At 45.7% G+C, this 46,342-nt stretch carries 41 protein-coding genes and 1 pseudogene; 8 read left to right on the forward strand and 34 right to left on the reverse strand.

Annotated elements, in window-relative coordinates:
* Window positions 1-262: 262 nt before the first annotated feature.
* The 6 genes from QOL74_RS17270 to QOL74_RS17295 form a co-directional block, all read right to left on the reverse strand.
* Window positions 263-835 (reverse strand): general stress protein, encoded by a 573-nt coding sequence (locus QOL74_RS17270; RefSeq protein WP_283410753.1) that lies wholly within the window; start codon window positions 833-835, stop codon window positions 263-265.
* Window positions 836-918: 83 nt separating this feature from the next.
* On the reverse strand, window positions 919-1,119 hold the full coding sequence (locus tag QOL74_RS17275; protein ID WP_283410754.1) for a CsbD family protein: 201 nt from the start codon (window positions 1,117-1,119) through the stop codon (window positions 919-921).
* Between the two features lie 871 nt (window positions 1,120-1,990).
* Window positions 1,991-3,658: an ABC transporter permease gene (locus QOL74_RS17280; protein ID WP_283410755.1), complete on the reverse strand. Its 1,668-nt coding sequence runs from the start codon at window positions 3,656-3,658 to the stop codon at window positions 1,991-1,993.
* Window positions 3,655-4,671, reverse strand: a complete 1,017-nt coding sequence (locus QOL74_RS17285) for an ABC transporter ATP-binding protein (RefSeq protein WP_283410756.1) — start codon at window positions 4,669-4,671, stop codon at window positions 3,655-3,657. Before QOL74_RS17285 ends, QOL74_RS17280 begins: the two co-directional genes overlap by 4 nt.
* Window positions 4,672-4,728: 57 nt before the next feature.
* Complete coding sequence (locus tag QOL74_RS17290; protein WP_283410757.1) at window positions 4,729-5,841, reverse strand: extracellular solute-binding protein; 1,113 nt, start codon at window positions 5,839-5,841, stop codon at window positions 4,729-4,731.
* Between the two features lie 34 nt (window positions 5,842-5,875).
* Entirely contained in the window at window positions 5,876-6,523 is a 648-nt protein-coding gene (locus tag QOL74_RS17295) for a PHP-associated domain-containing protein (protein WP_283410758.1), read from the reverse strand.
* Between the two features lie 588 nt (window positions 6,524-7,111).
* Here QOL74_RS17295 and QOL74_RS17300 point away from each other — a divergent pair.
* The 5 genes and pseudogenes from QOL74_RS17300 (at window position 7,112) to QOL74_RS17320 (ending at window position 11,332) form a co-directional block, all read left to right on the forward strand.
* A complete protein-coding gene (locus tag QOL74_RS17300; protein WP_283410759.1) occupies window positions 7,112-7,555 on the forward strand; it encodes a pyridoxamine 5'-phosphate oxidase family protein in 444 nt (147 codons plus the stop codon).
* 450 nt (window positions 7,556-8,005) lie between these two features.
* Window positions 8,006-9,076, forward strand: coding sequence for an FMN-binding protein (locus QOL74_RS17305; RefSeq protein ID WP_283410760.1), 1,071 nt, complete (start codon window positions 8,006-8,008; stop codon window positions 9,074-9,076).
* A 105-nt stretch (window positions 9,077-9,181) separates the two neighbouring features.
* Entirely contained in the window at window positions 9,182-9,433 is a 252-nt protein-coding gene (locus QOL74_RS17310) for a hypothetical protein (protein WP_283410761.1), read from the forward strand.
* A gap of 24 nt (window positions 9,434-9,457) precedes the next feature.
* Window positions 9,458-9,856 (forward strand): annotated as a pseudogene (locus QOL74_RS17315) (C-GCAxxG-C-C family protein); the annotation flags it as partial.
* A gap of 231 nt (window positions 9,857-10,087) precedes the next feature.
* A complete protein-coding gene (locus tag QOL74_RS17320; protein ID WP_283410762.1) occupies window positions 10,088-11,332 on the forward strand; it encodes a M20 family metallopeptidase in 1,245 nt (414 codons plus the stop codon).
* Here the strand turns inward: QOL74_RS17320 and QOL74_RS17325 are convergent.
* The 16 genes from QOL74_RS17325 to QOL74_RS17400 form a co-directional block, all read right to left on the reverse strand.
* Complete coding sequence (locus QOL74_RS17325) at window positions 11,329-11,793, reverse strand: GyrI-like domain-containing protein (RefSeq protein ID WP_283410763.1); 465 nt, start codon at window positions 11,791-11,793, stop codon at window positions 11,329-11,331. The genes QOL74_RS17320 and QOL74_RS17325 overlap by 4 nt on opposite strands.
* Window positions 11,794-11,809: 16 nt before the next feature.
* Window positions 11,810-13,162 (reverse strand): DUF3788 family protein, encoded by a 1,353-nt coding sequence (locus tag QOL74_RS17330; protein WP_283410764.1) that lies wholly within the window; start codon window positions 13,160-13,162, stop codon window positions 11,810-11,812.
* A gap of 338 nt (window positions 13,163-13,500) precedes the next feature.
* A complete protein-coding gene (locus QOL74_RS17335; RefSeq protein ID WP_283410765.1) occupies window positions 13,501-14,253 on the reverse strand; it encodes a 5-oxoprolinase subunit PxpA in 753 nt (250 codons plus the stop codon).
* A 22-nt stretch (window positions 14,254-14,275) separates the two neighbouring features.
* On the reverse strand, window positions 14,276-15,262 hold the full coding sequence (locus QOL74_RS17340) for a 5-oxoprolinase subunit C family protein (protein WP_283410766.1): 987 nt from the start codon (window positions 15,260-15,262) through the stop codon (window positions 14,276-14,278).
* A 42-nt stretch (window positions 15,263-15,304) separates the two neighbouring features.
* Window positions 15,305-16,291, reverse strand: a complete 987-nt coding sequence (locus tag QOL74_RS17345) for a carboxyltransferase domain-containing protein (RefSeq protein ID WP_283410767.1) — start codon at window positions 16,289-16,291, stop codon at window positions 15,305-15,307.
* 33 nt (window positions 16,292-16,324) lie between these two features.
* Window positions 16,325-16,543, reverse strand: coding sequence for a biotin/lipoyl-binding carrier protein (locus tag QOL74_RS17350; protein ID WP_343184249.1), 219 nt, complete (start codon window positions 16,541-16,543; stop codon window positions 16,325-16,327).
* A gap of 101 nt (window positions 16,544-16,644) precedes the next feature.
* Window positions 16,645-18,486: an aldehyde ferredoxin oxidoreductase family protein gene (locus QOL74_RS17355; protein WP_283410768.1), complete on the reverse strand. Its 1,842-nt coding sequence runs from the start codon at window positions 18,484-18,486 to the stop codon at window positions 16,645-16,647.
* Between the two features lie 406 nt (window positions 18,487-18,892).
* Window positions 18,893-19,726, reverse strand: coding sequence for a MerR family transcriptional regulator (locus tag QOL74_RS17360; RefSeq protein WP_283410769.1), 834 nt, complete (start codon window positions 19,724-19,726; stop codon window positions 18,893-18,895).
* 62 nt (window positions 19,727-19,788) lie between these two features.
* A complete protein-coding gene (locus QOL74_RS17365) occupies window positions 19,789-20,310 on the reverse strand; it encodes a DinB family protein (protein WP_283410770.1) in 522 nt (173 codons plus the stop codon).
* A gap of 159 nt (window positions 20,311-20,469) precedes the next feature.
* Entirely contained in the window at window positions 20,470-20,817 is a 348-nt protein-coding gene (locus tag QOL74_RS17370) for a hypothetical protein (protein ID WP_283410771.1), read from the reverse strand.
* Between the two features lie 80 nt (window positions 20,818-20,897).
* Window positions 20,898-21,737, reverse strand: coding sequence for a helix-turn-helix domain-containing protein (locus tag QOL74_RS17375; RefSeq protein WP_283410772.1), 840 nt, complete (start codon window positions 21,735-21,737; stop codon window positions 20,898-20,900).
* 27 nt (window positions 21,738-21,764) lie between these two features.
* Window positions 21,765-22,409: a vWA domain-containing protein gene (locus QOL74_RS17380; RefSeq protein ID WP_283410773.1), complete on the reverse strand. Its 645-nt coding sequence runs from the start codon at window positions 22,407-22,409 to the stop codon at window positions 21,765-21,767.
* Between the two features lie 78 nt (window positions 22,410-22,487).
* Complete coding sequence (locus tag QOL74_RS17385) at window positions 22,488-23,519, reverse strand: O-acetyl-ADP-ribose deacetylase (protein ID WP_283410774.1); 1,032 nt, start codon at window positions 23,517-23,519, stop codon at window positions 22,488-22,490.
* Between the two features lie 153 nt (window positions 23,520-23,672).
* The gene (locus QOL74_RS17390) at window positions 23,673-24,101 is read right to left on the reverse strand and encodes a hypothetical protein (protein WP_283410775.1); all 429 of its coding nucleotides are present in this window, start codon (window positions 24,099-24,101) and stop codon (window positions 23,673-23,675) included.
* 201 nt (window positions 24,102-24,302) lie between these two features.
* Window positions 24,303-26,636, reverse strand: a complete 2,334-nt coding sequence (locus tag QOL74_RS17395) for a M13-type metalloendopeptidase (RefSeq protein WP_283410776.1) — start codon at window positions 26,634-26,636, stop codon at window positions 24,303-24,305.
* 144 nt (window positions 26,637-26,780) lie between these two features.
* The gene (locus QOL74_RS17400) at window positions 26,781-27,926 is read right to left on the reverse strand and encodes an MFS transporter (protein ID WP_283410777.1); all 1,146 of its coding nucleotides are present in this window, start codon (window positions 27,924-27,926) and stop codon (window positions 26,781-26,783) included.
* A 248-nt stretch (window positions 27,927-28,174) separates the two neighbouring features.
* Here QOL74_RS17400 and QOL74_RS17405 point away from each other — a divergent pair, with 248 nt between their 5' ends.
* Window positions 28,175-29,245 carry a Fic family protein gene (locus tag QOL74_RS17405; RefSeq protein ID WP_283410778.1) on the forward strand — a complete coding sequence of 357 codons (1,071 nt, stop codon included), beginning with the start codon at window positions 28,175-28,177 and terminating at the stop codon, window positions 29,243-29,245.
* 28 nt (window positions 29,246-29,273) lie between these two features.
* Here the strand turns inward: QOL74_RS17405 and yaaA are convergent, their stop codons facing one another.
* Window positions 29,274-30,023 carry a peroxide stress protein YaaA gene (gene yaaA / locus QOL74_RS17410; RefSeq protein WP_283410779.1) on the reverse strand — a complete coding sequence of 250 codons (750 nt, stop codon included), beginning with the start codon at window positions 30,021-30,023 and terminating at the stop codon, window positions 29,274-29,276.
* 193 nt (window positions 30,024-30,216) lie between these two features.
* Here yaaA and QOL74_RS17415 point away from each other — a divergent pair, with 193 nt between their 5' ends.
* The gene (locus QOL74_RS17415; RefSeq protein ID WP_283410780.1) at window positions 30,217-30,423 is read left to right on the forward strand and encodes a type II toxin-antitoxin system HicB family antitoxin; all 207 of its coding nucleotides are present in this window, start codon (window positions 30,217-30,219) and stop codon (window positions 30,421-30,423) included.
* 144 nt (window positions 30,424-30,567) lie between these two features.
* Window positions 30,568-30,759, forward strand: a complete 192-nt coding sequence (locus tag QOL74_RS17420) for a type II toxin-antitoxin system RelE/ParE family toxin (RefSeq protein ID WP_346771765.1) — start codon at window positions 30,568-30,570, stop codon at window positions 30,757-30,759.
* A 13-nt stretch (window positions 30,760-30,772) separates the two neighbouring features.
* Here the strand turns inward: QOL74_RS17420 and QOL74_RS17425 are convergent, their stop codons facing one another.
* The 11 genes from QOL74_RS17425 to istA all read right to left on the reverse strand — a co-directional run.
* A complete protein-coding gene (locus QOL74_RS17425; protein ID WP_283410781.1) occupies window positions 30,773-32,425 on the reverse strand; it encodes an NERD domain-containing protein in 1,653 nt (550 codons plus the stop codon).
* A 21-nt stretch (window positions 32,426-32,446) separates the two neighbouring features.
* Entirely contained in the window at window positions 32,447-32,572 is a 126-nt protein-coding gene (locus tag QOL74_RS17430; protein WP_283410782.1) for a hypothetical protein, read from the reverse strand.
* 3 nt (window positions 32,573-32,575) lie between these two features.
* Complete coding sequence (locus tag QOL74_RS18510) at window positions 32,576-32,689, reverse strand: nucleotidyl transferase AbiEii/AbiGii toxin family protein (protein ID WP_430383883.1); 114 nt, start codon at window positions 32,687-32,689, stop codon at window positions 32,576-32,578.
* A 100-nt stretch (window positions 32,690-32,789) separates the two neighbouring features.
* Entirely contained in the window at window positions 32,790-33,383 is a 594-nt protein-coding gene (locus tag QOL74_RS17435; RefSeq protein WP_283410783.1) for a type IV toxin-antitoxin system AbiEi family antitoxin domain-containing protein, read from the reverse strand.
* 149 nt (window positions 33,384-33,532) lie between these two features.
* Entirely contained in the window at window positions 33,533-34,081 is a 549-nt protein-coding gene (locus tag QOL74_RS17440; protein ID WP_283410784.1) for a hypothetical protein, read from the reverse strand.
* Window positions 34,082-34,998: 917 nt separating this feature from the next.
* Window positions 34,999-37,437 carry a transcriptional repressor LexA gene (gene lexA, locus QOL74_RS17445; RefSeq protein ID WP_283410785.1) on the reverse strand — a complete coding sequence of 813 codons (2,439 nt, stop codon included), beginning with the start codon at window positions 37,435-37,437 and terminating at the stop codon, window positions 34,999-35,001.
* A gap of 698 nt (window positions 37,438-38,135) precedes the next feature.
* Window positions 38,136-40,457 carry a restriction endonuclease-like protein gene (locus tag QOL74_RS17450; RefSeq protein ID WP_283410786.1) on the reverse strand — a complete coding sequence of 774 codons (2,322 nt, stop codon included), beginning with the start codon at window positions 40,455-40,457 and terminating at the stop codon, window positions 38,136-38,138.
* Entirely contained in the window at window positions 40,432-43,641 is a 3,210-nt protein-coding gene (locus QOL74_RS17455; protein WP_283410787.1) for an MrcB family domain-containing protein, read from the reverse strand. The genes QOL74_RS17450 and QOL74_RS17455 overlap by 26 nt, the downstream gene beginning before the upstream one ends.
* 68 nt (window positions 43,642-43,709) lie before the next feature.
* A complete protein-coding gene (locus QOL74_RS17460; protein ID WP_283410788.1) occupies window positions 43,710-44,126 on the reverse strand; it encodes a hypothetical protein in 417 nt (138 codons plus the stop codon).
* A gap of 282 nt (window positions 44,127-44,408) precedes the next feature.
* Window positions 44,409-45,134 (reverse strand): IS21-like element helper ATPase IstB, encoded by a 726-nt coding sequence (gene istB, locus QOL74_RS17465; RefSeq protein WP_283410789.1) that lies wholly within the window; start codon window positions 45,132-45,134, stop codon window positions 44,409-44,411.
* Window positions 45,131-46,342, reverse strand: a 1,212-nt coding sequence (istA, locus tag QOL74_RS17470) for an IS21 family transposase (RefSeq protein ID WP_283410790.1), incomplete at its 5' end; no start/stop codon positions are given. The genes istB and istA, both read right to left, overlap by 4 nt.

A 46,342-nucleotide genomic window follows, 5' to 3' on the forward strand; every position in this document is an offset into this window, starting at 1 on the left:
TTCCCGATACACTAAGGGGTCGGTTACTTGCAAGTACATAACTTTCAGCCACTTACAGACAGGTTATCCGTCAAAAGTTGGTGGGAAAGTTGAGTAATAATAATAATAATAATAATAATAATAACGGGTATCATGCCCAATCAGGCATTTTACCCGTTACCATTATTGCAAAAGTATCAGCAGTATGTTAAGCCTTTGCCATCACTTGCTCTTTTCTCTATTCCAAGTCTATTTCGAACTCATCTTCCAACTCATCAACCACTTATCGTACCCAGCTTCGATCGGCAACGAGATTGTTGTTCTGACTGAAGCTTGTGTTCACTTGATCACGCCAATTTTCCTTGTTTTCAACAAGTATGAGTATTTTACCCTGTTCAATCTGACGTTCATATTCCTTGGCGTCTTCTTCCCTGACTCCCAGTTGAACCAACCCGCCTACCAGTCCACCGGCCACACCGCCTGCAACGACGCCTCCCAATATGCCCGCAATCGGACCCATAGCCAGAAAGGGACCTATTCCTGGTATTGCCAACAGACCCAGTGCCGGCAAAGCTGCAGCAATGCCACCCACCGTTCCTCCTACAACAGCACCTGTGCCAGCTTTTTCAGCACCGCCATGCGTTTTTGTCTTGGTATCAGTTGTATTGTCAAGGTGCTCCATCTGTTCCTTGTCTTTCGCTACCACCGTAATTTCATCTTCCTGGTATCCCATCTCCGTCAACTGCTTGACAACGTTAATGATTTCATTTTCTGTTTCGAATATGCCGACCATAACTTTATCTTTATCACTAATATCGCGGTCTATGTTCATATCATTTCCAAACTGATCTTTCATTTATAGTCCTCCTTGGTCAATCATAAAAAGCTCACATGCAGACATCGATATTCTGTAGTTCTGCAACTGCCCTTTTTGGCAGGCTACTTTTGCTCTTTCTCAAATTCTCTGACTTCCTCTTCTGCTTCTTCCTTGCTTTTGCCGTATTTTTCCTGAATAATACCTACAAGCTTTTGAGCATCCCCTTCGATCATATCAAGATCATCGTCAGTAATCTCACCCCAACGTTTTTTAACGCTTCCCATCATTTGATTCCACTTTCCTTTTAAAACTGATTCATTCATTTTAATCCTCCTTTTGCTCAGTTACCAGCTATATCATAAGTTAATGACTCACATGCCGTCCGGCTACGAGTCCTGCTTTTAATGTAATCATCAAGAGATTCAAGAAAAAACAAACAGAACTTTTACTGTTTCAATAACCGCACTTTCGATCCCAACAAATCCACTAATTGCAGTAATGAGCGCTATTATCAACACACATCTACCTTCTTCAGCACACAGCACCTCCTTTCATTCACTTCAAAGCAAGCGCCCATTATGCTGATTATTAAACTGTTTGGTATACTTGTATACATGCCCGTATTCCTTATTGCTAAACATTATCGATTAACTTCGATGCGAATGCGCAAAAGCACATTTAACATCGTTGCGAATTAAAAATGTCCTGGCTCGCTCCACCACGCCGCCTTCTCAACTATGAGAATTCAATTGAATCAAAGCTTTGCTTTTTATCAATGCACAATATGAGGTATATGACCCATCCCAAAATTCTGTGGTGCGTCAAGAAGCATTTGCTCAGTTTATTAAAATAAAAAAGCTTTCGGTTGCCGGCAAATCAGCCGCGACACCGAAAGCTTTGATCAATCAATCAATGCTTCTCTTCTATAGTATTCTCATAATAAGCATTACGAGAATAATGACAACAACGATGATTCCAATCGCACGAAACATAATGATCCCTCCACATGCAATCTCAACGGCCGTAAGCCCATTCAACAAAGTATCCCAACGGCCTTTCATTGAGAGTATACCCTTAAAGCATGGGGATCAAACGACACCCTGTCCACTTAACCTTCCCGGATAAGTTCAGAAAGACTGCCGCCTTTGATTGAAAAACCGGCATTCGATGAAGCGCTGCACCATCGGGTCAACACTATTTATAATTGGGATCCAACAACGTAATAACCCCTAGAATCACCATGCCAATGAAAATAACAATCCCCCCATACGCCATGGAGATACCGATGTCATAATCATGCAATGCATTGACCATGGCAATTGACACGGGTCGGTTGTGCACGCCATATAACAGAGCTGAAATGGTGTATTCTCCCAAAGAACGCATAACCACCAGGGAAAAAGCGCTGATAATACCGGCTGATACCATGGGCATAAACACATGAATAAAGGTCTGCGTTCTGGTGGCCCCCAAGTTTCGGGAAGCTTGTTCGTATTCCCGATTAAAGTTTTCGAAGGCGGAGTAAATGCTTTTTGATGCAATGGTGATCCCTGCCAACACATAGGTAATGGGAAGAATCCAGTAAGTGCCAATCAGTGACTGGTTGAACAGAAACCACTGACGTCTGTTGAATGCCAAAATCATGTTAACTCCCAGGGTACTGGCAGGGATTGCCATGGGCAGCAACACCAAAAAATGCAGCCACCGTGAAACCATCCCTTTGTTTCTGAGAACTAAGAACGCGCTGACAGCACCAATGGCAGTGGCCATGAGTCCAGCCTGCAAAGACATTTTCAGCGAGTTAATGATAGGATCCAGCACCCGTGGCTGAGCTAGAATACGCCGATAGTTTTGCAGCCCAAACTCAGAAGGAATAATCTCAGTCATCCAACGGCTGGAGTCTGCAAAAGAAAGAATCATCACACCCACAATGGGCACCATAATCAACGCAGTGATGATCCCCGCCACCAGATGCATGGTTCCTCTTGCCACAGGATGCCGAACCCGCACCCGACGAAACTTTTTTGTTTTTGTTGTGCGGGACTGAAAGCTCTGATGATTGTAATAGCTGTACAAGCCCATGGTCATAAACACTAACACCATGAGCAGGGTCACCTGAGCTGCTGCCATGCTCATCTGGTTGTTCATTTTTGAATGAAGAATCTGGGTACTCATCATTCGATAGCCGCGACCTATGAGGTAAGGTGCAGAAAATGAACTGACCCCCGTAGCAAAAGTCATGAGGGCCGATGTCACCAAGGCCGGGGCCAGGTGGGGCAAGAGCACATCCTTAAAGACCTGCCAACGGGACGCGCCCAGATTTCGGGCCGATTCCACCAGGGAGTAATCGATAAAAGCAATGGCAATTTTCGTGTTGATGTAAAAATAAATATACTGGGTGAAACTGTGAACAAATAAAATACCCCAAAACCCGGAAAATCGCAGGGGTGGATTTACGAGGTGAAAAGCAGTCTGCAACAGGTGGTTGATAATCCCCATTTCAGCATATAGCTGAATAAAGGCAATAACAATCATCACACCGGGCAGCATCACTGCACTGAGCATCACCATGTGAGTCAGACGCTGAAAAGGCGTTTTGAAATAACTGGTATAGAATGCCATCGACACACCCACCACCAGGCAAGCTGCCACCGTGAAAATACCCACTGTAATGGTATTGCGCAGAGCCATGAGATTGGTAGGGGTTGAAAAAAAATGAACATACCAATGGAAAGAAAATCCCGATCCATCATATTGCAAAGAACGCCAGATGGTGTTACCAATAGGGAAGACCACAAAAACAGCCACCAGATAAAAAAGCAGGGTATACACCAGGCTTTTAATCACTTTGTCCCTGTTCATGAGTTCACCTGCAGGCCATGCACCGCACCATCTTTCACTGATAGCCAGACTTTTTCACCGGTTTCTCTGGGCTTCATTCCCTGTATATGCTCCACAGAAACCTTAATGGTCTGTTGTCTGCTAATACAGTCATACATCACAGTACTGCCAGTGAATTCCACAACCTTGATCTGTGCTTCCACCTGGCCACGGCCCCCTATATGAAGCGCATTGGGACGTATGCAGGCCTTCATTTCCTTCACCCCCGAAAACCATTCAGGAAACACTTGGCAGCTCACCAGGTTAGATTCACCGATAAAGCGTGCCACAAACTCATTAACAGGTTCATTGTATATGTGCATAGGGTGACCTGCCTGCACCAGGCGGCCCTGATGAAAAACAGCGATACGATCAGACATGGTCATGGCTTCCTGCTGATCATGCGTCACAAAAATAGTGGTGATGCCCACTTCTTTTTGCAAAGCCCGTATCTCACGTCGCATGCGGTCACGCATGTTCGCATCCAGATTGGAGAGCGGTTCATCCAACAGCAGTACCTTTGGACTGACAGCCAGTGCCCTCACCAGGGCTATGCGCTGCTGTTCGCCACCGGAGAGTTGACTGATGTCTCGTTTTTCAAACCCCGTCATGCCCACCAAATTGAGTAATGATTTGGTTCTTTCCATGATCACATCCCTTGAAATACGGCGCACTTTCAGTCCATAGGCCACATTTTTTTCCACATTCATATTGGGAAACAAGGCATAGTGTTGAAATACCATGGAAATCTCCCTTTTTTCCGGAGGAATCGAGGTGATGTCGTGCCCATCCACCCACACCCGACCCTGGTCTGGCGACTCCAGACCGGCCAAAATGCGCAGCAAGGTTGTTTTGCCACACCCCGAGGGGCCCAAAAACGTAAAAAGCTCTCCCTGTTCAATGGCCAGTTCAATGTCATTCAAAATCGGTTTGTTATCAAAGGATTTTGTAATGTGGTCAAATAGAATCATAGACTGATGTTTCCTTTCTCCCATGCCAAAAGCCCCACCGGCACAAGAAGCGATACCGGCAGGGCGTCAACACATGATGGTTTACATATCTTTTCCAGCGTCTCTAATCTCCGTATCCCACAGGTTCAGCCATTCCAATTCATGCTGAGCCACATTGCCCCAATCCACATCCATGGCCTTAAAGGGCTCTTTCATCCAATCCGGACCCGCTTCAATGGCCTCTGCCAGGGTAGGCATTCTGTCATATTCATTGGCAAGCAACACCTGCACTTCCAGACTGCCTGCATACTCAACAAAAGCAGCGGCCGCATGGGGGTGAGGGGCATTGTTGATGGCTGCTATAGCATCGGTGATGACGATGGCACCTTCTTCAGCGTCCACAATAGCCAAAGGCATGTCATTGTTATTTCGGTTGTCCATCACTGCACTCAGCACTCCATAACTGATGGGCGATTCGTTTCTTCCCACAGACTGAAAATGAAGGCTGCCACTTCCGTAGTAATTTTTGGTGTTGCGGTCCAGGGCTTTCAGATAATCAACACCCTCTTCAAAGGTGGCATTGCGCTGATGGTAGTCCAGCAGTGCCACAATAACTGCCCGCTGTGAAGATGACACATTGTCACGAGATACAATCATGCCTTCATACTCAGGATCTGCCAGTGCCGCCCAGCTTTGGGGAACCTGATCCCCTTCCAGGGCGTCTTCGTTGTAGAATATAAGCACAGGAGTCTGCATGGTGCCAAACCACCGGCCGTCAGCATCTTTGAAAATAGGATCAATGGAAGACTGCCATGATGGTTCAAGGCTTTCAAAGATCCCTTCTTCAGCCATGGTAATGTAGAGGGATGAAGGACCGCCAAACATGATGTCCGCCTGGGGGTTTTCTTTCTCTGCCCGTACCCGATCCGCCAGTTCACCTTTCAGATTGATAAAATCCACAGCCACACCGGTTTTTTCTGTGAAACCTTCGGCAATCAATGCCAGCATTTCTTCACCGTGGGTGGAATAGATGACCAGTCTGTCTTCCAGAGTCATCGCCTCTTCCCGGTCACCAGCCTCATCAGCAGGACCCTCCTGATTCACTTCGGGTTCCTGTTCTTCGGGTGCTTCTGAAGCACCACCGCATCCAGCCATCACTGCCACTGTCAAGAATAAAATCATTGTGTATAACAGCCATTTTTGCCTTCTAATCACGTTATCTCTCCTCTTTAATGTTGATAATGAACCGCTACACAGCTACTTCCCGATTAAAATAATCATCATATGAGCGGTAAGCCCCCCCGGTATAATGCACCGGAGAAACACCGCCTGCCTTAATGCCTTCCGTCAAGTCTTTCATATCCCTCACGCTTCCTTCAAAAAGAGTGGCATACATGCCAACCCTTTCCAATAGGTGGGCGTCACTGCTGCCCAACAGAGGTATATCCATGGCAAGGGCCGTTTCCCGAGCCTGGGCGTTCAAATGATACGGAGTGCTTCCATTAAGACCTTCTATCCCCGCCAAACCCTTTAGGGAATACAGGCCGTCTCCAATGCCTCGCCCATTTTTTCGATAAGGGTGGGCACTGACAGCCACACCTCCGTGCTGGTTGGTCCAGTCGATGAGTTGCTGGGCCTGCATCATTTCACCCGGTATGTGGTCCACACCAAAAACCAGTATATCACCTTGATAGGTTAAAATTTCCGCCCCAACAAACACAGGAAAGTTCATCTCACGGCTGACTTGGGCTGCTTGATCCACCAATCCCATGCTGTCATGGTCGGTGATACAAATGCCATCCAACCCCATGGACTGAGCCTTGCAGATAATCTGCTTCAACTCAATAAAACTGTCATCTGAATAGGTTTTCTCATGAATATGCATGTCAATCAGCATGCTCATCCATCTCCTTTAGTGTCGTGCCCATCACAAATCTTCTTCAGAACAGCTGGGCCTCTTGATATAAACGGTAATAACTGACATTATACACCTAGGCCAGACGGGATGAAAGTCGATTTCAATTGAATTTTTCTATCGGATAATCCAACTGAATAGAAACCACCTATTCCACCTCAATGAAATACCATCATTTCACAACAACAAGAAAAAGCACAAGCGAAACGTCACGCTGTCCCTGGCTGCTTTCTGCTGGGAAAGAGACGCTCTCCTTTTGATCGCCTCGAAAAGGGGTATGACCATACTACATGATAAAACCTGACAAGGAGTGTGACGAATGACCTTTGGTATACATCCACCTAACCATGATGCGTTCTCGATTTACTCAAGTATATGCCTATGGTATACTGTTTTCACCGATGAATGGAAGCTTTATTCTGTGTGGTGATGGCAACAGTTAATTATCTTTTTGACTCAATAATCCTGACAAAACGTTTATCAGAGTATCATGATGTGATCGACCCGACACCACATTCATCAATGCCACCGTTATAAGTGCAAAAATTCTTCCATAGAGGGGATTAATCCATGACCATTCCTGAAAAACTGCTTGATTTGCTGGAAAAAGAAAAACTCTGTTTTCTATCCACCAGTCACCAGGACCAACCCCATGTAAGCCTCATGAATTTCACGTATCTGCCTGAAAACGATCTGATCATTCTGACCAGCCGTGCCAATACCACTAAAATGTCATACATAAACCATAACCCTTGTGTAGCATTGCTGTTTACCTCTTTATCGGAAACTAAACATCCACCGGTCAGTTGCACAGTGTATGGAAAAGCCCATGTGACAAACCCAAATCAGGATGATTTCTACCGGCAAGCCCATCTGCAACGGCATCCGGGCATGGAGTCTTTTATCATAGGCGAGCACATTGCAGTGGTAACTGTCCAAATTCAACACGGTACCATTGCCAACATCCAAGACCAAGTCTCCAACTGGTCAGCAGAAGATGCCACCAGCCTATAGTTTCAGGGTTGCTTTACCTCCGTCCCACCCAATCCTGCTGCTTAAGTCACCATCCAGTATAAATGGATCTGAGCCCTTAATCATTATCTATGCCGATCACCAATCACACCATCGAACAGGATGGGGGAAACTTCCCGCTGTCCCTGTCTCCAAAAGGAAAGACTGGCTATCTAAGCAGTCTTTCTTTTTCTGTTATAATACCTCGATAGTTAGGACATATGACACTTTTAATTTGAGGCATTAGCCATTTTGTTTGTGTCTTTTAACCCTAACATCTGGTATTCAGCAAACGTTTTCAAAATTATGTGTTAGAATACAAGTTGCATTTTATTTGATAAGTACTTATCAAACAATGCTACCCCTAATTGTCAAAAAAGCCGATGTCACGTGAATCGATTCGGCGCTAAAGTTACTTGCAGTAAAAACTGTCTTAAGAAAGGGATTGAGTGCATGGACAAAAAACAGATAGTGTCAGCAGTGGTTCTGGTGGTCCTGACTGTGGGTATACTCTTCAACTTAAATGCTATGAACGCCAATGTTTCAGCGGATGCTGCAAGTTATGAAGTGACAGCGGAAGGTTACGGCGGTCCTATTCGTCTTATGGTCTACGTTAAAGACACAGAAATTGTCAACATTGAACTCTTGGAGCAAAATGAAACTCAAAACATAGGAGACAAAGCAGTTGATGAGATGATAGCAAAAATTCTTGAAAAGCAATCTGCAAATGTTGACGTACATACCGGAGCGACAGTATCTTCCAATGCAGTCATCTCTGCGGTAAATCATGCCCTTGCTGAAGCAGGTGTGCCCCTGGAGGGAGCTGGTGCAGCTCGCGAGGAGACTGGTGACGAACCTTCCGCTGACGCTGACTATGAGGCTGAAGGAATCCTTGCCATTGGTTCGGGATACGGCGGAGACGTTGTCCTTGATGTTGTGATGGATGGTGAGGAAATAGTAAACATTAAGTTGCTGGATCAAAACGAAACAGGAAATCTTGGAGATGTGGCAATTGATGCCATGATTAAGAAAATTCTCCAGGCTCAAAGCCCTGATGTAGACGTTGAATCCGGAGCTACGGTTTCGTCTCAAGCTGTTATTAAGGCTGTGGGTACGGTCACCGGTCAACAGATATCTGAGGCTGAAGCACCCCAAGACCCTGCTGCAGCATATGATCTGGAATCTTATGAGCCGGAAGGGATCTTGGTGTCTGGCAAGGGATTTCAAGATCGTTATGACATCTATATGGACGTCATCTTTAACGGAAGCGAAATTGCAGAAATTCGCGTTATTGAACATAGGGAAACCAAAGGATTTGGTGACGGAGCATTAAGAGTAGTACCGGAAAGAATCGTTAACCAGCAAACCACCGAGGTTGATGTACAGACCGGCGCAACATGGACTTCGAATGCTGCGATGAAAATTGTTCAACAAGCAGTTGAACATGCCGGGGTATCACTTGCAGAACGTAAAAATGGAGAAGTTTCAGCGCCAACGGCGAGTAGCAGTGGAGGCGGCACCTGATAGACCTCTGTCTGCGGGTTCGTAGACATAATTGATTGCTCTGCTAAAAGCAAATTTATCCAGAATCACATCTTCAATATCCTTATCAAAAGGGGAGGGTCACATGTGGGTGACGAAATGAAAAACATAAGCCGAAAAGACTTTTTAAAGAAGATGGGTACCACCGTTACAGGAGTTGCTCTTCTGGGAGGAATGGGCAGTATTCTCACGGCATGCAGTGAAGAAGAGATGACCGAAGCAGCGGTGCAAATGGGACTGGATCCGGAACAGGTTCAATATCCGGTTCCTTATGTAAGAATTGATCCCGACAAAGCTGCAGAAAGAGCCTATAAGTATTATAAAGAAAAAGGTGGCTGAGGTGTTGGTACAGCCGAAGGTCTTTTCGGCTACTTAGCGGAAGAGGTAGGTTACCCTTATAACCAAATCCCCACGATGATGTATCGTTCTTTTGCTGGTGGATTTGCCCTGGAAGCTTCTTTATGCGGAACACTTGCAGTGGCCGCCGGTTTTATCGGTTTAGTTGCCGGTGACAAACAGAATGTATTGGTAAAGGAACTTTTTGATTGGTACAAACTTGCAGAACTGCCAGTATATAACCCAGACTACCCTGACCACGCCATTACTGTTGCCGAATCCACTTTGTGCTATGATTCGGTTTCTAAATTTATTGAAAAAGAAGGGGTCGCTTTTGGCTCTTCTGAACGATCCAGCCGCTGTGCCGGTGTTGCTGCAGAAGTTGTTCGCACAACTGCAACAATCTTAAACCGAGAACTAATTTAACAAAAGAAGCATATTTAAAGCTGAAGAAACAGCACCAGTTAACTACTGAAACGTCCGCCCAAAACTCTCATCAATCGATGGAAGCTTTGGTCGGACTATTCTTTTTTACGTCCAAAATCTTCATAAGGCTGTTAATTCATTGCGCGGGCAAGGGAAACATCTCCCTTTCCCTCTTAATCCTCCCGAAGATGGGTATATCCTTACTATCAAAAAGGTCAAGGAGTGTGACAAATGATCAAAGCAACAGACTATTTCCAGCGCCAAGAGTTAATCGACCTCACCAAAGACCTGCTTCGCATCCCCAGTCACACAGAGGTGGCGACCCAGGAAAAAGAAATAGCCGCCTATATGCTGGCATTTTTCAACAGGCACGGCATACAAGCTCATCTTCAACATGTGGAAAAAGAGCGGAGCAATGTGATTGCCTTCATCAAAGGGAAAAAATCGCCGGAAGGAAAAAGCCTGATGCTCAACGGGCACATTGACACTGAAAAACCGGATGATATGAATGAAGACCTGTTTGGTGCCGAAATGAGTTCTTCAAACATGTTTGGTGGAGAAGTCAGGCAGGGATATATCTGGGGCAGGGGGGCCGTGGATATGAAGGGCCCCGTCGCTGCCATGATGATGACGCTGGTGGTATTAAAGCGGGCAGAGCAGGAGCTGGACGGCGACATCGTTTTTTCCGGAGTGGTGGGTGAGGAAACCCGCAGCAAAGGCATGGAAAGCCTTGTGGCCTGTGAAAAATGTCTGAGTCAGCATGATATTGCACTGGATGGCGCCGTGGTGGGTGAACCCACCGACTTTCAATATGTGGCCAGCCACCGTGGCTTGGTATGGCTGGACATCAAGTTTAAGGGTAAAGGAGCCCACAGCGGCAAACCTCATCAAGGCGTCAATGCCATCGAAAAAGCCGTCGCGTTTTTGAACATCGTCAAAGAGGAACTATATCCCAAATTACGGGAGCGCAGGCATGATTTTATGGGCACCTCTGTGATGAATATTGGTACCATCAAAGGAGGCACCGGCCAGTCAACAGTGGCGGAGGAAGCCCTTGTGAGGCTGGACCGCCGCTATGTGGAAGGAGAAACCCTGGATTCTGTCATTCAGGAATACCAAGACATTGCCAACAAAATGACTCAGGAAGATCCCAGCTTCAGCATTGAAATCAGCCGCACACCAGAAAGCGTTTCGGTACTGCCCCATCCGCCCCTTCATACAGAGATGGATGAATCCATCGTTTTGGCCGTTAAGAGGGCCCTCCAGCAGGTGCTGGGGCACGAGCCGGAAGTACACACAGAATATGGCTGGACAGACGGTGCACTGATCTCCAAATACATGAAAATACCCACCGTGGTCTTTGGTCCTGGCGACATTGCACTGGCCCATACAGCAGAGGAAAAAATTGATATCGACGACCTGGTGAAAAGTGTGGAAGTGTACACCCATATCGCCGACGAATTTTGTGTGTTTTAGCAGAGAATCGGTACCACCATCTGGGTCAACAGTTCACTCTCAGAGCGGTTTTCATCATTTAGATAATAATGGTATATACCGCCTTGTTGCTCATACCCTTGTGCTGCGATCCACTGCAAAATTTCCATCATCAACGGGTCGGTATCCGTGTATGCGCCTAAAAAAATGCCTGTCACCACTTTCCGGGCAGGGATAACAGATCCCCCAATATCACCTTCCCCTGTCATTGGTTTAGCAACAGGAAAGCCCATTTCCACATCCAGATTCGCAAGATCAACATTATGAAAGCAGACAAATGGACCGCCGGAGAACAGCAGACCGTTTCGATCTGCATACGCCATTATTTTCCCATAGGCTTGCCCGGCAGTACTTGGGTAATCATCGAAATGGATGGTGGTGCGAATTGACAGAACATGCTGCTCCGGTTGCTCAAATAGGTTTATCTTTGAAATGATTGCCACATTCATTACCTCCTCATTATTTCCTTTTTATCCCTCTTCGAATGGCGATACATTGCTTAACATCCTCCAACACTGCATCCTCTGTCACATGAATCATAAGCCACTTCTGGCCCATACCGATTTTCGTTTCATGATACAACTGCTGGAGGTATTCTGTGAAAAATGGGAGCATCATTTCGGTCTCTGCCCGTTCGCGTTCGCCAATCACAATGAGGGCAATAAAAGATCCCTCCATGGGATAGAGGGTGCACAAAGTACGACCAGCCTTTTTATACTTCACATTCCATCCATGCTGCATGGAACATCCGCTGTATTCCAGCACCGGTTTGCTCTGATATGCCGTCTCCACATACGTACACAATTGTTCCCATAACGGGCTATTCACATACTGACTGATGGTTTCTGGTGACGGCTTCTGTGTTCCGTTGCTTTTATCCCACGTTTCCCGCCTTCTCATCTTCTTTTGCGATGCACTTAACGGTATCCACTGTTCCATATAACTTGCGTCAGGACTCTTACCGTCATACAACTCCACCACGAAATCACCACAATCCAGGCTGTGCTTTTTCATCCAACCGCTCATGAATGCGGCCGCTTTGAAAACTGCAGAACCGATCAACTCTTCAAAATTTTTCGCCTCAAAACAGCAAACAACATAGTCGCCACAAGGAAGCGTGTAAGAAGTATATCCCATTGTCTCCACATCTCCGGCCGTTTCGGCTCCGGCCATGTAGGTACAGCAGCCTTCTCTGGCATCTCCCATATACAGAACACCGCACTCATTGCCATTCGGAAGCAAATGTGGAAGGCTCATTTTTTGACGGTGAAAGTCGTCCCATATGATCCCTGTGGTGGCAATGCCGGTGGTTTTGCCACCAGCCAATTCCGTAACAGGTACTTCGCCTGCAATTCCGATAAAAGTGCGCGGTTGATTCAGCCTTCTGCGAGTTACTTCAACGACGATTCCATCTGCAATCAACGGTACATCTTCGTCGACCATAACATAGTTTAAAAGCAGGTCCGGTTTGATAAATTGATTGAGGATCACAGGTCGATCCCGATATTCCTTCGGTGTCATGCCGTAAAGCTCTTTAAACGTTCGGGTAAAATTGGCATGGTCTGAAAATCCACAATTAAGCGCCACATCGATAATGCGTTTTTCTTTATTTTTAAGTTCTTCCGATGCTTTTGCCAGTCTGCGCAACTTCACATACTCTTGAACCGATTTCTTTACCAGGCGCCGAAACAGGCGCTGAAAATAGTATGGTGATAAATCTGCCACACTGGCAAGAATCTCGATTTTAATGTCTTCCGATAAACTTTTCTCTATGTAATCCAGCGATTTTTGTATGGCTTCCCATGCGTGCATCTACTCACCTCCTCCCTGATCTACAGGATAACAGAAATCAAGCCTGTTCACTTGTCACACAATGCTCTTTTTGAATTTCGAATGTTCTTTCAGCTCTTTTACCATCCCATAGTCTTACCGATTCTCTGATTTAATGGCCTAGAGACTGGTCCACAGCATACCCACCATCTCACCTTCAACCTCAGCCACCAGGCTTATATGTATCTACAACTCAATCCTTGCCACATCTTCCAGCATCTTTTTCAGAATACCCTTGAATCGACACGACATACTTAGAGAAAAACAGGAACAGGGACAGGAGAAACGTCCTCCTGTCCGAAAATAATGTCTCCTTGTTCTTATTCGTTGAGGTTGGCGATCATCACATTGTTTTCCCGCAACACTTCATTCACTTTCCTGGCCACTTCCACGGCATTGGGTGCATCGCCGTGGAGGCAGACGGTGACGCCGTTGGCCTCAATCACTTTTCCGCTGATGGTGTTAATCTTTTTCTCCCTGGCCACCATCAAGGCCCGTTCAGCCACTTCTTCCGGCGTTCTTGCTTTTTTTGTCCGTTCAATAACCCAGTTGCCTTCATCGTCATAGCTCAGGTCTATGAGGATTTCCGGTGCCAGCTTCATCCCCAGTTCTTTGCCCCTTTCGAAAGCGGGGGCGCTGGGGGGCAGCATGATCCAGAGATCCGGGTTGTATTCACGAATTGCCTGGTAAAAGGGGTCGATGTACTCCTCATACTCAGTCACCATGCGGTACAGGATGCCATGAGCTTTGACATGCTGCATTTCCATGTTGTGGATTTTCAAGAAGGCTTCCATGGCGCCGATTTGGTACAGGGTGTCTGTGCGCAGTTCATCCGGGGTGATTTTCATTTCCCGCCTGCCGAAGCCTTGCCGGTCGGGCAGTCCCAGGTGGGCGCCCACGGCCACATTGTATTGTTTGGCCCATTTAATGGTTTTTTCCAGCACAAGGGGGTCTCCGGCATGAAAGCCGCAGGCAATGTTTGCAGAAGATATGTACTGCATGACTTCTTCATCATTGCCAAGGGTGTATCTGCCAAAGCTTTCCCCCATATCAACGTTAATGTCAATCTTCATCTTTGTTCCCTCCCTTCCGGGTTTACCGTTCCACCACGTCTTCTGTGAACAGTTTTCGCTGCGCTTTTCTGGCTTCAACCGCTTCTTCCATGGTCACCTGTTTAAATTTGACGTAGTCTCTGCCTGGGGCACACTGACCAATTTTCCATAAATCCGCGTTGATGATGTTCAGGGCGCACATATACCCTCCCAGGGTGGGGCCGTCTGCAATCAAGATCACCGGAGTGTTGCCGGTGATGTTAAGGGCCCCCCGCATGTTGTAAGCGTGGTCCACAATATTGGAAGGGTGGCTTCCCCCAACGCCGCCACTGTCCCTGGCAAAGAAGTAATCCGGCAGGGGGTCCAACCGGCAGGCCGACCGATTGGATTTTTCTGACACCTGGAAGGGGGTGCTGAACAGGTATTCCATGCCTTCCAGGGTGGCAAAGTCAGGGTATGCGTTCATCCCCACCACCGAGCGCACTTCAAACTCATTGGAGTATTCCGGAATCACACTTTTCTTAAGTTTTCGCCCTGCCAGTTGCTCCAGTTCTTTTGGGGGTGTTCCGATCTTCAGCTCATCCCCTTCTTTCAGCTGCCTTCCTTCATACCCTCCATAGCTGCCAAAGATACAGGTGGATTTACTGCCCAGGTATACTGGTACGTCGATTCCCCCTGCAACGGCCAGGTATGATCTGAACCCGGTTTTTCCATAAATACCGCACTTAAGCACATCGCCTTTGTTTACTTTAACGGATTCCCACAGGGGCATTGGTTGGTTGTTTAACCTGGGTTTCATGTCGGTACCGGTGATGGCAATCACCGCAGCCTTTTCAAAGCTTACCCAGAATTGCCCCACGGCAATTTCCAGGCCCGCTTCACCCACGTCATTGCCCACCAGCAAATTGGCATATTCCAACGCCACATTGTCCATGGCGCCTGACGGGGCCATACCCTTTCCCAGGTACCCCAGCCGGCCGGGCCAGTCTTCCACAAGTGTTTGGAATCCTCCTTTGATTACTTTAAGCATTTGATAACCTCCCTGCTTTTCGTCTCTGGATATCGCAGCCCTTTACAGCTTGGGAGCTGTGGCAGCACCTTCCGCCTGTTTTTTCAGATAAGCTTCTGTTTCACTCTTGATGTCTTCCCGGTTCAGCCATTCAATATAGTCTTTCACCACAATACTGCCTTCTTCAATGTCGTACCGGTAATCTGTCTTGTCGTGAACATGGTCATAAATATCCAGTACTTCCTTTTCGGTGGCTTCGAAGAAGCGAATGCGGTCGGCGTTTCGGTAGAGGAAAGGCCCCTCCTTAAACTGGGGGTGCTTCATGGCAAACTGGAAGGTGGGGATGGTGCGTCCAAAGAGCTGGTACCCGCCGCCGGTGGCCGTGGTGTAGGTGAAGACACAGGGGCCGCCGATACCCACAGAACCTTCCGGTGTCCATGTGCGGGGCGGGTTGTATTTGGGCACCACCAGGGCGCACCGGGGGTCCAGGGGCCAGAAAAAACCGCCTCCCGGCCAAAACCCGCAACCGCTGTTAAACCATTCTGTTCCCAGCAGCATCTTCTTCACTTCTTCTTTGGTCACCCCATTGCACAGAGCAATGTATTCCAGGTTATATCCGTCGATGATATTGGGGGCATCAGGTCGAATGCTCTGGGCATATTTTTCCACGGCTTTTTTCGTCTCGCTGTCTTCAAAGGCGATGGGCAGGTTGATCAGCCGGGATTCAACCACCACATCGTCAATGCCTTTAAAGGATTCTTCCGTTTCTTTGATTACTTCAATCAGTTCCTGTGCGGTGATTTCTAAAGGGTCAAAATGAAACATGTTGGTACGCAGGCCCGGTACCGTCTCAATCAGGCCTTTAACATGTTTCTCTTTGATGGCGCTGTCAACCGCCAGCATGCGGAAGGAGTCTGGCACATACAGCACTTGCTCATGGCCGTATTCCACCTGCAAAAATCCATCTCCAGCCTGTCGGAACAAAACTTCTTTCCTGTCATTGTCCTGGGGCAGGGTATCCATTATCGTTTCATAGCCTTGGGGTTTCATGAACAACCTCCTGTTCTGTCCATCCATTCGCCACTATTCCAGCACAACCAACACGTCGCCGGCCTGAACAGCGTCTCCTTTTTTTACCCGAATCTCTTTTACCGTTCCATCCACTTCAGCCATGATTTCATTTTCCATTTTCATGGCTTCCAAAATCAATACCGTGTCGCCCTCTTTCACCTGTGCTCCCACTTCCACTTCCACTTTCCAGATGGTGCCGGGCAGCGGTGCTTCAATTTGTCTCAAATCCATGGGCCATTCTCCTTTCTTTTAAGGCTGCCAGGGAGTTATTTCCACCGGCAGCCATCTGTCATCCATAGGTTATCCGCCAGCCACCGGCGGCATCAATCCATCTATTGTAATCCGAGTTCCTGCAGCTTTTCATCAGAAGGCAAGCCTGTATCTAAATGCCATCCCATGGCTTCATAGAACTCGTCCAGCATGATCGCTTCATTGGCCACATTGCCTTTGCCAAGACCATCCACTGCCGGTTCTTTACTCAATCTGACAGGCAGTTTTTCGTCTTTTCTGTCAAACCCTTCCCGCGCATTGAACATTCTTTCCAGATTAATGACTCTCTCTGCGCATTTCAACATATTGGTCAGATTTTCTTGATTTCCTGTCGCCGCATTATACAAACCCGTCCAGGTACTTCCCTTCACAGCTAATGTAATACTGGCAAACAAGCAAACGCCCAGAAGATTTGTCAGCATGGAAAGCTCCATAAAAGGCTTCACCCACTTTTTGTTGCTGTCTTCAAATGGTGACACCTTTTCATTGATCCCCAGCTCCGGTTCCAAATAACCAAAAGCATCAATCACTGAAGCAAAAGGCCTCAAATGATCTGCTCCTCTGGCTGATATCAGATGTGACAGTGCTTCCCCCTTGCTGGCCCTGACACCGCAAGACGCCAGCTCCATCCCTTTTATCTGGAATACATAATCTTGTGCATTCTTGCCAATTTTTTCCGCTGCCCGATAGGAACCCTCTGCCAGAACATCCCCATATCCTTTTCTCATGGCAATGTGACGCACCATTTCAACCATGCTTTCAGCATTTCCAAACTCCAGGGGTATCCCCTCTGTTGTCTTATCGTCTATTAAGCCTTTTTCATACCATTCCATGGCAGTTGCAATAACTTGCCCAGTCGAAATCGTGTCCATTCCCATTCTGTTGCAGATATAGTTGGCCATGGCAATGGCGTTCAGATCCTTAATGTAGCACTTTGCACCGAATGCTCCGAGAGTCTCATATTCCGGACCACCGCCAGATTCGCCTTTATATTCACCGTCTTTGATCTCGGTGTGGCGACCACATGCAATGGGACAGCCAAAACATGCCCACGGCTTAACATTTAGATGTTCGTGATATGCCACGTGACCCAAGGTATCCATCGCGTCAAAAGTGGTATGTTGCCAGTTCTTTGTCGGTAATAGTCCCAGGGCATTGATGGAGTCCATAAAGGATGGTGTGCCAAAGGGTTTCAATGCTCCCGCCGCAAACGCTTCATCTTTCAATTCTTGTCTTGCTTTTTCGGCAAACTCATTCATGCTGTCCATATTGTCAACATGTAACTGTCCACTTCCAAAACAAGCCATCGCCTTCAGGTTTTTACTTCCCATAATAGCACCAGCCCCACCTCTTCCAGCGGCTCTGTGCCGATCAATCATAATCGCTGAAAACTTGACCAGATTCTCGCCTGCTGGCCCAATCTCTGCAATTCTTACTTTTTCATTTCCCAGTTCTTCTCTGATCCTGTCTTCTGTTTTTTCTGTGTCCAGTCCCCACAAATGCGAAGCATCCTTAAACACTACCTCATCGTCATTGATATAAATGTAGACCGGATTGTCACTTTTACCTTCCACAATGATAACTTCATATCCAGCTTTTTTGATCATTGGTGCCAGATGTCCTCCCACATTGCTCATGCCAATAGTGCCTGTTAAAGGCGATTTAAAACCAATACACAATCTGCCTGAACAGGGGGCTTTCGTTCCTGTCAATGGCCCCGTGGTGAAAACGAGCATGTTTTTTTCACTGAGGGGATCTAATCCGACTTCTAAGTGATCATATAATATCTTGGCAGCAAATCCCTCACCGCCGATGTAATCCCTATACCACTCGTCACTTATTGTTAGTCGTTCTGTTTTTTGATCTGTCAGATTAATTTTTAGCATTTGCCCCTTATCACTCATCCTGATCCTCCATTCTTACCTGGACTCTTACCAGGCTCTTACCTGAGTTCCTGCCCCAAATTCACTCGCTTTTGAAATAGCTGCACCGAACACTTCTTCAAATAGGCTTTCGTCTGTTCCCACGGATCTTTATGTGGCCGGGCCCACCTCCTTCCATTCTTCTGGGTTTCCACGGGCCAGGTCATCTTTGTCAAAACAAAGGATAAAAAAAATCCACCCATGCACACTCCAAAATGAAGTGTGATGAATGAATTCCTTTGCACCATGGCAGGCAGCAAAATCACTTTTGCGACCCTATCGTTTCGAACCACTACAGGAGCCGTTCGAAATCGGAATTCCTGATCACCGTGATTAACGACATACTTTTCTCTATATTCAGATTATAAAGTCTATGGTAACCATAGAGTCAAGGGGTTTTTACCTTAATTTGCAATTTAATAAACATATTCCGCTCCTCCTGGCGAAACAACGGCAGCTCCGTCACCACTTCGCACAGGTAATGGCCGTCAATGGCATATCGCTGTTCTTTTACCGCCTGAAAAAGCCGCTGGGCACAATCCCATTCTTCCTCGAATGCGCAGCAATAGGCACACAGGTAGTGACCACCTGCCACAGTCTCCAGCAACTCACCGGGAATCAGCCCTTCATCCATAAACAGGAAGGTTTCTGTGGATACAAAACGGTCTGCCATCAGGTCTTCATACCGAACAACGGTGCCCACATTACAAAAATAGACCATGGGCACATGCTGCAAGATCGCCTGTTGCTTCAGCTGCCGAATCATAATTTCATAGGTATCCAGTGTGTTCGAGTATAGATCAATGCCGCTGTCATGGCAGAAAATTTTTCGCTCGGGAATGTGCTGCAGATTGATGGCTCCCTTTTGGGACACTCTCAGGTAACGGTCAAGATTATGAACACATCTTTCCGCCGCCCTGTGCTTCAGTTGATAGTCCTGTATTTGTTCTTCCAGCCAGGACTGATGCTCTCGCAGGGTGTCCCGAATCACCATGGCATCTTTTTTGTCAAATTTCTCTTTAATCTTATCCAGCGACATGCCCATGCTCTTGAAATACTGAATCAAATCCAATTTGGCACTCTGACGAATATCATAGTACCGGTACCCTGTTTCTTCATCCACATAGGCAGGTTCCAGCAGACCAATCTGGTCATAATGCCGCAGGGTTTGCACCGTGACACAGTTCATCGTTGCCATTTCACCAATGCGAAGCCGGTTCAATGCGTCCAACCTCCCTTCACCCACACCTCAGCACAAGCTGCATCATCTGTGTAAATCACTGACTAGGAGCAAGCTGCATATAAAAATCGTCCACACCCTATTTCCGCCGCATTTTTCATTAATTCTCCGTTTAACCAAAGTGCAATATCGACAAATTCCCTGTCTTCAAATGGCCATTTTGCATACTGCTTTAAATGATAATCTTCCTCCGACAACTCATCTAATTTTGATACCCATTCATCGTGGAGCAATGCTAACACTTGTTTTGCTTTTTCAACATCTCCTGGCCAAGGGATGTCTTTTTTATCTAAAGTGCCATCCCCAAAGTTATAATCCAGTGCAGTGGTCCACCAATAAATCATATGCCACATCGTCCAGGCAATGCTGGGTGGCCCGATCTCATAGCTTTCAGTTTCAGGCCAATCGATGCACCACCCATCGTCTTGCCTGCGTACCTGGAGAACAGTGGGGCCGAATGCCCAATACGCCTCAGTTTCATCCAGATTTTCAACATGGTAAGAATAAAGCTGCCAGCACATGTTTAGCTGAAACAATATATTCTCTTTTATTCCAATACCGCTCATCGATTATAACACCCCTTCATTACACTTATCCCGCGTCTTGCTTCCCATATCAATTATAAGCTTTCTCAGCCATCTTTTTTATAGAGACTCTGTAATTGTTTCTTGGGATGATGGTCTTTCATTAAAGCATCTGAAAAAGCCCGTATCGTCAACATGCAGTTAGTTTATCCCTTTATCAGCTAAGTGGTTTGGGGATTGGTCATTTAAGTTCAGAAAGAAACTTGGGTACATTTTTTTCTCAACCGTTTTCGGAATCACCAGCTGTTTAAACCCTTCTGTTTCTTCGCTGGCCATCATGCGCCCGCTGGCCAGTTTTTCATCTTCTTTTGACCGCCAGTACAAAATGAGTATCCATGCATCATCATTCGCCTGAGCCGCATTCATGCCAAAGTACCCTTCCTGTGCTTGGTAAAAAGCATCTAATAGTTTAAACGCTTCCAACGCTATCATCTTTTCTGTACCTTGCATTACATCAAACCTGACAATTTCCACGCAACCTTCTTTCATCACATTTCCTCCTTTGTGCTTTTCTCAGTTTAAGCATATCGGAAAAAGGTTGGTGAAAATTGTAAAAAAGCGACACGTTTTCACATATTGCCGCTCTGACTATATAACCCTTTCGATTTCAACAGCTTGAATTTTACCGCCGGATCATTGGTTCGAAATGTTCCCGGTGTGTAGTCAGTGTATTTTTTAACCTGCCTGATAAAATGGGACTGGTCATAGAACCCACTGGCAAAGCCAATTTCAGTCAGATCCACGTGTCTGCTCCCATAGATCATTTCTCTTGTCGAGTCTTCAAACCGCAGAATCTGCAAAAATTTTTTTGGGCTGACACCGACGCAGCGAAGAAATAACCGTTCCAAATGACGCGTGGATATTCCCACCTCTTTGCAAAAATGCCTGATATTCTCTGGTTTTTGTTCAGCAAAGGAACGAAGCATGGGAATGAACTGCGTGGGTGCTTCTGATGCTGACGCAAATGAGTGTATCAGGTAATCCATTTTTTTAGCCGCATGTTGATCCAACTGACCGCCGCCCCCATGGATTTCAGCAATCTCTCTGCTGAAATCAGTGGAGAACTGTTGGAGTGAATGAATGCCATCAAACAGCTTGTTCATTTCCACATTGAAAAGAAGATAAAGTCCCCACGGCTGAAAACTGACACCCCACACCTGCGCTTTCCTAAGAACTTTGACCTGCACACTGTGAAGCCGCATTCCGTGAACATGAAAGTCCTCAGGCACGATTAGCCGACCATCCATGTGATACTCAAATGTGCCGGGTGGCGCCACAATCAGGTCCACATGGTCCATGGGCATGAGAATGCCTTCGCCACGACCAACGTTGGTGGTTACCGACCAATAGTGCCGCACCACATTTCCTACCAGCCTTTCATCAGCTGCAAGCTTAGTGAATCGACTCATGCGGCGCCTCCCTGACCTTTTTCATGATCACCTGCGACTCTTAAAATCTTCATCAATCCGTTTTTTCCAGTTCTTATCAATCCTGTTATTGGCCCTCAGGCTGCTGACAGCTTCTCCCACCACCAGATAGTTCAGCTGGGTGCCCCGAATGTCGGCATGGTAGTTGACAGCCTTTTCTTCACAAATACCGAAGTGCTTTGCCGCGGCCACTGCATCGATGTTGGCTCCCAAAAAGAGAAACTCCCAGTTGTAGTGTTCCTTCTGGTGTTCGATCATCCGACGCACCTGCTCATATTCAAACTCTCGGCTGGCATTTTCCATGCCATCGGTGGTGATGACAAACAGGGTGTTCTGGGGCTGCTGCTCCTTGGGTGTCTGGCGAGTTTGTTCCACCACCTTGTTGATGGTAGTTCCCACTGCATCCAGCAAAGCTGTGGTGCCCCGAACGTAATACGTCTCGGCTGTCATGGGCAGGATCTCCTGCAGGTGCAGCCTGTCGTGTAACACCTCCACCCTGTCGTCAAACAGGACCGTGGTTACCAGTGCCTCCCCCGGCTCCTGCTTCTGCCTTTCCAACAGATTGTTGTAACCACCAATGGTGTCTTGCTCCAGGCCACTCATGGACCCGCTTCTGTCCAGAATAAACACCAGTTCTGTTAATGCTGTTTTCATGGTTTATCCCTCCGTTCCCTGATTTATATCAAGGATAACACCTTCACAGGGAACCATGGTCGCCTGGCAAGCGACACATCAAATCCCCAGAGTAGGCTGATCGAAGGCGAAGAGAGCTTCGTTAATCTCGAACATATTATAGTTTTCTCTTTCAATGAAATACTGAACAATCAAATCAGCACGGCTGCTTCGTGACAGGGCAAAACCTGCCCGCAGCAGCAGGTCATTGGTTTCATCCAGGCTCAGCTCCAGGGCAATGGCGAAAGCCAGCACTGTCCGCTTGCTGGGTTTGTAGTGAATGTCGTTTCGAATCTTGGAGAACAGCTTTCGATCCACATTGGCTTTCTTGTAGGCTTCGGTGTCCACAAGTCCCTTCTCATCAATTTTCCGCAGCAGCATCTGAGAAAAAGTTTCTTCTATCCGGATCACCAGCTCTTCAAGAATGTGTTGGGATAGAAGCTCTTCCCCGGGTGCTTCCTGTAAATGATTTATCTTGTAATCCAGTTTGGTCTCTTCTGCTGCAAGAAGCTCCAACCGTCTTGGTATATCCCGTCTGCTGATGGTGATGGAAACGAGATGTGCTTCAACGTACCGGTCGTCAACATACTGTTTAATGGCGTCATGATGTTTTTCCGACAGGGCAACGGTCGCTTTATCATACACCACCAAGATCACTTCCATGTCATGCTGTAGCAAAAAATCACCAATGGCAGCAACAGCCACCTGCAGCGCCTGGTCTTTGGGATATCCAAAGGCACCGGCAGAAATCAGGGGAAAGGCAACACTCTCCAGACTGTATTCTCTGGCAATATCAAGAGAGTTGCGGTAACAAGCCTTCAGCAGTTCTTTTTCGCCCTTATGGCCCCCCTGCCACACCGGCCCCACCGTATGAATCACATGTTTGGCCGGCAGCCGGTAGCCTTTGGTGATCTTCGCCTGGCCCACCTGGCAACCGCCCAGGCCGCGGCACTCTTCCAGCAGTTCCGGCCCCGCCGCTTTGTGAATGGCCCCATCAACACCACCTCCCCCCAAAAGTGTCTCGTTGGCAGCATTCACAATGGCATCTGCCCGCACCTTGGTAATGTCGTTTTGGATCATTTTCAATGGCATGTGGCATCCTCCCGTTTTCTGAAAGCCTCTCTGTCAATCCCCTTGCCTTCGTAGGCATATACCTTCGCCCTGGTTCTTGTCAACGTCATTGGTGTTAGTGTTTTTCCTTTGCCAGCCTATCCCATTGGGAATATGGGCATACAGCCATCGCTATTAATCTGTCGGCGGGTTATTAATTGCTTCAATAATCATCATTTCCCAGGTCTGCCCATTGTACTTCGCAGTCCAGGGTTCGTCGTCGACTAAAAAAGTAAACTCAACAATCCAAAGAGGCACCCTGAAGACATTATTATCAATATCAAAGGTAACTGCCACCTCGTACTTGGCTGAGTGACTCTCTATGCCAGTGACAGCTCCTTGTGGGCCGTCATACTGGACCACTCTTTCAGCTTCGCTAAAATGCCAGGTTGCCGGATCTTCATGATCAACCATTGCTGCCATCCATAACTTGCCTGAATCTCTAAAAATCAACTCGTTGACATCTGATGGAACAACAAAAACGGCGTTTTCTGGGTGATAAATCACTGAAACCGGCTGAACGTCACTCACTTCACCATCTGGGGGAGCGGAAAGCGGCTTCATAATAAAGGCCGTCTTCGTAATCGAAACCCTCATCGCCGATGATAAAAGGTGCAGTGAAAAATCTTAACTTTCTGATACCTCTTCCATTATATCTCACAAATCATTCGGGTCAATGCGCTAATTTCGAACTGCCGATAAGTAAAGGCGAGCCCTGGGGCCCGCCTTTTGCGTTTGCTTTACGACTGCGTTTCAGCTGTCATCTTACCAAATACCCACTCGTCGATCTTGTGAAATGTACATATCGTCATCTTCGTTTATATCGTAAGCTGTATAGAACTCGTCAAAGTTGCTGAGGATCCTGTTCACCCTTACTATTTCATTGGAATGAACACCCGACTTGTTCCAGTAATCTGTCCTTTCACGGGTCATGATCGACTTCCACATACGCGCATAGCTTTCAAAGAATTTTGTGAGATCTGCATTTTCATCCTGCATCGCAACGGCGAGCGCGCATTTCACGCCTCCCAAATCTGCTATGTTTTCACTGATGGTATTAGCGCCATTGCTGAAAATACCGGGAATAATCTCAATGCCGTCAAACTCAGCAATCACCTTACCCTGCAACGCTTCAAATGTAGCAAGGTCTTTCTCTGTCCACCACTCATTTGCATTTCCATCTTTATCATACTTAGCACCATTATTGTCAAAGGAATGTGTGATTTCGTGGGCAATAACCGCACCAATGGCGCCCAGATTTTCTTCCCTAAACCGATTGAAGTCATAAAACTCACCCTGTAATATGCCTGCCGGGAAGATGATTTCGTTTGCCATCGGATTGTAATATGCGTTTACCTCGTAAACCGTTACAGTCCATTTTTCTCTGTCCACAGGCTGGTATAGTTCCATTTTGCTATTGCTTTTCTGAGCCTTCAACACTGCAGCATTGTTCTCAAAAACCTTGTCTTCCACTATTATCACATCATCTAATGCTGTATCCCACTGATCAGGATACCCGATTTTTACAGTGATGGCTTCAAGTTTTTCAATCGCTTTTTCTTTGGTTTCCTCAGACATCCACGTGTTTTCTGAAAGCATCACTTGATACTGGCCAATAAACTCCTGAACCATGGCTTCCACATCAGCCTTCGCTTCTTCTGAAAAATAGTTCTCTGCATAGAGTATTCCGATATAGTCGGGAAACAGTGATTTTTCTTTCTCAACAGCCTTTTGTTCAAGCGTTTTTTCACCCTCAATGCCGTATGCCCTTTGATTAAACTCTTCCATGGCTTTCACGTGCTCTTCTCCAAGCACATCACTAAACGCATTGAAAAGTCTGACCTTCGACATCATTTTAAGCGTCTCTAAATTGTCCTGTGTCATAAGCTCTGCTGATCGCTTTACCGCCTCTTCATCAAAGACAATGATGGTGCCTGAATGCTCAAACCCGAACAACTTCAATGCCTTTTCAAAATCAAACCCAGCAAAATACTCAGCCAGGCCAGCGGTGCTGTAAGGATTATAGTACTTATCTACATTATAGTAGTCCTGAGGTTCAAGAGATACTTCCGCTATCTTTTTTTCCAGATCATACAACGCCTGTGCATCATTTTTATCGCCCCCCCAAAAGCCAAGAACCGTGGCTAAATAATCGAGGTACGCTTCTGTAAACCCTTCTTCCGGCTCTACATATTCAGCTTTTCGATTATTATAAAAAAGTCCGAAATAGTAAAGGGCATTTTTGCTGCTGTCCATGCTGTCGTTCATGATGTAAAAATAAAACAATGTTTCAACGCCCAGATTGTTGCTGAAAAAAGCGTCAACCTCAACCAATTCATCCACCGTTTTGGCCGCATCAATCATATTAATATATTCATTTAAGGGTTCAATACCAATCCTATTTCTTTCCTCCATGTTGACAAAGGATTTGTAAAAATCACCGATTTTCTGAGATGCCGATCCTGTTTCAGAAACTTCTTCTGCAGCGGCAAGAATAACTTCTTCAATCTTCTCGTTATTTTGAAGTTGAATTTCTGTGAAAGTATCAAACCCAAATTCTCCCGGTGGAATTTCAGCCGTTTCCAGCCATTCCATGTTGACAGCCGTAAAAAAATCATCTTTGGGATTTGTTCCAAGATAGGTGTAAATCTTGCTTAACATCCGCCGCAGTTCTGCTGTGGTGATGGTGCTTTTGTCAGCCACTTCTTCCTCTGTCACAATGCCCAGGGCAGATAATTGTTGTATGTACCGGTCTTCGACGCCAGTATCATTCAAAAGTGTTTCACTAAATATGCCATTGCGCAAATTATTCCCTGTGGGTGCATCGGATAAATCGAATGCATGGGCCAGCATGGCATAGCTTTCAGGCTTGGTGACAAACCTGCTTTTGCCCGTTTCTCTTTGTACCTGAGCGTAAACAGCTCTCAGTGCTGATTTCGTGATCGCATCGTTGTAATTTGCTGCAGCATTGTAAATCATTTCCACTGCCTGGGTGTGATTTAGTGGAGCGTCCGGGTCAATGGCAGGTTTTTCGGAAAATCCGACCAACAGGGAAGATAGTAATACCACTACCATCAGTAATGCAGTCATTCTTTTCATATTCTTCCTCCTCTTTTCTTTCCGTTATGCAGGCTTAACGCACCTGGTTTTTTAATGCAAACAAATATTCTTCTTCCATTTCTTTATTATATCAGAAATGTAAGGTCATAACCGCTATTGGGGCAGATACCAGGAGATGGCCGTTCAGACAATATCCCTTCTCACCATCAGTCCCAAAGCCCCCATCACCAAAAAGAGCACCCCCAAACCGCCAAAGGTGAAAGACGCGTGAAGCGTGTCGAAGGCCCCCATCAACGGTGGCAGCACCGCCAGGGAAAAAGACCAGAACAAGCCGATAAAGGCCATAGCGGTGCCCATGAGGTTTTTGGGCATCACCTCTCCCACAAAAACCAGGGCAACTGTCTGTAAGGCACCACTTGAAAAACCAATGAGGCAGATAATGAGCACCTGCAGGCCGAAATGGCTGGTGAGGGGAATGAGGAAAAACCCTGCCGCCCCCATGAGAATACTGCCCAGAAACATTCCTCTAAACTTGATTTTTTCAAGGTAAATACCGCTCAGAAAACCGCCTGGTGCCGAAGAAAGAGCCCGAAGCCCCACCAGCAGCCCCACCAGGGTGGAAGAAAAGCCCAGCTGGTTCTGCATATAAATGGGGTAAAAGGAACTGACCAGCGCCCAGGAGGTGGCCCCGCAAAAGGTGGCAATCCCGGCAAAATACAAAGGTTTCTTCCTGACCACCACCATCATGGATTCCATCAACCCCATGGTATGGCCCGTGGTGTCACCCTTGTGAAGCCGGGGCAGGGCCAGGGTGACCAGCATTAACACCACCGACACCCCCAGCAGCACATAGAGTGATTTTTCAGGCCCAACCAGGTCTTTACTGTACCCGCCCGCCAAAGGCCCCACAATACCGGCCACTCCTGTCAACAAATTGAGCATGCCCATGCGGTACCCCAGGGTTCGGTGACTCATTGACACCACATAGGCCTGGGCGGAAGGCCAGAACAAAGTTGAGGAAATGCCGGAAAACAATTGAATAATGATGAAAAATGGCAACAGGGGCCTGGCAAAAAAGAAAATGATGGACAAAAGAAATGTGGCGCTGCTCAGCTTGGTGGCGTTGTGCTGACCGATTCGGTCGATACAGGCACCCATGGGCAAACGAAGAATCACCTGAAACACGGCAGAAACCGATACCAGCACCCCAATCACCATGGGACTGAACACCAGGTGATCCAAATATAATGGAAACAGGAATAAGTACATGGATAAAGCCAAATTATACAAAATGACCACCGCATAGATGGATTGAGCCGCCATTGTCATGTTTCCCCCTATTTGCTCTCCCGATTAGCTATCTTCCTTTGCACTTCTTCTAAAACGCAGCTCGCGCAGCAGCATCCCAACTTCCTGGATCGCTTCCTCATCACCCCATTTTCCCTTGCAGTACAGAAGCCGATGGTCTTTCATTCGACCTTGCTATTTCACAGGTAATTTTCCGCTTTTTTTACCTATGTTCTATTTACATGGATAAATTTGCATGATAAACTACCCATGAGAGAGAGGTGTTGGAAGTGAAAGATTATCAATTACCCATGTTGCCGCCAGCCGTTGAACTGGAAACAAAACCCGTGTTAAAACAGCTTGCAAGGGCAAACCGTGCACTGGCAGAACTTAAAGGGTATGCTGACACCATTCCCAATAAACACATCCTCATCAACGCCGCTATGATCAACGAGTCAAAGGACAGCTCTGCCATCGAAAACATCATCACTACCCACGATGATCTTTACAGAGCCATGAGCAGCGATGTGGGAGGAACCCCAGCGGCCAAAGAGGTAGCCAATTATCGTAAGGCTCTTTGGCACGGTTACCAGCTAATCAAAAAACACGAAATGATTACCACCATTATGATAGTGGAAATCCAGGGACTCATTGAAAACAACCGGGCCGGCATCAGAAAGCTCCCCGGAACTGTGCTGCGCAATGACCAAACCGGCGAAATCATCTACACGCCGCCTTCCTATGAAAGTGAAATCAGAAAACTGCTAACCAACCTGGAAAAGTACATCAATACCGACGACAACACTGTTGATCCTCTCATCAAACTGGCCGTCATCCATTACCAGTTTGAAAGCATCCACCCCTTCTACGATGGCAACGGCCGAACCGGCCGAATCATCAACATTCTTTACCTGGTGTTACAAGAACTGCTGGACAGCCCCATCCTGTACCTGAGCGGTTATATCATCCGGAACAAGGCTGCCTATTACAGACTCTTCCAACACGTGCGTGTGTCCGATGACTGGGAAGCCTGGATTCTCTACATGCTTCAGGGCATTGAAGAAATGTCGGTAGAGACCCTGAAACTAGTGAAACACATCAATGCCGAAGTGGAAAAGATGAGCACTGAAATCAAGTCTACCTTGCCTAAAATCTACTCCAGGGAGTTGATCGATTTACTCTTCCACGAATTCTATACAAAAATTGTCTATGTCCAGGAAGGGCTTGGCGTCACAAGAAAAACCGCTGCCGGCTACCTGGATTCTCTCGAAAAGCATGGTTTCCTTGTCTCTGAGAAGATTGGAAAGGAAAAAATCTATCAAAACCGGAGATTGTACGATTTGATTAAGACGCCGACATAAACTGCGATCGGGAACATCACCCCTTCTCCTAAGCTGCCTTTTTCACAAACACCAGCTTCCTGACATCAGATAAACTTTCTTCAAAGACATAACCCAGCCGGTTAAAGCCTTTCAAACCCGCCAGATCCTTCACACTGTTTTCCGCCAAGAACCGTACCATCTCTCCCCTGGCCATTTTTACCAAGGTGCCCTTTTCAATGACCTTATTCCCTTTCCATTCACCAAAAATGCAGGTGGTCAACTGAACCTCCTGGGGCAGGTAGGGTGAAACGGCCCTACTGTATTCTTCTGAAGCCAGATTGACAATCCAGCAGGTTTCAGCACACAGCTGGTCAGCCAGTCTACGGCCCCAAAAGTCATACAGAGAGTTCACCCTGTTTCCCCTTACCTTTGCTTGCATCTCCAGTCGGTAAGGGGTTACTCCGTCAAAGGGGCGCAGTATACCGTAGAAGCCGGACAATATGCGTAAATGCTCTTCAATATACTCGAAGTCCCTGTTTTCAAAAACAATGGGTGCCATGTACTTGTACTGTATGCCTTCATAAGCCAGAATTGCCGGCGTCAAGTGACGGTACAGATCCATTTTGCCAACCCGCGCTGTGTTGAGGGCAGCAATTTTATCACTACAGCGCCAAATGGCTTTTAGCTCTTCATAGGTTTTGCCCTTCAGTTCTTCCAACAGCACCTGAGCCTCTTCCATAAAAATTGGAAGCTGCTGGTGTGAGAGTACATCATTGGCTGTGTGCATGGCTTTCGCCGGAGATATGATAATGCGCATGGTGTGCTCCTTTTGTTTTAATGCCGCCTATTCTCAATGGTCATGGGGTTTAAATGTTTCACAACCTCCGTCTCCCGCATACACGTTTCCACATACATGAAATGCAAAATGTACGGCTCCAGGCCCTTGTCCAAAATCATATTGAGCATCTTATGGTATTCTTGTACAATTGAACCAGAGAGGGTGAACATTCATGAGCATAAAAGTTACTGTAGTCGTTCAAAAAGAAGAAAATTGGTATGTGGCCAAATGCATTGAAAACAGTGTCGCCTCACAGGGAAAAACCATCGAGGAATCACTTGTAAATCTAAGGGAAGCATTGGAACTCTACTATGAGGATACCCCCCACGATACCGATACCGTTCCTACCTTTATCACCACGGTGGAGGTAGCCATTTAACGACGCACAAGGGGACAGTTCTTTTGTGCGTTTTCTTTTGTGCGTTTTATATGTTTCTTATCACGCCAAAGCTAACACCCGTCAATCGTTCGATCCGTCTTATGGACAGCCCTTTTTTCTTAATAACACAAAAGAACCGTCCCGTTGTGTTTACATGCTGGAAATGCCAAAACCGGCGACTTAAGAGGGATATACTCACTTGATATTCGCCACAACAAGGTTAATTACGAACTTGCCTATCGAATATCACAGCTTCCTAATGGTCAAATAGTGGTTGTGATCATGGCAGGAACACGAGAAAACTTTTATAATGAACTGAAACGATACATGGAATAACGTGTGTCGCTTTTTACACCCGCCAATCCTCCCGGTGAAACACATACAGCATAAACCTGGCCCGGGAACTGCCCACATACACATCCGCCGGGGAGGCCACCGGGGTGTCGGGACAAACGCCAATGAGAAAGGCAATGTCCGACTCCAAGCCCTTGAACTTGCGGATGGTGGTGAATTTAATGCCATCAGAACGAGGGTTGCCGCTGTCATCAAGCGCCCATTCCTTAATGTGGGTCACATCTTTAAAACTGCTGTTTTCCTTCCGGTGGGTGGATAGCACCGTGATGCGCCGGGGTTTCACCCCCTGGCTCACCAGCCGGGTAATTTCTTTTTTCACCAGGGTCAGTTCTTCCTCCGGTGTTTTCCAGGCAAAGGCCTGCACCTCCGGCCCCTGGGTCAACCGGTCCCGCAGCTTCAGCCCGGGAATCACCTTTTGCAGCCAGTGGTTAATCCGCCGGGTGTTCCGCAGGTTCAGGGTCAGCTTGTGACGTGACACAGGAAAAGAATCCAGGTTAATCAGCTGTTTTCGAAACAGGTTCTGGTCCGGGTCGGCAAAGATGTAAAACTCCCCCGGCTCCCGGAGCATCATCTCCAGCAGGGCCACCCAATCATTAAGAAAGTCCTGGCCCTCGTCAATGATCATGGCGTCAAAGCGCTGGTCATCCTCCAGGTAATCCAGGCATTCAAGGACCCTGTCCGGCATCATCCGGTCATAATAAAGGGACAGTTCCCCGGAACGACCCTGGAAAAAGGCTTCCTCCACACCACAGCTGCGCAACACTTCCTCCAGCAGCCCGTGGAAGTGAATGGCCTTGATCCCCTCCACCTCTTGGGGAAACACATAACGGGCCAGGTTAATGTTAAAACAGGTCAGCAGCACCCGCTTGCCCTCTGCCGCCAGCATCCTGGCCTTCTCCATGGCCAGAAAGGTTTTCCCCGTACCGGCGCCTCCCAGAAAAATCTTCCGCTTGTCGTATTCCGTTTCCTCCAAAATCCGACTCTGTTCCTCCGTCAGCACTTTTTCTGCATTCCAGTGGAAGGCTGCCAGCTGGTCTTCCCAGGTGGCAAAGACATTAAACCGGGGGTTTAACACTTTGTCCAAAAGTAATCGACAGGCCTCCGGCTCCTGACGGCCGCGCTTGCCCCCAAAAACAGCCACAAGGCCCTCTTCCAGGGCCTCCGGGTTGGTCAAGTGCTCTTCCAACAAAACACACTCCCGTCCCAGGGCCTCAGGCATGTTACCGCTGAGGCGCATACTGTCAGGAAAACACAGGGCATACTTGATCTTCAGGGGAAACACCCTCTCCCCAGATTTTTCCTGGTACTGATGAAGCACCCCATACATGGCGTCGCTGGCCTGTTTCACAGGGTCCTTCTTCATGGCCTGGTACTGGCCCCGGCTCTTCAGTTCGTGGAAGACACCGTCCCGGTACATCACATCCCCCTGTTTCACCTCAATGGTCACAAACCCCATGGCAGGGTGCACCACAATAAAATCGATCTCCCAGATGATGTCCGGCGCCTGGGCAGCTTCATGGTCTTCTCCATACTTGTACCCATACAGCACCGTGTACTCCGCCGGCAAATCCATGGCAATGGTATAGAAGCACCGCTCGCCCTCGTTCTCAATGGTCATGGGGTTCACATCGGGAATCATCTTGGCCATGGGGGAAACCTCCTGTTTTGTCTATTTGAATAGTTTCTTAATCACACTGAACACATCAAAGGTGGTTTTCTTGTAGATCTTGTTCTTAATGGCCCGCTTGGGGTTCTTGGCATAACCCATGCCCTTCATGCCATAGAGAGGGTTCACCGCTTAGTCTCTAAGCAGCACGTCCATATCCACAGTTGTTCTTTGAGAGATCCCAATGATATTGGAAAGAATAAAGCCTCCTTTAAAAATAAATTGTTCTGCATGAGAAGAGGCAATTCTTTTCTAAACCGCTTCAAGAAAAAAATAAACCAGCGTCGTATTAAAACTCAGGTTGTTCTCTCCTGCAACTCGATGGACCAGGAATGTCATTTTCTGTTTATTCATAGTAGACCTCCATCAACCTCTGCACATCTTCAGTAATCCCCATCTTCTCTGCATAGTTAAATAGCACCATCATTTTTTTGTCTGTGCTTTTTCCATACATCTTCACAGTTTGTGCAAAAAGTTCTGATGACACTTTTTCTCTGTTATAAATCAAATCACAGAGTATGCGTTCCATATCATAAGCTCGGACAATGTTTCCAAAATTTGTTTTGACGTCAGTGATCCCTAGTTCATAAATCTCCCTGTTAACATAATGAACAGTCACACTGTTAGGCAGACGATGGGGATTGTACCCTTTGTACACGGTCACATCAAGAGATTGGGGTGTCTGATCTGTTCTACCCTGCAGATAAAGGGCCGACAGGTAAGAATAAATGCATTTGGTATGGGTCATTTGAAAAAAACAAAACTCGTCATAGTCCCCAGTTTCATCAATATAGATGCCTCTCCCGACTTTGGTCAAGGTTCCGTCCTGCTCCATTCTATGGAGATATATACTTGGAATGGCGTTATTTTTGCACCATGACGCTGTCACAACGCCATGGTTTTCTTTAAGATAACGCAGAATTTGTTCTCTGTACTTCATTTCATCACCTTTTCAATTATGTTGCTTTCGTGCGTATAGTTTATCATTTTGTAAGCACATATGCAACATTATCCTACCCGCCAATCTTCCCGCTGAAACACAACCAGCTTTCATAACATCAGCTCCTTCCGAGTTTGTGCCATATGTATTTACTCTTCATTCATCAGCTCTTCCAGGTGTTCCATTAAATACCGTTTGCCCGTATCATTCATCACCAATTGTTCATACTCCCGCCCTTCATAGCTTCGTGTCGTCATCTCAAAACCATATTCCGCCGATTTTTCATTGGTCACAGTCTGGCGTTTCTTGTCTTCCGTTACTCTCTCCCCCAAAATTTCCTTTTCCTTCAATGCTTTGTTGATTGTCACCGCACTGGCCTTCCTGCTTTTCAACACATCCACCTGTTGGTTTACGCACTTGGCAAACTCGCTCATGCCGATGAGCTCGTCCCTGAACACAACCCGTGCCTTTTCCTCATCAGTCATCACAAACCGTTGCTGTTTAGAACTTTTACCGAAGTTGCCCTTGGCAACATCATCCAGCACCTGGCTCACAAAGAAAAAACACCGAATCATCCGGGGATCATGCAGAAAATGATCTCCCACAATCTCTTCACCAGTTACCGGGTTAATGCCGTTAGCAATTTTTTCCATCACCGCTTTCGCTTTTCGGATTTTTTCCATTTCGGCAGTCTCCATGGAATCGCCTCCTTTGTTCATTTTCAGAATCAAACCGGACGAATATCGGACGATTTATCAGATGAATCCCGGATGATTTAGCGCACTTTGCTAACAACATATTGTGTCAAGCGACCTTGCCCAACAGCAGTGATGAAGCCCAGAGAATGGAGTTGATTGATCAAATCGATGATTTGCGATTTTTTGCCCAACCCAACTTTTTTCAATGTGCAACCGGGCGATTAATCCGTTGTTTTCGATGAGGCGATAGATCATCGCCTCCTTCTCTGACGGCTGGCTTAAGCTGCACCCTTGTGAGATGTCCGCTTTCCCTACTCGGTGGTAATGCGGGGCAAAACTACCAAAATACTGTTTTCAGCCACATAAAACTGAGGCTTAAGAACAGCATCTCTGGAGTAATACGTATTCTTCAAGTGTCGGTTGCCAACTTTAAATGATTCTTAGCTGATAGAAAACGTCCGCCACAATTTGATTCCCGGGCAAGCAAATCCTTCCCTGGATGTACTCCTCAAAGTAACGTTGACAGCAATAGTTTTCACAAGTTAAAGGAAAATACAATGACAAAGTGAAGCTGCGTGTTCGTTTTTCATTAAGCAACCTGTGACTAAGCGAAGACATACTCAATATCCCACTGTTTATGGCTGATTAGGCGGACAGGCTCATCGACATGGTGATGTAATCAGTTCCGAATTTTTCACAACCTCCGGCCCCATGTAACTGGCCCGGTTTCTTCCCCATCCTTCATTCGAATCGATTTATATCCCATCGAAAAGATCGAAGGTAATCTTCTAGTAGATCTTGTTGGGTACTGCCCATTTAGGGTACTACACATACCCTATAAGCTCCCACCTGAAATTCAGTTTCACATTTTCCTTCATCTCACGAAATTGGCCGTTGAGAGAGCTCACAGTTGTACATCAACGGGAAACCTTCTTTAACACACCAATGACGACTCCATTTATACGCACCTGATCAGGCTTCACGTTGATGGGTTCGTATTTGGCATTTTCCGGGATGAGCAATACACTGTCGCCCATCTGCAAGTACTTCTTCAGCGTGGCTTCCTCGTCCAGAAGGGCTACAACGATCTGGCCATTATCAGCGTATTCCTGATGGTTCACCATCACAAAATCACCCACATCAATACCAGCGTCTTTCATGCTGTCTCCCGCAACCTCAAGCAGAAATGTGTTCTTGCTATGAGCAATCCACTTCCGGGGCAATGTGAAGGAATCCTTCATCGCAGCGTTGACGTCCTTGGGCAATCCGGCAGCCACATCTCCAAACACCGGCACCTCTGTTACCTCTTCAACGTCCAATGTCAGACCTGAATCAATAGATTTAAGGGTAATCACACCCGGTTCATTACTGTCCCGTTCATAAAGCATGTCCGGATGGTTTCGGTAACTCTTAAACCGGTACCGCTCAATGGTATCTGGCAACATGGAGTAGTTGAACCGGGGCAAATCATCCAGCTCATCCATGTCTCGGTCAAATATTTTCAAATCATATCCGTCCGTCACCAGACAGTAGCGAACTGTCGCCAATGCCTGCATATAAGAAGCCGCCTGCTTGACAGCGTCTGCGATTCCTGCCTGGTATTTCTTGGTTTCTACCAACACATAAGGCACTTGCCTACCCTGATGATAGATGCTTACCACCAAGTCAGCGTACCCTTTTTGGGAAAAAGCCACCACCGGATACTCTAGCACGATCATTTCTTCTTTGTAGCCATAGGAATCTATCAGCTCCTTTAACACCCACTGGCGAATAACTTCTTCCTTTGCGTAGAGATCCAGGATCTTATCCTTCTTAAGAAACGCTGTTACAGCCACCCGGTAAAGGGGTTTAAGGCAGCAGTCACGGCGAAACCGCAGACAGTTCACATCAATTTCTCTGATGAAACTGGAAGGCTTCTTATGACTGCTTAGATACAGGATTTCATTGGCCCGAGTCATACCCACGTAAAGTAAACGCCTGTCATCCGACTCCATCAATGAATTATCTTCTTCCAGAGCCCCGCTGGTGTATGGAATCACACCGTCATTAAGGCAGATGATAAACACAACCCGAAACTCCAAGCCCTTAATGGAGTGCATGGTGGTCACTTTCACCTTGTCACTGTCAAAAGAAGGGTCATTTTTGTCCAGGTAAGCACAGGGAACTTGATATTTTACCAAAAACTGTTGGGCTTCTTCCGCTGCACGCTTCTCCTTAGCAATGATACAGATCTCATTCAATCGGTACTCTCCCAGCAAGCTCTGGATAGATGATTTCACATGCTCCAGTTCTTCCTCCATGGTTGCAAAGTGCCGATAAATGGGGTAGCTACCCTTCCTGTCCACTAGCGATGGCTTCACATAATCCGTGTCTAATTGCAGATTGACGTCTTTTTCCAGGAGAGAATAGGCAGCCTCTGAAATCTGAGTGGTAGTCCGGTAGTTCTTAGCCAGAGAGCGGCTTTTGCCACTCATATCCAGGCCCAGCGTAGTATAGCTTCTCCCCTTACCCAGCCACGAATGGGGATAAATGCTCTGCGCGTTATCGGCAATGAACATGAGGCTGGAGTACTTCTTTGTCTTGTACAACCGCTTTACCATCTCCAACTGAGCCCGGGTCAGGTCCTGGCTTTCGTCAATAATAATATGGGTATATTGCTCCGATTCCCGTATCGGCACCGTCAGCGCCACCTTATTCATCATACGAAAATCCGAAAAACTCTCCTGAGCCAACAATGACTCATAGGCTTCTTTGACCTTAAAGACCGCCGCTCTCACCTCAGAATTCTTCAACAACTTCTGAGGGGTTTTTTCCATCACGTTGGTAGCTCTCCCAATCCTATCTACCTGCTGGTATTCCTCTAATGTCTCAATCAAGCAGGCATCCATCCACCCCACTTCGTCAATGAGGAACTGCACGTTTTTCTGGTTAATGATTTTGTGGGTTTTTTCTTTTTCTGCCATCAAATGAATCGCTTTGGACATGATGCGATAGCTATCACTCGTCGAAGCTATTTTCACATCTGCCCCCGGTTTTGCTTTGCGGTAGTAGGTAAACACCAGGCTGTCAATGGTGCGAATATCCACTTTCACTTCTTCCGCCATCATCTCTGCCATGCCAACTTGCTCGTCTGGGTTTTCCACTTTCTCATACAGGTATTTTATGTAATTCAGCAGTGTCTTGTTGAAGGTCACCAGCAAAATCTTGTCATCCTTCTCGTGACAATACTGATTCATCAGAAAAGGTACCCGGTGAATGGCCACCGTGGTTTTACCACTGCCAGCCACCCCTTTTACCAAGCAGTGACCCGACGGTTCCAGTTGGATTAGTTTCTTCTGTTCCAGATTCAACTGCATGGATACACCTCCATTTGAATAGCTCGTCCCCAATAAATACCCCTGGACCATCGCAAAGAAAGCCGATGATCTTTTCGTCTCAAGCAAAACCTAGATCTCTTCCGCGAAAGCAGGAAACTGCTGATGAAACATGAAATCATTGGCTGTGTTCATAGTTTTCGCAGGAGAGATAATGATTCGCACAGTCTCTTTCTCATCCTTTGCTTGAATAGCTTCTTAATCACACCAAATAGGCCGAAGGTAATCTTCTTGAAAATCTTGTTGGATATTGCCCGTTTGGGGTTCTCATGCCGAATTTCATAAGAGGCCTCCTCATCAGTCCATAGGTTTTTCCCCTTGAACACCTCTAGTAGAGGCACGTCTGCCGGTGCCAGGTCATAAAGTCATTTCCTCCAAGCATATATTTCGTCGTACTATATGTCCAAAAATGTCGACTCAATGATGTTTTTAATTAACAATGCACTTTCTTTATCCATTTGAATTGACTGACTTACTCGACCTTGCATTTTTCTTGTCCCTTTTCCATAGGTATCAATTTGAAGAATCGTATTCGATTGATCATCTTTGAAAGAGGTGTAGGTCCACTCAACATCATCATGAACTCGAGTTTTGTAATTTTTTCCATTGCTAAACCATTGCTTTTTCCAATAAACGCCATAATTTACACTCCTCCTCATTCTTTCATCATTACCGCAAAATCATTCTTGTTCATCTGGATTACCAATCAATCCAAACCTTCTTTCTCTTTCACTCTCCCTTAAACCACGAAACTGCTCCTTTGATTTACAGTAAAGCTCTGAAACCACCTCTGAAACATCCAACAATCGTCTATTGGTATAGAAGTTACTCCTGGTTCCTGCACCTTCGATCCGGATAGGATTAGGAAGTTCCATCCATTTTTTGATTTTGAAATAGTAATAGATTTCGACTGAATGAGAAGGCAATTCTATGATGCCGTGACGCGGTAGCTCTTTCAGGGCTTCAATTTCTCCTGTAAAGCGAATCCCCGCATTGCCGTTAAACAAGTTGATGGATTGATACAGGGCAATATACTTGATGTTAAGTCGCTGATCAGCAACCAGTTTCTTTGGAATGTAATAAAAATTTTCCTCCATGCACTTGTTGAATTGCTCAATGCTTTTTAGCATCCCTACCAACACATTGCGATCTTCAAAATCAATTCTTTCCAGGTAGTCATAAACGCCTATTGGTAGAACCGCTTTGTCAAAGGCGGTATCTGATGAACTTTCGACCAAATCCTTGATCAAACCGGAAACCAAATTCGTGGCACCAGGCAAAAAAGGCAAACCACCTATGTTAACTTCTTCAATACTTTTGTAAAAACGGTGCTGTTGATAGAGTTGTTCTTCTCGATAAGGGAATAGCACATAGGCACCATACATTCTGTGATGGAAAACATCTTCACTATGACGATTCTTCGTCACAATGGCATCTCGATATCGATGCATGGTGTTAATATCTTCTTCTTCCGGACCCGGGTTGCGATAAGCTCGGTAATATGATGTGTCCTCGATGGCAGGATTAATGCGGTATTTTGCATCGAAAATGTACTCGTACTCATTTTGTGAACCGTTCTTTTCAATGGATAAGATGCTATCCGGACGCTGTGAAACTGTGGGCATGCTCTTGTTGCTTGGGTTGTATGTAATTCTGATGCGTTCATCTGTTGCAGGCACACGGTACTGAACAGTTGAACTAACACCTTTTATAAGATTAACCGTCAATCCAGAATAATCAACTTTTATACAGTCTTGTTTAATAAGCTCGTAGTCTCTATTGACCATCAAACCATTTAGCTTTAAAAAGCACCAGTATTCATAAAGCTCTGATACATTTTTCATGGACAGCTGATAGATTTCTCCATTGACCGACAGACCTTTTTGGAGCATCAGGTAATACTTGTAGATGTCTTTGTAACCAGGCGCCATGTTCAGCACAAGTGAAAGTGATTGGGCTGTATGAAGATTTCCCACCTCGCGTAAAACTGAGAACTCCAACCGCTGATTCACCTCTTTGGTCATCCCGCTTAAAAGCTGGATTACCAAGGGATCTTTTTCTCGATTGATGGCAGCATATCTCCGAAGAATTGCATCGATTTTTCGTTTCACCGACGTTGCAACAAATTTAACAAATCGGTTTTCGTAAGTGTCAAATGAGATGCGTTTTTGAACTGAGAGTGCTTTTTGAGGAATTAACTGGTGTTTCACCCTCTCTAAATAATGAGAGTTCTTTTCAATCCACCGGAGTGTTTTCCCATGGGATCGCTTAATTTTATGGAATGGAACCACTTCTACTTCTTCATGTAAAATATGGTGTGGCCGTTGCAATACGTAATCCACACTCTTCATGAGTTTTTCAAAAATCAGGCGAAGCATATGGTAATACTCGGCTAAGCTATTACCAACGTATTGGTTGGGCGATGCAAGCTGGTATGTCTTTTTCAAAAATTCGAACGCCAAGTTATGGATTTCGCAGTTCACATCTTCAAGCAATGAATAATAATCGTCCTGATAGTCCAGTTTTGATGGAAAAACCTCTATTTTGATTTTCATGGTTTCTTTTTGGTCTGCCAAAATAACCAATTCAGTGTAACCAATTTCTGAACCAAAGTTAAGTATACCCGTCATCAAACGTCCACGATTACCCACCGGTTGAACCTGTCGCCGAATTAACTGGCTCTCATGCCAAAAGTCGATCTCTTGAAATCCATTCTTCTCAATAATCAGTTCATAAGATTGTTCTTCGAAAAAACAGGGTCTTATTTGGTATTGGCCATAATACGTCTGCTTTTCTTCTTTTTCCTCAGCATCCATAGACGGATGAAAAACATCCGCCTGAAAAGGTATCTTGCTGGTTATCCGCATTTTTGATTGTGCATCACTGGTTCGAAGCTTCTCATATTTTGGATGAACTGGTTTCCCTTTTATGGTAATATCAAATGCTTCAGTTGTGATGCTAACCAGCTTCTCAACATTAGATCCAGAATGAGGTGAAGCCATCTTCTTCAAACCTCCGCATCATGTAAGTGAGCTTTACGGCTGATTGTATATATGCCTTTCCATCATCGTTCGTCTTAATCATTTGCTCCATCTCGGGGTGAATGATGCTCTCTGGGTTAAGCCCACTTGATGTGTCGTTGATGCATACTTTAAATAGATCAAGTAGGGCTCGCTTTATGGCAGGGCTGCTGCCTTGGATTCGGGGCAATATTTTCTGGAGTATCATCCGATCAATGGCCTCTTCAAAGCTTATGAGATTACTTTCTTTATTGTAAAGTGCGTAGAAACATATCTCGTCCCTTACTCGATAACCAAAATGTAGCTGTGCAGCTTTCAGTTTTTCATTGATAATGGTCAGTTCCTGTACCACTTCATTCACAAAGCTGCTTTCTTCAAGACAATCATTAAGAATCAGGTATTCACTCTTTAAGAATTTGTTCGGCAGGGTTTTCACTTGCACATCTGATAATTCTTGGTTATCTGGTAGACTAAGATCCACATATGAAAATTCAATGGTATTGGCACGGTCCAATACTTTTTTGCTAAAAGGGAATGTGGATTCGTCCATGTTGACAGTACCAACAAAGTAGAGGTTTTCAGGAAGTCCAAGGTAGCGATAATTGTTAATAACTTCTGAGTCCGAGCCCAAGTATTCTAAGGGAATAAGAGGATCCGTTTGAATCTTTACACCTTCAGCTTCAAACTCTCGGGTTTCTAAGATTGATAGTATGTCACTAAAATAGTATTCCACCCGAGCCAAGTTCATTTCATCAAGGCACATAAAGTGCGGTATTAATGGGTTTTCTGCAGCTTTTTTCACAAAGTTCGTGAGAACACCCTGGTGGAAATTGCCGTTCAAGTCCCGATAGCCCAACAGATCGGTGGCATCGGACCAATCAGGCTTGACTGGAACCATTTTAAACCGGCCATTGTTGACGGTTGCTCCCATCGCCTCTGCAAACAACCGAATAAGCTTTGTTTTGCCTGTGCCGGATGTGCCTGCAAGCAAAACAAAAGGTTTCGATTTCAAACATAAATACAGGTTCTCAACGAGACCCTTTTCAAAGGAGAAACCTTTATTGCTGATATAATTACTTATTCTGGCAATTTCTTCAGCAACAGAATTGTATGAATCAATATGAATGACCATTGGATCCTCTACCCCTGCTTCTGTCTTCTCTCTTTCTTGTTCTTCAGTTTGAGGGTCAACGTTAATTACTGGGTTCTTTTCCCGAGACCACCTGAAATACTGTTCGTAAAGACCGACAAAGGTTTTGAGGTCTGAAAAAAGCACATCATCCGGTGGCAAATGACCGACTTCATACAGTTTGTAAGCTATTGTACCCTTCTCATAGTATTCATGCCCAATCTCAACATCACAATCCATTTGAATTGATGGATCTGCTCCTTGAAAAAGCTTCCTAACTTCCCTACTGTGTTCTTTCATGTGGTTTATTGTTGCATTTTGTCCAAGTTGTTCATAGGTTTTTGTATAACCTTGATTAAGAGTCAAGTATAGCTTTGTCATGTCCTCCGAGAAAACATACACGATATAGACCCCGTCTTGAATGGTTGTGGTAATTTCTTGATTAAAAACTGCTATCCACGGAATTTTTGCCCAATTACCTTGCCCCGGACTTCCTTTCACACCATAGATGGTTTGATCAATAAATGTTTGTCCAGCGATAAGATCCGTAATATCCTTACGAATTTTACGTGCAAGTTCATTTCTACCAAAAGGTTCGTAATCGCGAGCATGAACATATTGATCCATGATTTCCACTAAGAGATCACGAAAACTCGAGTTATTGTCAACAACGTCTACTTGCCCTTGGTTTGCATAGTAATATATAAGCTTTTGTTCTAATAATTCAACCAATCTGGTTTTTTCATCATCACTTAATTGCTCGACGATTTCTTGATGCAGATAGAAATATTCTTCATTCTTTTCGTTTTCGTCAGCTACCAACTCCATAAAGCCATTCTTGCTGAAGGACTGGTATGGGTTTCCCTTGAAATGGTTCAGCACTTGCTCCACCGAAGAAGATTGGATTCTTGAGATAATCGTACTCACATCATAGTCAGGAGACAATCCGCGGTTCACTCTACCTTCGTAATACTCCTTGCATTTTCGTGCTAAATCAGTGGCTTTTATCTTACCTTCATGATCCATGTGCTTCAGCATTTCAAGAAGCATTACCATCTTGTAAGATTTTTGATAGTTTCGCAAGTCTTTTTCATCGCCAATATGCTCTAAAAAAGAGCGGTACACGTTGAGGCCAGCTCCGGCCTCAATTGCAATGTCCATGAGGGAATAAAACTCCTCACGTGTTGCTATAAAATTAGTGCCCTGGTTTCCTCCTTTGAAACCTTGTAATTCAGGCTTTTCTAAGATGCTACTCTTTAGAATGGGCTGATATGCCAGGTTGACTTCAACCTCAACATCACATCGGAGACTCTCTTCTTTACTTATATCGTTATCTTTGTAATAATGCCTTTCTTGCTCTCCATCCACAGTGACATACGGGTTCGACACAACTCTTCCCAATCCATAGCAACCTGAATCATTTCCAGTTACCCAGAAAATGACTTTATCACCTGGTTTTATCTTGTCCTTATGAGCTGTGACTGTCCATTTCTTCACGTGCTTATTTGCTATGGCTCTAACAATATCATACTTACCAGGGTTTCCTTGAAATATCCAGTAGTTATGCTCACGAGGTTTTACGTTAAAAATATATCTGAAGGGTTTGTTAGTTCTTTCAATTTCTATGTATTCGGCCTCCTCATCCGGGACCAGAATGGACACTTTTTTCTGATTAGACTTTGAAACTCTTCCACGAATTATGTGGTAAAAACTGCTTGCAAAGATATCCTTCATTACTTTTTTAAGCTCTCGATTACTATCGTAGCGGATTTGGAGATGATATTTTTCTTCAGAATCTTGCCCAGTTTGCCTAATTGCTCTTAGCTCTGCCTCATAATCCACATTATTTAAAACGATCGTAGTTTTTGAGCTTCCACCAATGGGCACAAGTTGATTCATGTTCGCTTCTTCAAAAAAAGGTCGATACTCTAGTGGGATATGAATACCGTACTCAAATATGGACCAATCGACACGCTTGACTGCAATTTGGTTCTCCTTATTTTTGTTTTTCGACCAACTCTTTGACTCTTTTGCCATTATTATCGCTCCCTCCTCTTCTCAAAGGAAACATTCAAAGCAAGCAAAACAAATTTGACTAAATTCTTCTATTTCTGAATCGAATAGGATAAACTTCCATCCGTATTAAGGTGGTAATCAATGCCTTCTGCCTGGAACAATCTAATGATGACTTCCGTCCGCTTATTCATTATAAAACTCAGTTCATCTGTTATTTCAGACCACTTTAACCTGCGGTTATTATCGTATGTTCCACCACTCTCATATACAAGAATCACCAAATCATATGTGGCTTTTGCTATGTCCTGATTTCTCATTCGCATTTCACGATAACTATCATGTTCAATGGGTATCATCTTTTTCACATCTTCGATTTCATATAACATATCAAGAAGCTTCGCAACATCATGATTATTGCTCTGTATCATGTTAACCAGGTCTGTAATAATTTTATAGGCCATCATCTCAACCCTAGCTGTTACATCAAGATATTCTTCAAACCGCATTGCTGTATCTGCATCAATGGTATTAGAACTCCGAATGTCAACGAATTTCTGAGCCACGTGCTGATGAATTTTTGAGCCATTGTGCTCGCGAATTTATGAGCCAATAGCTTCGTTACTGTCTTTGCTTTTGATCTTTGACAAAGTAAAACAAAAAGTTCGTCGTCAAGGCTGTTAAGATGTGGTCAACGCCAGAGGCGTTGTCCAAGCGGTTGTGGGCTCTGTGGGTAACTACACTTGGGGAGTTATCCATAGAATCCACAATTGCGGCAACTTAATAGCCTGTCACCCCTGCTCCATTCGATAAGACGGATTGTTCATGTTAAGTATGTGGGAACGAAAAGTAAGTCGATCCACCAATGCCGTAATCAGTGTTGGATTTTCAAAAAGCTCTGTCCACCTAGAGAATTCAAGGTTACTGCTGATCATAACACTGCTTTTTTCTGCCCGGTCAGAGATGACTTTGAATAAGAGTTCTGATTGATGGCGGTTGAAACTCAAATATGATAGCTCGTCAATGATGAGCAGTTCAACTTTCTTAAGTTGCTTTTCAAGCTTTTGCAGCTCTCGTTGATCTTTTGCTTCCACCAACATGGTGGCCAAAGTAGCAGCTGTAAAGAACTTTACCCTAAATCCAGCTTCACAGGCTTTTAGACCAAGGGCTATGCTTGTGTGGCTTTTACCACCACCTGAATTGCCGATCATGACGATGTTTTGCCGATTCCGGATGAAATCACAGCAGGCCAGTTCATGAATGAAGGCCTCTTCAACGTGCAGAAGTCGGTTTAGATCCAATTCTTCCAATGTTTTTTGATGTGGAAACCCAGCTGCTTTAATACGTCGTTTTTGCTGATTGATTCGACGGGATTCCAGCTCTTGCTTCATCATGGCTACAAGAAAGTCTTCATAGCCTACCTGTTCACTCTGACGTAGGATTTCCTGATACCGTGAAAAGCTGGGTATACGCAGTTGTTTTGCATACAGGGCAATGATTTCTTTCTTCCCGTTCATTGTCCCACCACCTTGTATTTACGGTCATAGGCCGTAAGGTCAATGGTGTTCACTGAGATAGCCCCAGTGAGATGTGGCATTGGTTCAATGGGCGGATTTAGTTCGCTTCTGACCAGTTCGATAGAGGGCTTAATACCTGCCGGCAATTGGTCACGAACTGCTAAGAGACGGTTAACCCCATACTCAACACTTAACTTTAGTAATTTAACCGTATCTTTTGCATCATGAGGAAAGGTTTTTCCCCAGTCCAATAGTTCGACAGCAGCAGATTTTCGAACGGGTTTAGAATGATACACTGACCGGGGCTTTTGTTCCAGCAATGGCAGATAATGCTCCAACTGAAACAAAGTGTCTGATCGGCCATAACAGCGTGTGTGATGGGCAATTTTTTCTGCATTGTGGTAACAGGTAATATGATTGCCGTAAGCTTTAATGCTTATCTGACGACCAACCAGCTCGACTGGTACTGAATAACGGTTTCGGTCAAACTGAACAGTACTGTCATCGTATACACGAGCTGGTACACTTTTACTGGTGTCAAAAACGTAGGCCGGGAGTCGGTGAAGAGCAAAACAGTCTGTTTCTGACTGCTGACCCACGGTTTGGCTTCTGCCCTGTATTTGATGATGACGGTACTCCAGACAACCGGCCAGTAGAATGTTGTTTAATTCTTCAATGGTTTCAACTCGTGGTACTGGGACCAGTATGTTTCGCCGGGACCAACCCACAAGGTTTTCCACCAGGGATTTTTCGTTTCCACTGTTAATGTTGGTGAAATGCATCGTAAAAGCATAGTGTGCACTGAGTGCCTGATAGGCAGCCTGGGGCTTGGCGTAAAGGCCGAATCCTTCTTTAACGGCCACTCGTGCGTTGTCGAAGATGATTTTTCCTGGCACGCCGTTAAAATGGGTAAAGGCGTCTACATGGCCTTCCAGAAATGATTCTTGGTTCTGGCGATAGAAGGCTTTGACAAAAATATCTGCACTGTAGCAGGGGCGGTAACAGAATAGCTGTACTTTTGTTTTGTTGCCTTTGATGTAAACTGTTGCTTCTCCCCAGTCCACTTGGGCAGCTTCACCTGGATCAAATTCCAGCGGCATAAAAGCTTCTTTGTGTTTAGGTCTCATTTCATTGACAATATTTCGAATGGTGGATTCGCCACCGGTAAAGGCTTTTTCACGTTTTAGGCGGTGATAGATTCGCCTGGC

This window comes from Anoxynatronum buryatiense (assembly GCF_900182905.1).
In the GTDB taxonomy this organism is placed as follows: Bacteria; Bacillota; Clostridia; order Peptostreptococcales; family Tindalliaceae; genus Anoxynatronum; species Anoxynatronum buryatiense.

What these genes read in the sequence shown, in the direction of transcription:
- QOL74_RS17365 (WP_283410770.1), bottom strand. Translation starts at nt 20,310, where the DNA reads ATGAGCGGTATTGGAATAAAAGAGAATATATTGTTTCAGCTAAACATG.
- QOL74_RS17320 (WP_283410762.1), top strand. Translation starts at nt 10,088, where the DNA reads ATGATCAAAGCAACAGACTATTTCCAGCGCCAAGAGTTAATCGACCTC.
- QOL74_RS17285 (WP_283410756.1), bottom strand. Translation starts at nt 4,671, where the DNA reads ATGGGAGAAAGGAAACATCAGTCTATGATTCTATTTGACCACATTACA.
- istB (WP_283410789.1), bottom strand. Translation starts at nt 45,134, where the DNA reads ATGAACGGGAAGAAAGAAATCATTGCCCTGTATGCAAAACAACTGCGT.
- lexA (WP_283410785.1), bottom strand. Translation starts at nt 37,437, where the DNA reads ATGCAGTTGAATCTGGAACAGAAGAAACTAATCCAACTGGAACCGTCG.
- QOL74_RS17270 (WP_283410753.1), bottom strand. Translation starts at nt 835, where the DNA reads ATGAAAGATCAGTTTGGAAATGATATGAACATAGACCGCGATATTAGT.
- QOL74_RS17390 (WP_283410775.1), bottom strand. Translation starts at nt 24,101, where the DNA reads ATGAAGCCGCTTTCCGCTCCCCCAGATGGTGAAGTGAGTGACGTTCAG.
- QOL74_RS17400 (WP_283410777.1), bottom strand. Translation starts at nt 27,926, where the DNA reads ATGACAATGGCGGCTCAATCCATCTATGCGGTGGTCATTTTGTATAAT.
- QOL74_RS17385 (WP_283410774.1), bottom strand. Translation starts at nt 23,519, where the DNA reads ATGCCATTGAAAATGATCCAAAACGACATTACCAAGGTGCGGGCAGAT.
- QOL74_RS17305 (WP_283410760.1), top strand. Translation starts at nt 8,006, where the DNA reads ATGGACAAAAAACAGATAGTGTCAGCAGTGGTTCTGGTGGTCCTGACT.
- QOL74_RS17350 (WP_343184249.1), bottom strand. Translation starts at nt 16,543, where the DNA reads ATGGATTTGAGACAAATTGAAGCACCGCTGCCCGGCACCATCTGGAAA.
- QOL74_RS17345 (WP_283410767.1), bottom strand. Translation starts at nt 16,291, where the DNA reads ATGAAACCCCAAGGCTATGAAACGATAATGGATACCCTGCCCCAGGAC.
- QOL74_RS17395 (WP_283410776.1), bottom strand. Translation starts at nt 26,636, where the DNA reads ATGAAAAGAATGACTGCATTACTGATGGTAGTGGTATTACTATCTTCC.
- QOL74_RS17330 (WP_283410764.1), bottom strand. Translation starts at nt 13,162, where the DNA reads ATGCACGCATGGGAAGCCATACAAAAATCGCTGGATTACATAGAGAAA.
- QOL74_RS17380 (WP_283410773.1), bottom strand. Translation starts at nt 22,409, where the DNA reads ATGAAAACAGCATTAACAGAACTGGTGTTTATTCTGGACAGAAGCGGG.
- QOL74_RS17295 (WP_283410758.1), bottom strand. Translation starts at nt 6,523, where the DNA reads ATGCTGATTGACATGCATATTCATGAGAAAACCTATTCAGATGACAGT.
- QOL74_RS17335 (WP_283410765.1), bottom strand. Translation starts at nt 14,253, where the DNA reads ATGAAGATTGACATTAACGTTGATATGGGGGAAAGCTTTGGCAGATAC.
- QOL74_RS17340 (WP_283410766.1), bottom strand. Translation starts at nt 15,262, where the DNA reads ATGCTTAAAGTAATCAAAGGAGGATTCCAAACACTTGTGGAAGACTGG.
- QOL74_RS17450 (WP_283410786.1), bottom strand. Translation starts at nt 40,457, where the DNA reads ATGGCTTCACCTCATTCTGGATCTAATGTTGAGAAGCTGGTTAGCATC.
- QOL74_RS17375 (WP_283410772.1), bottom strand. Translation starts at nt 21,737, where the DNA reads ATGAGTCGATTCACTAAGCTTGCAGCTGATGAAAGGCTGGTAGGAAAT.
- QOL74_RS17425 (WP_283410781.1), bottom strand. Translation starts at nt 32,425, where the DNA reads ATGGCCAAGATGATTCCCGATGTGAACCCCATGACCATTGAGAACGAG.
- QOL74_RS17440 (WP_283410784.1), bottom strand. Translation starts at nt 34,081, where the DNA reads ATGGAGACTGCCGAAATGGAAAAAATCCGAAAAGCGAAAGCGGTGATG.
- QOL74_RS17455 (WP_283410787.1), bottom strand. Translation starts at nt 43,641, where the DNA reads ATGGCAAAAGAGTCAAAGAGTTGGTCGAAAAACAAAAATAAGGAGAAC.
- QOL74_RS17355 (WP_283410768.1), bottom strand. Translation starts at nt 18,486, where the DNA reads ATGAGTGATAAGGGGCAAATGCTAAAAATTAATCTGACAGATCAAAAA.
- yaaA (WP_283410779.1), bottom strand. Translation starts at nt 30,023, where the DNA reads ATGCGCATTATCATATCTCCGGCGAAAGCCATGCACACAGCCAATGAT.
- QOL74_RS17280 (WP_283410755.1), bottom strand. Translation starts at nt 3,658, where the DNA reads ATGAACAGGGACAAAGTGATTAAAAGCCTGGTGTATACCCTGCTTTTT.
- QOL74_RS17370 (WP_283410771.1), bottom strand. Translation starts at nt 20,817, where the DNA reads ATGAAAGAAGGTTGCGTGGAAATTGTCAGGTTTGATGTAATGCAAGGT.
- QOL74_RS17275 (WP_283410754.1), bottom strand. Translation starts at nt 1,119, where the DNA reads ATGAATGAATCAGTTTTAAAAGGAAAGTGGAATCAAATGATGGGAAGC.
- QOL74_RS17415 (WP_283410780.1), top strand. Translation starts at nt 30,217, where the DNA reads ATGAGCATAAAAGTTACTGTAGTCGTTCAAAAAGAAGAAAATTGGTAT.
- QOL74_RS17435 (WP_283410783.1), bottom strand. Translation starts at nt 33,383, where the DNA reads ATGAAGTACAGAGAACAAATTCTGCGTTATCTTAAAGAAAACCATGGC.
- QOL74_RS17300 (WP_283410759.1), top strand. Translation starts at nt 7,112, where the DNA reads ATGACCATTCCTGAAAAACTGCTTGATTTGCTGGAAAAAGAAAAACTC.
- QOL74_RS17460 (WP_283410788.1), bottom strand. Translation starts at nt 44,126, where the DNA reads ATGCGGTTTGAAGAATATCTTGATGTAACAGCTAGGGTTGAGATGATG.